Source organism: Arcicella aquatica (genome assembly GCF_034928825.1).
Taxonomy (GTDB): Bacteria; Bacteroidota; Bacteroidia; order Cytophagales; family Spirosomataceae; genus Arcicella; species Arcicella aquatica.
The window spans coordinates 1-57,671 of the sequence record NZ_JAYFUL010000025.1; the positions used below are offsets into that span (position 1 = coordinate 1).

A 57,671-nucleotide genomic window follows, 5' to 3' on the forward strand; every position below is an offset into this window, starting at 1 on the left:
AGGGAAATCAGTATTGGTTTACAATGCAAAGAAAAGAAATTATTCGATGCCCCCAAATATTTGACTTGAGCCAAAATATATGCTTGAAATTTTTATCCCCCAAAAAATCCGCTTGAGCCCTTTATAGTCTCTTTGTAGATTTCTATCAACTTTTCTATCAAATACAAAAAAAGTGCCTTTAGACTGCTCTAAAGGCACTTTCGTAGAGAGTGAGGGATTCGAACCCCCGGACCTGTAACAGTCAACAGTTTTCAAGACTGCCGCAATCGACCACTCTGCCAACTCTCTTCGTTTTTGATGATGCAAAATTAGTACTTTCTTTCTTTTTGTGCAACTTTAAAGTAAAAAAAATATCAAAAAAAAATAACAGACAATTAATTTATGCTGATTATCAGGGAGATAAAATAAAAAAAACTTTTATACTTTTTTTTTCGTATATGATAATATAGTGTAGCTGAGGGTCTCCTAGGCATGTTTTATTAAACCAAATCCCTCTCGGAGACAGGGGACATACAATCTTAATATGAAAAATTTACTATTATCGCTATTCATTGCTGTTATTACAGCGGCCTGCAAAGGTTATACTCAGGAGGGAATGCCTCAAAAGTTTGAAATTGAGAAATCGGATGAAGCATGGAAGAAAGCATTAACACCTGAGCAATTCCAGATTACTCGAAAGAAGGGAACTGAAAAAGCTTTTTCGGGCAAGTATGTATATAACCATCAGATAGGAACTTATCATTGTGTGTGTTGTAAGCAAGAGATTTTTACTTCAAATACTAAATTTGAAGCTGGCACAGGTTGGCCATCTTTCTGGAGTCCGATAAGTAATACTAATGTATTAGTGGTCTCAGATGATAGTAAAGGGGTGTCGCACGAAGAAGTAATCTGTAGCAAATGTGGTGCCCACTTAGGGTATCTTTTTGATGATGGTCCCAAACCAACAGGAAAACGCTATAGTATTAATTCGCTATCGCTGGCATTTGAAAAAAAATAATCAAGCAAAATAATCAAGTTGATTCATGCGCTTATTAGTGTATGAATCAATTTTTTAACATTAAAGCTTTCATTTTCTATCTTAATTCACTCCCTAATCTAAAAGTTTTGTCGTAAATTGTCACCTATTTTAGTTTGATAAATAAGTGCGTGATGAACAAGATAAAACAAATCATTCAAAATCTTAGTGTTATTCTTCAAGCAGCTCTATTGAATTCTCTGCATTGGCTTTGGCTTCAAACAGATAAGTTGTTGGTTGGGATACTGGGTGAAGAAAAAGTACAATCATTTTACAAACGCCTTGATAGCATTAAGGCTTATTTTTCAGATTTTAAACATAGCTTCGATAAAGAGTCTACCTATTATCGTCCGATAAAAACTCTCTGGAAATCTTTTGCGTGGACAGTCTTCGCAGGTGCGTTTTACCTTTTTTGTATCCAAACAAACTTTTTGTGGCTAACGGGAGAGATGCCTTCGGTAGGTGAATTGCAGAATCCTAAACTTTCGCAGTCGTCAGAGATTTACTCAGAAGATAATGTTTTGATGGGTAAGTTCTTTCAAGAAAACCGTACTCCTGTTAAAAACTATAAAGACCTTTCGCCTTATTTAGTAAAAGCATTGGTAGCTACTGAAGATGCCCGCTTTTACCAGCATTCTGGAATTGACTTTAGGGCCGTCTTTGGGGTAGCTGTAGGGATTGTTACAGGCGCTAGCGAACGTGGAGGGGGAAGTACTATCACGCAACAATTAGCTAAAAACCTCTTTAAAACCCGTAAAAAACAAGGTATTTCAAAGAAGGGCTTATTTGGATATGTACCTGTGTTGGGCAAATTCGTTATAAAGACCAAAGAGTGGTTAACGGCTATTAAGCTTGAAAGATATTATACCAAAGAAGAAATCATTCTATGGTATCTGAATACGGTTGATTTTGGAAGTAATTCTTATGGGATAAAAGTAGCCGCCAAGACCTATTTCAATACGTCGCCAGATAGCTTAAATGTGCAAGAATCTGCGGTGTTAGTAGGTATGCAAAAGGCTACTAATACATATAATCCAAGAAGAAATTACGAAAAATCACTGAAAAGACGCAATACAGTATTGTCGCAAATGTTAAAGTATGGTTATTTAACCAAAGTGAACTACGATTCCCTGTCAAAATTGCCGATTACTTTAAAAATTAATGAGGAGTCGCCTTATGATGGTACTAGTAATTATTTCAAAACGGCAGTAGCCAAGGCTTTGAAAGAATGGGCTGATACAAGTGATGTAGATTTAGATTTGTATAGAGATGGTCTGAAAATTATTACTACTGTAGATTCAAGGATGCAAATCTATGCAGAATCGTCACTACAAGAAGGAATGAGGGTTTTGCAAAAAACCTTTGATAACCACTGGGCAGGTAAAAATCCTTGGTCAGATGAAAAAGGAAACGAGATTCCCGGTTTTATCGATACCGTAGCCAAGCGTACAAGCTATTATAAATCGTTGGCAGTAAAATACAAGAACAACCAAGATTCTATTTGGCATTACATGAAAAATGTAAAGCGTAAAATGTGGGTATATTCAAGAAATGGGTCGGGCGAAGAGCAAATGACGATGAGTGCCTACGATTCTATTGTGTATTATAAACGCTTTTTACAAGCTGGTATGATGAGTATGGACCCTTTTACTGGGCACATCAAAGCGTGGGTAGGTGGGCTAGATTTTCAGTATTTCAAGTATGACCACGTCAATCAAGGACGTCGTCAGCCGGGTTCTACTTTCAAGCCCTTTGTATATACTACTGCTATTGATGGTCCTAAAGATATGTCCCCTTGCTCACAGATTACGGACGAACCTTTTGAAATAGAAGTAGAAGAGAAAGGCGAGAAAAAAATATGGCGCCCACACAATGCAGATGGTAGGTTTACTTATCAGACGATGTCGCTGAGGCGAGCTATGGCACGTTCAATCAACTCGTGTGCGGCATGGCTTACCAACGAAGTTGGCCCCGATTCTGTCGTGTACTATGCCCATAAAATGGGTATCAAAAGTCCATTGGCGGCTGTGCCTTCTATCGGGCTTGGGTCAAATGATGTTACCCTCTTTGAAATGGTTGGTGCGTATGGTTGCTTCTTGAACGAAGGAATGTACACACAACCCATGCTAGTAGTTGAGATTCAAGATAGAAACGGGAATACGATTCATACTTTTGAGCCTGAACGTCATCAAGCTATCAGAAAAGAGTCTGCTCAGTTGATGAGATACATGCTAGAAGGAGGATTAGAAGAACAAGGGGGTACTTCGCAAAACCTTTGGTCGTTCAAAGATTTATTTGATGGTAAAGACCGCTATAAATCACGTTTTGCAGGAAAAACGGGGACTACCTCAAACCACTCTGATGGTTGGTATATGGGTTTAACCAGTAATTTGGTAACGGGTACATGGGTAGGAGGTGATGACCGCTCTATCCACTTTAGAAGTGGGGCGTATGGCGAAGGTTCCAAGACGGCACTGCCTTTGTTTGGGCGGTATATGTCTAAGGTAATCAAAGACCCAACCCTCGAGGCTTATCATCCCGTACCTTTTGAAAAACTGGATATTAAGCGTGTAGGCAAGACATTCAATTGTGTGACAAGATATGCAGCAGTAAATGATTCAACCAGTGCTGATAGTAATGGTGTACAGTCTGATTCACTGGCACCGATAAGACAAGGGGAGGCTAAGGTAGATAGTAGTAGGAATTAAGAATCCTCACTCTATTCTCTCTCAGAAGCAGGTGTGGGATAGGGTAAGGTTTTTATTTTAAAAATTAAAACTATGACAAAAGAAAGCATCTCGGAATACTTTAAGGAATTACAAAATCAGATTTGTATTGCCTTGGAAAATGCCGATGGAAAAGCAACTTTTCATGAAGACAACTGGCAACGTGAAGGTGGCGGTGGCGGACGTAGCAGAGTAATTCAACAAGGAAATGTCATCGAAAAGGGTGGTGTAATGTTTTCGGCTGTTTGGGGAGACCTCCACGAGAAAATGTTGGCTTCGATGGGTTTAACGGAAAAAGTCGACTTTTTTGCAACAGGCGTATCGATTGTATTACATCCACATAGCCCTAAAGTGCCGATTATTCACATGAATGTGAGGTACTTTCAGATGTCTAACGGAACCTATTGGTTTGGCGGAGGCATAGACCTTACCCCACATTATGTAGTAGAAGAAGATGCCGTTTGGTTTCATCAATACTTAAAGAATGTTTGCGACCACCATAACGAGGCTTATTATCCTAAATTCAAGACTTGGGCGGATGATTATTTCTTTAATACGCATAGAAATGAAACACGAGGTATTGGAGGAATATTTTTTGATTATCAGAAGCCTAACGAGAGCCGTAATAAAGAGCAATTGTTTGCTTTTGTAAAGGCAATTGGTGAATCTTTTGCACCGATTTATACCCATTTCATGCAAAAGAACAAAGATTTACCTTTTACTGAAGAAGAGAAGACTTTCCAGATGCTTCGTCGTGGACGTTACGTAGAATTTAATTTAGTGCATGACAGAGGGACCAAATTTGGACTAGAAACCAACGGAAGGACGGAATCAATCCTGATGTCGATGCCACCTATGGCACAATGGGTTTATGATTTTAAAGCCGAGGAAGGTTCAGAAGAAGAAAAAACCTTGAACTGGTTAAAGAAAGGTGTGAATTGGGTTTAGAGGATTCTCTAAACCTTTTTTTTGCTTAACCCCTAATTTTTTCTTCAAGCAATTTAATCTGAATCTGTAAGGAAGTGATTACAGATGATTTACTATCGAGTAATTGTTTTAATAACTGCAACTGTACTTCTAGGCCTTCAATTTGCTGATGTAGTAATTTATTATGAAACTCTAGCTGTTTGTTACGGTCACTAAAATCACTAGGAGATTCTCTCTGAACACTGCTGGATTGGATAAGTAGGTTTTGTTGTAGCTCCTCCGCAGAAGTAACCGCAAAATCTAGTTTTTGTAAATTATCCAGGTTTATTCCAAAGTAGTTACAAATGGCATCACAAACATCTAATGAAGGGAAAGTATGTCCATTTTCATAGTCAGACAACGCACTTTTACTAACATCCAGTATCTTGCCCAATGCTTCTAATGTCAACTTATTTCTTTTTCTCAGGATTCTGAGATTGGCACTAAACTTACTTTCCATTTAATCTATTATTTGTTAACGCAATTTAACGATTTGTAGGATGTTCTGAAAGGCAATAGTTTTTTAAATAGTTATTTGGTATTTCTAAACCAGAAAGGTCTCCGCAATACCTTTCGCAGAGACCTTTAGGTTTAATTATTCAACGGATGTCTGTTAGACTTTGTTGGAAAATTCAAATAGATACCTCAAAAGATAATAAATCTATATTGTGTTTGTATCGATAACAAAATTTCCTATTGTAAGACCTTACTTTTCTTGTCTTGATACAAGAAAAGTAACAAAAGAAAATCAAGAAATTCCGAAACTCGCTTCGCTCAAACAGCGGAATTTCAGAAAAACACACATAAAATTTTGTAATAAATTCTTACAAAATAAAGCTCTTTAAATTTTACTTTCGCAGTGCAGTAATGGATTTAACTGTTTGAGCGAAGCGAACTGATTCGCCACTACGATTATAATAAACAACCTTAATATTTTAAGAGTTAAATACTATGCTTATTCAGCCTCTGCTGACCATACAATTTTTTTCTTTTTACCTACTACCAATACAATTCTGGTAGGGCTTGGCAAAAGCATTAATCTTGCATTAGCAACTGGGTTTTCTTCTAGTTCTACTTCTACGCCAGCGTCAGCACCTACTTCAATGCCACCGTCGCTAGTTTCTTTGAAAGAACGAGCCAAATAAGCAGTTGGTAATAATACGTCTGAATCTGGACAATATTCTTTATGAATTTCTTGAAGAATATTCTCTAAAAAATCACCGTATTTATCATTAAAATCATCTTCTAAATCGTGAAGGGCTTCTTCTACATCGTCGTAATCACGGTGATCATAACCCATTTGACTAAGAGCGATTCGTTTTTCAAACAAAGAAAGAAGTTCTTTATCAAGTTCCTGAATATTCATTGAATTAAATTTTGTAATTGATATATGCAATACAAAATTGCAAAGTACTTAGTTGAATCTCAAATTTATCGACAAAAATTTATCACAAAAAAATCCTAAACCAAAAAGCTAAGGGGGGCTAAATCCCAAGCCTGTTGAGGATTATACAGAATTTTGCCATCACTAATTTCCAGTGGCGAAGCAATATTATTATGGTACAATTGCCCCGTACCAAGGCCTTGTGGCAAAGGATTGTTGAATTCGGCTGTAAATTGGGTGATGGCATTCAAGCCTACGTTCGATTCTAAAGCAGAGGTAAGCCACCACCCAATTTTTAATCGATTAGCATTTTCAATCCATTCTCGGCATTGTTGAAAACCGCCCACTAAGGTAGGTTTTAAGATAATGTATTGAGGCATTATTTTTTTGAGCAACTTATACTTTTCGGTGTATTCTCGTACACCGATTAGCTCTTCATCTAGGGCAATTGGAATAGGCGTAACTTGACAAAGTTCAGCCATTAAATCTTCGTTGCCATGACGAATGGGTTGCTCAATGGAATGTAGTTGATATTGAGCCAGACGCTGTAGCTTGGGCAGTACTTCGTCTATCGAAAAAGCCCCATTGGCATCTACCCTCAAGGTGATTTGTTCAGCTGTATAGCGTTTGCGGATGTATTCCAGCAGTTCACATTCTTTATCAAAATCAATAGCGCCTACTTTGATTTTGATGGTATGATAGCCAGCCGCTAGCTTTTGGTCTATTTGGCGAAGCATAAAATCCTTGCTCCCCATCCAAACCAATCCATTGATTTCTATTTGACGTTCGGCCTTTGCAAAGCCATTGTTGAAGGGTTTTTGTTTACCACCATTCATTAAATCGAGCATGGCAGTTTCAAAACCAAAAACAACCGAAGGAAATGATTTTTCGAGTACCTGTTCTAGGATGATATTCAAGTTCCAAGGGTACACCTCTAATTCAAGGGTATTGAAGTTTTCGCATATACCGAGTAGTTGTAATTCAAAATCTGGGCGGTCGTCGATACTAAGTCCTTTCAAAGGTGAACATTCGCCCAAACCAAAAACAGTAGGATTTTCGGAGTCAAAAATCTTAATGAAGTAGCTATCTTTGTGCGTTAGCACACCTCGAGACGTTCCTGCCTCGAAATTAAAATTCAGTGTATATTTTGCAAAGACAGCTTTAAGACTCATTTTCTGGTAAGCCCAATTGTTTTTAAAGAATTTAGCAATAAGAATTTTGCCGAAATAAATAAATTTCAGCAATTATTTTACAATTAATCGTCTGATTGTGTGTGTATTAATGGTTATGAATAGACCTTCCGAGAGATAAGTACTTCGTTAAAGTATCTTAAAAGGGATTTGAAATTAGTAAAAAGTCAGAACTCTTTATGAATTTTACAGTGTAAAATTTTTATTTTTTCTGAACAAGGCAAATTTTACGCCTTTTTTGAAGGTAATTTCAACTATAAAGGTAAATATATTGTAACATCATTTACTGCTCGACCCATCCCTAGCGAGGGACTTAAGTCCCTCGCTAGGGATGATGGTTTTAATATTCCTAGTCGCAGGAAGGGTGAGGTAAAACAAAAAATCTATGCGTTTTTTTCTTTTTCCTTTTACATGGTTGTATGGTTTCATTACCGATTGCCGTAATTTCTGTTACGACAATCATCTGTTTTTTAAAGTCAGCCAATTTGAAAAACCTGTTATCAATATTGGGAATTTAACAGTTGGAGGAACAGGTAAGACACCACATGTAGAATACCTGATAAAGTTGTTAAAACATCGTTTTGCAATAGTCATTCTTAGCAGAGGATATGGACGAAAAACCAAAGGGTTTATCGTAGCTGATGAGTTGGCAACGGCTGAGACCATTGGTGACGAGCCGATGCAGTTTTATCATAAATTTCATCAAGTACTAAAAGTTACTGTTGGAGAAAAGAGAGCAAAGGCATTGACGAATATTTTTAGGATTTTTCCTAAAACAGACCTAGTAGTGCTAGACGATGCCTTTCAACATAGGGCCGTAAAACCATCATTAAATATATTATTGATGGATTATAACAGACCCATTTACGAAGACTATGTATTTCCCGTAGGACGGCTCAGAGAACGCCGTCAAGGAGCTAAAAGGGCAGATATTTTGATAGTCAGTAAATGTCCCGACGATTTGTCTGTGCTAGCACAACAAAAAATCAGTGAAAATATTTTGCCTTATTTATCCGAACAAACACCTATTTTTTTTACAGGGATACGTTATGGTAAACCGCAGGCAATCAATGGAAATATTCAAGGAGCTTGTCACAAAACAGTCTTGTTGGTGTCGGGCATAGCACGACCTGAGCCTTTTGAGGCTTATTGTAGGCAAAATTTTAAGGTAGTAGAACATTTAATCTATAAAGACCATCATCATTTTAATGAGAAAGATTTTAGCTTAATCCTAGAAACGTTTCATAATATTCAAGAACCAGAAAAAAGTATTTTAATGACTGAAAAAGATATGGTGAAGTTTCAAGACTTCCTTGATAATAAGGCAATTTCGATGTTTTATTTACCAATCGAGATTTATTTCTTAAATAATAGCCATGAATTATTTGATGATTTAATCCTGAGAAGAATGTAGGGCAACAAAATAAAGTTTAAATTGCCTTATTCAAGCTTTTTAGCAATTTATGATGTTTAGTTGGTAGATGTGCTTGAACCTCTTTCGCCTTTTTTATTTAATTTTGTATTGTGAATTTTAAAAGATATATCCTGACTTTCCTTGGACTTCTACTTTCGGAGGTCTTATTGGCACAAATTCCTTCAACCTTTGGTACGGGAAATTCGTCAACAAATAATTTTCCGCAAGGAAAAACAACAGATAAGCCTAAAAGTCCTACTGGTAGGGCAGGCGTGGATGACTCTACAAAAGTTATTTATGGCCCTACTTCTACCCAATACTTTTTTGAAGAAGATGTTTTCAATAACCGTAAAAAGCTTATCCCAATAGATACCTCCCTTGGTGAAGGGCACAATTTTAATTTTGTTCAGCGTAATAGGAACCTGTACCAAGATCTAGGCAATATTGGTACAGCCATTCGTCCTATATTTTTTAAACAACCCGAACAGATAGGTACCATGCTAGGTTATGATGCTTATTCCCTTTATGCTTTTAAGCCCAATCAGGTACGATATTTCAATACCCGTTCACCGTTTACCAACTTGGTCTATGTAACTGGCGGTAATGAACAAGATTTACTACAATTTGAGTTTAGTAGAAACGTAGATTCATTATGGAATTTTAGTATCAACCTACAGCGAATAGTGACGAATAAGCAATTGGTGACAAGTTCTACTTCAACCAATAAAAATGCGATTGGTCACTGGGACTTTATGTTGCATACCAATTACCAAACCAAGAACAAAAAGTACCAGTTACTCGCCTATGCCAATTTATCAGACCATAATTCTAATGATGAAGGTGGCGTATTGCCCCAAGGCAGAAGCTATGATTTGATATTACAACAAGGTAATAATGCCGCTATTGTAAACAATGCCTCTACGCGAGATAAGTTTTATAACCTCCATTTATACCATGAATATGTAGGATACAAGGCTTTTCAGGTGTATCAAGTGGTAGATTATCAGACTAGAAAAGTACAATTCAGAGACCCTGACTATGTGGCCAACTGGACAAGCGGATTTTACCCAATAGCTTATGATACTTTGGGAAAAGGCTATCGCTATACTACTGATACTAGCGTTACAAAAAAAATGAAACTGGATTCACTTTATAACGAAAGTCAGTACAGTATTTTTGAGCATAAATCGGGTATCAAAGGATTTTATAAAGGGTTCAATTATCGTTTACATTTGCGTCAGCGATTCTTTAGTTTTAGCAACCCCTTGTATAATTATAGCATCAACAGAAATGAAAACTTTTTGGGAGTTTGGTTGAACCAATATTTCAAGGACAGTACCCGAGCTTTTGCAGAAGTAGAGTATTTACTGACGGGTAGTGATTTTAAATTGAACGTTGAGTTTCAGGGTAAATGGCTGACCCTAGGAGGAAAGGCGATGTCCACCTCACCTACTTTGGTACAACAAATAACCTTTAACGATGGCTTTAGGTGGGACAAAAATACCAATGCCTTCGTGACCTACCGTGGTATTAGCAATAATATGCAAACCTACCACGCTTATGCTTCGGCAAGCCCTAAGTTTGGGAAACTGACGCTGAGACCAAGCGTTGATATTAATTTGGTCAACAGTTATATTTATTACGATACCTTAGCTTTTGTAAAACAAGCGACCTCGGATATTGCTATTTTTAAAGCAGGTCTTGGGTATGATTTTCACAAAGGGAGATTCTCGACAGTAGGGCAATTGTATTTAACAACGACAACTGGACCAGACTTAATCAGGATACCGAAGATTTTTGCGAATACACGTTTAGCCTTTGATTTACTCTACAAAAAGAAACTTTTTATCCATACAGGTGTCGAACTTCATTATAAGTCGAACTATTATGCTGATGCTTATATGCCTGCTATTCAGCAATTTCATTTGCAAGATAAACAAATGATAAATGGCTATGTGCAAGCAGATATATTTGCAGATATGCGGATTAACAGAGTACGCTTGTTTCTGAAATTTGCCAACGTAGCTCAAGGACTTTTAGGCAATGGTTATTATGCTGCCCCAGGTTTTTTGGGAATGGGAAGAACCTTTGGGTTTGGTTTACAATGGTTGTTGTTTGATTAGAAGGAGGACTTTAGGACTAGAAGACGCAAGATATTAGACGGAAGATTCAATACATCATGACTTTAGGATTGAAGGGTTGGTTTAAGTGTTGTAGTACGAGTTTTCAACTCGTAAGTAAATAATGCACGAGTTGAAAACTCGTGCTACAGGATTGGTTACCATCGTTTCCAGAACAAGAAGACTTTAGGTGTAAGTTTGAAAAAAATACTAACTCAATTAATAGACAAGCCTAAAGCTTACAGCCTATCGCTTAATGCCAAAGCATTATGACAAACGAACAAAAACAATATGCTACAAAAACAATGTTGGGCTTAAAACTTCCAACTGACCCACGTTGGGTAAATATTGCAGAGAAAAATATTGGAGAGATATTAATAGACCACGCCTATTGTGAGCAAAAGGCAGCCTCGTCATGTATTTCATTAATCATTCAGTTTCCTGAAAAAGAAAAACTCAGAGAAGTATTGATGCCTGTGGTTTCGGAAGAATGGGCACATTTCAGAATGGTGATAAAAGAATTAGATAAACGTGGGTTATCACTGGGCAATCCTCGCAAGGATTTATACGTTCATCAATTATATGAAGGCATGAAACGCGGAGGTTCGAGGGAAGAACAACTAGGCGAACGCCTTTTTATGAATGCCTTGATTGAAGCCCGTAGTTGCGAACGTTTCAGGTTACTTTCTTTGGAGATTTCTGATGAAAGTCTCAGAGAATTTTATCATGAGTTAATGATTTCAGAGGCAGGACATTATGTTAATTTTATCGACCTTACGAAGGAGTATTTATCCGAAAACTACGTAAAACAACGCTGGAATGAATGGCTTGAAATGGAAGCGGAAATTATGAAAAATCTGGAGATGAGAGGAGATAGAGTGCATTAGTTTTTTAGATTTAAGACTTTATGACTGGAGGACTTTAGGATTTTAGATTTAAGACACTAGACGAAAGACACAAGAAGCAAGAGAAAAGGTTTTTGATTCTTGGGCTAAAAAAAATCTCCAAAATCCGCGTATCAAATCAGCGTAAATCAGCGGGTAAAGATTTTTTTGACTTTAGGACTTTAGGATTTTTAGATTTAAGACAATAGACGAAAGACACAAGAAGCAAGAGAAAAGGTTTTTGATTCTTGGGCTAAAAAAATCTCCAAAATCCGCGTATCAAATCAGCGTAAATCAGCGGGTAAATATTTTTTGAAGATAGAAGATACAAGGTTTTAGACTAATGACCCAAGATGCTTAGTGCACTTCTCTAGAAGAGAGTAAATTAGTGAGTTTTAAAAATAATCACTCAATCACTAACTCACTCATTCACAATTTGCCATAAAAACAATTAAAATGCAAACCTTTCTTGATCAAGCTGCTGAACATATTTATAAACAACATACGCTCAATCAGCTGAGTCGAGTTTGTATCGTCATCCCTTCACGCCGCGGGGTTTTGTACTTCAAAGATGCACTAGCAAAGCTTTCAGACAAGCCTTTTTTAGCCCCTGATGTATTGGCAATTGATGATTTTGTAAATACAATGACGGGCGTCCGACAGATAGATCAAGTAGCACTACTGTTTGAACTCTACGATGTTTTTAAAGAAATAGACACGAATGTAGTTTTTGAAAGATTCATGACTTGGGCAAGCACCTTGTTGAATGATTTTGATAAAATAGATCAATATCTGGTAGATGCCAAAGCCCTATTTTCATACATGACAGAAGCCAAAGCTTTAGAACGTTGGCAGATGCAGTTAGGAGAATCGCAAAGAGAAAAAAACCTAAAAACCGACCGTACAGACCGTTATTTTAAGCTATTTGAGAATATCTATTCAGTTTACCTCAATTTACGTGAGCGGCTAAAAGATAAAGGATTGCACTATCGTGGGATGGCGTATCGAGAATTAGCAGAAAATGTTGATAAATATATTCTGGAAAAAGAGCGTCATACAAAGTATTATTTTGTTGGTTTTAATGCCCTGAGTGATGCCGAAGAAGCCATCATCAGGACGTTATTAAAAAAGAAAAACTTTGCCGAAACACTGTGGGATTCGGATACATATTATTTATACAACAAAGACCAAAGGGCAGGAAATTGGCTCCGTCAATATAAAAATGGCGATGAGAAAAACGGTAAGACACCGCTATTCAATGAAGAATGGAAATGGCAGTCGGAAGAGCTGTTGAAGGGGACAAAGAACATTCAAATTATAGGCGTTTCTAATGCTAGCGTACAAGCCAAAGTAGCGGGGGATATTTATAAAAACTGGCAAAATGCAGCCAATACGGATGACAAATCGCAAACAGCCATTGTATTAGGCGACGAGAATCTGTTAGTACCCGTGATGAATTCTTTAGATGAATCCGTCAAAGATTTTAACATCACGATGGGGCTTTCTTTGCGGAATTCCATGCTTTTTACCTTGATAGATGCCCTTTTTGAGCTCCAAAGGAATTTAGTAGAATTTAAAACAGAAGATGACGAAACAGTAAAAATTCCTAAATTCTCGCATCGCCAAATTGTGAGAGTATTGAATCATCCTTTTTTGAGAAGGTATGAGTTGGTGAAGTTTGGGGTTCAACAAGGTGAGGTTCAAAACGAAAACCCCATCCGCAAAACCCTCCGTGAAATCACAGAAAGAAATCGTGTTTTTTTAAGCTCAAAAGAATTATTAGAAATTACAGAAAATGAACCGCTGTTCACTACAATCTTTAAACATTGGTACAATAAACCCAGAAATGCGGTTAAGTGTTTGTATGAATTAATCGATTTATTAAGGGACGTTTACAAGGATAATCAAGATGCTATTGAAACGGAATACCTTTATCAATTTTACCTGATTTTGCAAAGAATGGAAGTAATCTTGCAAGAACGAGGCGAAACCGTGAGTATCCGTAGTTTCAAAACATTTTTGTATGAACTGATTAAACAAACCAAAATTCCTTTTGAATCTGAAACAGATGAAAGTCTACAAATTATGGGGATGTTGGAAACACGTACCCTTGATTTTGAAAAGGTAATCATACTGTCAGTTAATGAAAAAACATTGCCACAAGGTAAACGCCAAAATACGCTCATTCCCTTTGATGCCCTAAGCGACCCACAGTTCAATTTGCCAACACACAACCATGCTGATGCTGTAATGGCTTATCACTTTTTCAGGCTGTTACAACGTGCCAAAGAAATAGTGTTGGTGCATGTGTTACCCTCTGATACCTATGGCGCTGGCGAAAAAAGCCGTTTTATCTTACAGATAGAACACGAATTAGCCAAGCTGAATAAAAACCTAAACATTACTTATCCAACCGTAAAATTTATAGGATTAGGAGAATCAGAGGAGGTAGAAGAAACGCCATTGCTCATTCAAAAAACCGATGATATTCTGGCATTTATCGAAGAAGAAATTACTGATAAAGGTATTTTTCCTTCTCAGCTCAACCAGTTTCTGGATTGTTCTTTAAAATACTATTTTACACGCATTGCAGGTATCAAACAAGAGGAGGAAGTTGAGGAAAAAATAGGTGTTGATACGTTTGGTAACTGGGTGCATAAAAACTTTGAGAACATCGATAAAAACTTTGTCGAGAAAGGAAGTACTATCGAGAAAGAAGGTTTGCAAATAGTTCTTGAAAATATTGATACTTATTTGGATGAAGCCTTTAAGGAAACCAATCAAGGCTTGAAAGCTGATGACGGGATGAACTTTATTTTATATCAAATAGGTGAAACCATTGTCAAGAAATTTATTAATTATCAATTAAACAACGAGCTTTTCCCGATTGAACTATTAGATGTAGAAAAAACATTAAAAGTAAGTTTCAATGCCATTGTAAACGGCAAAGAATTAGCCGTAAAAATAGCAGGAAGAATAGACCGACTCGATAGGGTGTCGGGCAATAAAATCAGGGTAATAGATTATAAAACGGGTAAAGTAGAAGCCAAAGATTTGCTAATGAAACCCGAGGATTTTGAAGAAAAGCTACTCGGAGATACCGATAAAGATAAATTTCGTCAGCTTTGGCTGTATAAATACATGGTACTGAAACAGATGCTTTCGGTAAAAGGATTAACCATCAGAGGTGTAAAACTACCAGAGGATGCCAACGAAGTAAGTGCTGGAATATATTCGTTCCGTAATATTGATGAAGGATTGTTGGAACAAAAAATCAATTTTACCTTGGGAGAATCAGCCCAAGAGTTTGTCGTAGCATCGGAAAAATACCTCAATCGTTTTGTCAATGAATTATTAGACCCCGCAAAACCATTTGAAAAAACCAAAGACCAAACCAAATGCGAATACTGTGATTATCGACGGATTTGCGGAAGGTAATGGTTAAACAGTAGGGTCGTATTGCATACGACCACCCCAATATCCCCCTGTTAGTTCGTATCTAAGATACTGCACTATAATTCGCCGTGGTTTTATAAACCGCAATCCCTCATGTGAATAATTGGGAATCCTTATTTGAATAAGGTGGAGGATGCTGTTATCTAGACCAACATACGAACTTTTTTTACAATGTAATATAGCTGAACCCAAGCCGCAGTGTAATACTTATCCCTTCCAGCTACAATCTCTTGTTTGCAAACCAAAGAATATTTGTTTGCTTTTCCCTTTTTTGCAGTTTTATTGTTGCGAAGTAATACTTAAGTTATTTATAATTTTTAAGTAGAATCTATTTTTCTGCTGATTTTCTACCTAAAATTTCAAGAAGAGAATTCTTTTGTGTTTATTTTATCGTATAAATACCTGTTTTAATGCGTAAAAATATCTATTTTTTATTTAAATATAGGATAAATAGAATTTTTTAGTTTAATATTGCAAAAAAATAGTTAACGCAAAAAAATAAAGAAATACTTAATAAAACACTTAGTAGTTAGCCTAGTAAATATTTGATGCCCTTGTCATTTCATCATCAACAAACTATACGTTGTTAAACCTATAATCCACCTTTCTAATTTTTTCTAAACAAATGGAAAATAACAAAAATGTCGATGAAATTGATCAAATACGTTTGATTATACAAGAATCAGAAAACACTGGCAACCTAGCTTTGATGTCCTCTATCATGGCAGATGATATTACCGTTATTGTACCCAATACACCCGTTGTTTATGGTAAACCTGCTGGTGAAGCTTTTCTGAAATCATGGTTTGATGCCTTTATTATTGAAATCGAATACATCCCCGAGAAAATCCAGATTAGCCAAGACTTAGCCTACGAATGGTGTACCTATTATCAAACTACCACAGATAAATCGTCTGGTGAAAAAGCAAGTGAAATCGGTAGGATTATGTGGATTTTTAAAAAAGTAAATAACCAATGGTTACAAAGCTTTGCTATCTGGAATACCATTGACCCCTCTTAAATTCCCCTAATATTCTAAGCATTCTATTTAAAACCTAATATAACGATGTCATATTTAAATTCCCCAAGATTGGTATTTTCTGGAGATTTCCTCTCAGATGTTTCAACCGTAAACAATGATACCGCACATTACAATAATGCGACTTTTCAACCAAACTTTCAGGAGTATGGACAAGGATCCAGCAATGGCTGGTGGAATCCTGAAGGGGGAGCCGTTTTCAATTTTCAAAACTGTAAAATTCATCAATTAACCATGCCTAGTGGCTTTGTAATCAATAATGCTGCTGATGATATGTTAGTCGGTCAGATTATTGCAGGCTCAGATGGGCGACCTACTGGAAAGATGGTCGATTTAGACCCTGACCAACAGATGGTTTCAGCTTTATGGTGTGTGCAGTTACGAATTTGTACCCCACAAAATGAAGTATTGCTACAAGGAGACATTAGTACAACCAGTTTCAGAGACATCCAGATGAGACAAGTACAAGGAGCCGCTATCAATGGGCAGGCCCTTGGTGCTTCGTGGACATCGGTGCTTACCAATTTAGTTTGGGGAGAAAAAGCATCATCATCGCCTTTTTTAACATTACTTAAAGAGACCACACAGGGTAATAAACTGAGTATTAACCTAAACGCTTTTGGTTATTATTACGCCCATGCTGCTGATGGTAGGTTCTCGTTAGGACGAATACTAGGGACTATCGCCCCTTGGTATGAAGGTGAACCAGAAACATTTACCCCTTGTAGAAGACTATACGGATTATATAAATTAAAGCCAACGTCACCATGGACATGCTTTGGCAATAGTAATTTTAACTTTGACAAAACAGCCAAAAAACTAACCTTAGATTTAGGCGGTAGTTTCCCTATCACTGATGCCCTCGGTACTATTTCCGAGTCAAGCACGCTGATTTTAGGTGTAAGTAAAAAGCCATTATCTAACGAAACATTGGCTATTTTGCAATATTTAAACACGGATGATTTTATAGAAATAGGGCAAGTAGAATACCAACGAGGTACCGAATGGTTAAACACCACTGGTGGCATCGTAGAGTTTAATAATCTACCTGATAATATTGTTCAGCCATTAAGTAATCAACAATTAGTGTTGCTAATACCATCCACAACTGGCAAATATGCATTAATAGCACGCGAGGCGGTAGATGGAGTCTTGGTAAGGGCTGATAATTTTGTACTTAGAATAGATACTGGACAAAAACCATTGGTTAATTTTTATTCGTATCAGTGGGGTAACCCGCTACCGAATGCCAATATTTATATCGTTATGGAGCCTCCTACGCCAGATACCCCTGTTAGCATAAATAACCCCATCTGTGAATTGTACGGTAACAATACGCCTCCCGAAGGATTAACGTTTAATCAATACTTAACGACCAATGACAACGGTTTTGGGCAATTAGAGATTACTGGCAACGCCATTGGCTATCCAAGAGTATATATTGATGGACAAATATACATGATTGATTATCAGACTGATGTGGTTGACCCTGCCTTCGGTGTAGAAAGCATTAGTGTACACCTCCGTAGTTTTTATGAAGTGCCAGAAAACCCAACTTGGGATGATATTTCAGACACCATGATTCAGTATGCCAATCTTTACCCAATCATGAGTAAATATATTGTCAATTTGGCTAATCCAGAAGACGTTATTGCTCGAAAAGAAATATTACTATTCGCCTTCACCCGTGGGATGAATGATACCATGCACATGCCCGTTACGCGTGACCTATCGGATGCTAAAAGAAATGCGATTATCAAATGGTTGAACAATCCTATTATTTCGGAAACAAGCACGCTTGTAAAAAGTGAAAAGACAAGAGGTATCGAAAGACCAATATCAGCAGATATCCCAGCTTCGGAGCAACATTTGAATTACTTAGCCTCTGTAAAGGCCAAGAATGGTGCAATGATGTCTTTCCCACAAGTTGACAACCTTTTTGAAAACATTTAAACAACCTCTAAATCGCTACTCATCATGTTAAAAATAGATGCAAAATATGTTCGACAAATTGAAAATGCCAGCTCTTTGTCTGATTTACATTTTTTATTTCAAAAGGCTATCGAATTAGAACATTCAACCATACCACCATACCTGACGGCCATGTATTCTCTAAAACCGAATACATCTAAAGAACAAAAGGAGATAATCCATTCTATTGTGGTTGAGGAAATGTTGCACATGACCATTGCAGCTAATATTCTAAATGCATTAGATGGCAAACCCAAAATTAATTCCAAATCGTTTGTGCCTACCTATCCAGGGCATTTGCCTTTGGGAATAGGCGGTGGGCTCGTTGTGGGCATTGAGGCCTTCTCTAAAGAGTTAGTCAAAAAAGTATTTATGGAGATAGAAGAACCCGAATACCCAATTGAATTCAAGGTTATGAGCGCTCAAGTAGATACCTACAAAACGATAGGGGAATTTTATCAGGCATTACAAACGAAAATTGAAGAATTGGCAGAAAATATTTTACCAGGGAATCCTGACAGACAGGTAACTTCAAGATTCTTTGCTCCTGATTTATTATACCCAATCATCACAAAAGAGGATGCTATCAGTGCTATTGATATTATTGTAGAACAGGGCGAAGGAACAACTACTTCGCCAGAAGACCAATTTGATCAATTAGCACATTACTATCGTTTTGAAGAGATTTTTGTTGGGAAAAGATTGGTGAAAGACCCAAGTGCTCCTAATGGTTATTCTTTTTCGGGAGCAGAAATTCCCTATAACCCTACAGATGTATATCCGATTTTCCCAAATACCAAAACGGATATGTTGCCTGTAGGCTCGCAAGAACGACGACGGATGAACGAGTTTAATGCTAGTTATTATTCACTGTTGGATGGCTTGCATAGAACATTCAATGGCGAACCTAATTTCCTAGATAATAGTATTGGCTTGATGTTTGATATAAAACTATATGCCGAAAAGCTTTGTGCCACTCCTTTTCCGGGTAAGGTTGGTTATACTATTGCTCCATCATTTGAATACGTCAGTCCCGAAGAATTTCTATTGAGTTAATCTTTTTTTCAATCAAATTAATGATTTAGTTGAAACAAAACAAAACCAGCAACTATCCTGTGGAATTGTTATGAATCTGTAAATCGGTATCGAAGTATTTTGATACCGATTTGCTTTTTATCCCCTTCTCAAACGGTTTTATAGCAGAACTTACATTTGATCATAAATCTAGAAGAGGCTCGTTTTTTGCCAAGTAAAGTCATATAAAATATGCCGTAGTATATAACAAACACCAAACTTTGATTGTTTAACCAATTAAAAGTATTTACAAAAAGGCATTATGAACTTTATTGAAACATTAAAATATAGAAACGAACCTTTGTTTTATTTTGGTCTTATTTGCTTTGTGTTAGCTATCATTTTTTTGCTACTTACTAAAATATCAAGTGTTCAAATAGCAGGAGCAAATGCATGGAACAAGCCCTTTAAATTTGCTTTCTCAATCATGCTTTATGCTTGGTCAATGGCTTGGTATTGCTATTACCTACCTTCTGTCAATATCACTCTTTTCAATTGGTCAATAATTATTTTGTTAGGCTTCGAAATTATATACATTGCTATTCAAGCAGGGCGAGGACAACTTTCTCATTATAACAATAGCACTCCATTTTATGCATTCCTCTATCTGTTGATGGGTTTAGCTGCCTCCTTAGTAACGCTTTATACAGCTTATATAGGCATTTTATTTTTTCAATATCAACTGCCAAATTTACCTTTGGCATATCTATGGGGTATTCGATTAGGCATCATAATTTTTGTTATTTTTTCATTTGAAGGAGCTTTAATGGGGGGACGAATGACACACACCATTGGTGGGGAAGATGGAAGTATAGGAATACCTCTATTAAAATGGAGCAAGAAATTTGGTGACCTCCGAGTGGCACACTTCATCGGTATGCACGCCTTGCAAGGACTTCCAATTCTTGCTCATTATGTTATCAAAAATACCAAGGCAATTTTTATCATCAGTACATTGTATGGTTTACTTGCATTATACACTTTGATTCAAGCCTTGAATGGTAAACCATTTCATAAATTATAAACACTAAAAGGAAAACTATTCTCTGATGTCTTAACGAAGAAGTTGTTTAAACTTGGTCGGAGGGACACACAATGTTTTTTATCCCTACAAACTCAAATTAATACCAGCTTGTAATGCGTTACTACGCATATATGTTTTTACTTCTTGGTTTTGTACCCATGAATTAAATGAATTTTGAGTTGAACCTTCTATATGCAAGCCCCATTTTGGTGTAAATTGCCAGCGAATACCAATGCCAGCCCGAATACCAAATACAAAATCAGAAGCATTTTCAAGATGGCCAGTCGTGTAGTTAATTCTTGCTTTTTCATTTACTGCTAAAGACGAAGACACCATCATAAGAGCATCCTCAGCTATATACGTATAAGAGGTTTGTCTTTGAAAAACAAAATCAGCAATTGTATAAAGTTGAAAATTGAGGTATTTTTTATTTTTACTTTGTAAAGAGATAAGGTCATTCTGAGTGGTTATTGCCAAGGTATAAGTCTTCATCTTATGATTTTCAAACAAGAATACGTCTCTTGTGGTATCTACAGTATTAGGCACTTTTGTAACAAAACCATCAAATCTATTAATAGGAATATTAACTGTACCTGTTGGGAAAACTGCACTATAATATTGTGTACCATTTTTGGTAGTTAAATTTAATTTAGGCGACACCCATAAACTACTCCAAATAGGTAAGTATATATATGGAGTACCCACATCATAACTACTATAGGCCAAACTTATGCCCATTCTTGATTTTTTTGTAAGCTTCCATGCAACGCCAGCCTTCAAATTATATCCTTTCAACCCTTTTTCTTGATACATCGTAGTACCTGTTAACGATTTATCGGATTTAAAAGACCATTCATTCCAGAGTGAACCATAATCGAATGAAATGATGGGATGTCTTAAACTAAATTTAGAGCCAGTTTCTTTAGATTTATCCTCATGTTTTTCGACCTCTTCATCAGCCAATAGCTGAATGGGGTGAATTTTCCCAATAAGATTTTTATTGTTTTTGGCTGATAAATCATTCAATTTTAGGTCTTTATAGCTGATTAGATTCAGAAGGTTATTTGCGACCTTGTTATCTACAGCAAGTATTGCCGTATTGTTATTGTCGATTTCTACAGATGTTGGGTGTATCGAATTGTTAGTTTTATCACCATCAACTTTCATCGAATATAACTTTGTATGAGTTGTTGGCTTTCTATAAACAGTAGGTTTGATAGATTCTTTCTCTACATGATTGACAAAACTAACTAAACTTTTTGTTGAATTTTCAGCATCATTCTTTTCAGTTTTAACTTCATTTTCAACACTATTTGTGACTGCTTTTTGATCTTTTGAGTTAGCTAATGATTGTGCCGAATTTACCACTTTACCAATTGATGTAATCTCTTGATGCTTCTGTTTCGTTGCTTTATTGTCTGTTAAAAACCAAAGAGGAATTGCCCCCACAAACATCAGTCCCAACGATAAAATAGTATATTTAAGCAAGGGTGTTATGCCTGCGGTTTCTTTACCAATGGTTTCAGTAGCGATACTACTCCAAAGGTTTTCGGGTGGAGGAAAAGCTTGATTTTCCAGAGACTTTTTGAAAAAGCTGTCTAATTTATGTTCTTCGTTATTTTCCATTGTTAGTATTTATTTCGTTACCCCCAATAATTTTTTCTGTAAAATTCGTCTGGCATCTGCCAAGTTAGATTTAGAAGTACCCTCGCCAATGCCCAATTGTTCAGCGATTTCTCGGTGTTTCAATCCTTCAAAAACATAAAGGTTAAACACTAATCTGTATGACGGTGGTAATTCTTGAATGAGTTGTAAAATTTCTTGACTCGATAAATAACCCAGAATGTCATCGTCGCTTTCTAGGTCAAAAGTTTCCTCATGGTTATTTATCGTTACATGCTTCCACTTGGTTTTGCTTCGGTAATATTCCAAGGCAGTATTTACCACTATTCGCTTCGCCCACCCTTCAAAAGAGCCTTCATGTCTGAATGTTTTAAGTTGATGGTAAATCTTGATAAAACTTTCTTGTAAAATATCCTTAGCTTCGTCTTTGTCAGCAGCGTAACGCAAACACACGCCAAACATTTTTGGCGAAATAGCTTGGTAAATCTTCTCGAAAATAAGATGATTTCCTTCTTGAAATTGTTCTATGTATGATGAGAGTTTATCAGGCATAATTTTAAACGGATAGCTAAGAAATCGATTTCTAAAGATAAGATGGATTTTGTGTAGAAAAGGTGGGGTGGAGGAGAGAATTTTTTTGAGATAAAAGACGTTAGGCGAAAGACGCCTGACTAAAGAAAGCTTACATCTGAAAATTGAAAACAAAAATAAGAATAAAAGAAATCTCCAACATCTGCGTATTAAATCAGCGTAAATCAGCGGGTAAAGATTTTTTGAAAAAACTACTTTGTTGTGTTATGATTTTTTACCCGCAGATTTACAGAGATTTGAATCACAGATTTACGCAGATTTTTTCTAACGTCCTAAAGTCCCCCAAAAATGCAACCAATTAAACCAACCCGCTACTTTCCGAATGAATTAATGGACAAACTTCGCCAAACTGGTGATGAAGTAGCTGATAATATAATTCTACAAGTATTTCAGCAAACCGAGATGGCAGGGCTACGTCATTTTTTCCAATGGCTCAACACCAACGAAACGGAATACTCTTTAGCAATTGTCAATGATTTTGTAAATCAACAACCCATTTTACCAGACTTCGCCGATTGGAAAATTATGCAAAAAGGCATGAAATTTTTCCAAGAAAATCAAGAACGCATTAGCATTATGTTAGCTTGCTTGGCTTTGCCTTATTGCTATGCAGGAGCAGACGGTGCAAGGGTTTTAGCAAAATCACAGCGAATACAAACAGATACCTTAAAGCGACTAGAAGAAACAGGCGACTTTATATTTACAGTAATGCAAGAAAAAAACTGGCAGAACGGTATGGCTTATCGTAAAATATTAAAGGTAAGGTTAATGCACGCCGCTATCCGTTTCTTTTCAGTACATCACGGAACATGGGATAATGCATGGGGAAAACCCGTTAACCAAGAAGATATGGCTGGTACAAATGGAGCTTTTTCATACATCGTTATCAGAGGTTTAAGGAAGTCGGGCAAAGCACCCGAAAGTACAGAAGCCGAAGCCTATTTGCATGTATGGAATGTAATTAGCCATATCATGGGCGTAGAAAAAGTATTGATTCCAAATAACCTTAGAGAAGCCTTTACGCTAGATAAAGTAATTGCCAAGCGCCAATTCAGACCATCAGACGAAGGCAAGGCACTCACTAAAGCTTTGTTACAAACCATTGAAAGCTTTGTGCCAAATACGTTGTTAAAATCTTTTCCTGCTGCACAGATGCGTTTTTTATTGGGTGATGAAGTCGCAGAATTATTAGGTATTCCTGCCGTTCCCTTTGAAAGTAAATTGATGCCTTTTATCCCTAGCAAGCTATTATTTAAGTCTTCAGAATAGCACAAGTAGAAAGTTAGCCCTACAACGTTACATTACAAAAATGCAACCCATTTTATGACTTTTCAAGTTGTGTACTCAGTTTAACACTAGGCGTAGCCCACTAAGAAGGCCTGACGCTCTGACGTAGTGAAAACACAACGCCAAGGGAGGGAATATTTCTTTACAATTTCTATTTTTTATCAATATACCCACAATAGTACAAAGCTCTCATAAGACCTATAAATATTAAAATAAGTGAGGGGTAAAGCATCTCTTCTTTATGAATACCAGACGGATTTAAAAGTTTTGTATGCTGTGTGCTCATAAGAATCAATTCTGTAAAACCGATAACTAAAAAAAAGTTCCTAATTTTAAATTTAAAAATAGAAAGTATTGCATAGATGATAAGACATAAAAGAAAAATATAAACTTCAAAAAAAATGATATAAACTAACCAAAATATTCCTATTTGATTAAATACAGATCCTACTGAACTTAATGAATTGCGATCAAATGCAAAGAATGTACCCATTATCGAGTCTACTAGAAGGATTAGGAATATATTTTTTTTCATTGCACACAAAATGTTAAATCTAAAAATTCTATAATGATAAAATCCACCGCTTGACGTAATGTTTTTCACTACGTCAGAGCGTACTGCAATATTACATTGCAAAAATGCAATGCCTTTTATAATTATTTTCAAGTTGTGTACTCATACCACTAGCCTTTGTGGACTAAGCGTAGCCTTCTAAGAAGGCTTGACACACTGACGTAGTGAAAAACACTACGCCAAGCGAGGGTACTAAAGTCTTAAATCTAAAGTCTAGCGTCTAATGTCTTCTAGTCCTAAAGTCCCTCCACATATTTTTTAAAATTATCTATCACCCCCTGTGTAAAAGCCTCTTGTTCTGGGATAGGCGTTTCGGCTTCTGGGTCGAAGGTTTCGATTAAAATAGTTTCATCGCCATTAGCTTTGAATATATTTACTACTTTTCTACCATCAAATAAAGTAGATTCAATGTATTCGTTGATAATTACTTTATCGTAGATACCCGTAAAATCGAAGGCTACGCTACCATCTTTGGCTTTCATTTTGTAGATAAAAGCTCCATTATCGTTTAAATCTATCGTCACACTGGTAGTTTCCCAATCTTCCGAAGGGTTGTTCCATTGAATAATATCGACTGGCGTTGTCCAGCATTTCCAAACCTTTTCTATTGATGCTTTAATGATTGTTTGTACAGTAATTGCTTCCATCTTTTAATGATTAAGATTTAAATATTTTTGTCAATCAAGGAAATTAAAATACGTTTTGCTAGTTTGATTAAATAGATGCCAAATTTATCTCAACACTATCTAAATTACGGAAATCTCCACAAAAATGCTAACACGACAATTAGGTTCAACCAACGAACAATCCACAAGCTTTCGTAGCTTGGAGTGTGAAGGATTGGAAATACTTATTTAATAATTAGTGGATGTAGCAGACTAACAACTCGAACAACGTGTTATACAATGCCTACCATTGAAATTGCAGGGACTCATTATCCAGCAAAGACAATGGGTTTTGTAGATAAATAATATCTTTTAGTATAAAAATCACACAAAGTCCTTTCAAGTAAATGAAAGGACTTTCTGTTTTATTCTTTACCCAAACCCCACAGGCTTGCATTGGTTTACGTAGATATTTTTTACTTTTATCTTACGTTACCAAGATACAATATTATTAAACGATGAACATCAATACAAATCAATTTGAACAGCATACTTATGATGCCATAGTAGTGGGCTCAGGAATTAGTGGAGGGTGGGCTGCTAAAGAACTTTCGGAAAAAGGATTAAAGGTTTTAGTACTAGAACGTGGGCGAAATATTGAGCACATCACAGGCTATAAAACTGCCCTAACTGACCCTTGGAATTTTGAGCATGGCGGGAAAGCCCCTTTAGATATTATTGCCAAACACCCTATTCAAAACCGCACAGGGTTTACCATTACAGAGTCTACTCATGAACATTTTGTAAATGATTTAGAAAACCCATATCTCGAAACCAAGCGGTTTGATTGGATCAGGGGCTATCATGTAGGGGGACGTTCATTAATGTGGGGGCGTGTTTCGTTGCGTTGGAGTGATATTGATTTTGAAGCCAATTTAAAGGAAGGGTTGGGTACAGACTGGCCTATACGTTATAAAGACATTGCTCCTTGGTATAGCTATGTTGAAAAATTTGCAGGCATTTGTGGCTCTCGTGACGGACTGCCTCATTTACCCGATGGCGAGTTCCAGCCACCCATTGAATTTACTTGTGCTGAAGAACATTTTTCTAAAGAAGTCCATCAAAAATTCCCGAATCGTTATCTGATACATGGTCGTGGGGCACACCTTACAAAACCCACTCCCGAACAAATAGCCTTGGGGCGGGGGTCTTGTCAGTCAAGAGATATGTGTATGCGAGGTTGTCCATTCGGTGCATATTTTAGCTCACAAGCGGCTACTTTGCCTGCTGCCAAAAAGACGGGCAACCTTACGGTTCGACCGCATTCTATTGTCAATTCCATTATTTATGATGAACAAAACAAGAAAGCGAAAGGCGTAAGAGTGATAGACGAACAAACGGGAGAATGGCATGAGTTTTTTGCCAAAATAGTTTTCTTGAATGCCTCGGCATTGGGTTCGACCTTTATTTTATTGAACTCTATCTCCAACCGTTTCCCGAATGGAATGGATGATAGCGGACAACTAGGGCATAATTTGATGGATCATCATTTTAGAATTGGTGCTTGGGGCGAAACAGATAAATTTAAAGATAAGTATTATAAGGGTCGAAACCCAGTAGGGGGCTATGTCCCTCGTTTCCGAAACATTGGCTCGGATAAACGGGACTACCTACGTGGCTTTGGTTACGAAGGTGGTGCAAGGCGGTACAGACAATCTGGCGAAGAAGCTGAGTTTGGAGCGGATTTGAAGCAAAAGCAAACACAAATAGGCAATTGGAGCATGGATTTAGGAGGCTTTGGTGAGTGTTTGCCTTATTATGAAAACAAGGTAGAACTGTCTAAGCAAATTTCGGATAAATGGGGGCAACCTGTTTTAAAAATGGATGCTGAATTTAAAGAGAACGAAAAGAAAATGCGTGTGGATATGAAAAATGATGCCGCCGAAATGTTGGAAGCCGCAGGATTCAAAAATGTAAATAGTTATGACGATATTAGCTACCCTGGGTTAGGGATTCACGAAATGGGAACAGCCCGAATGGGACACGACCCTAAGACTTCGGTTCTCAACAAATGGAATCAGGTTTGGGCTTGTAAGAATGTATTTGTAACAGATGGGGCTTTCATGACTTCAGCATCTTGTGTGAATCCATCACTAACTTATATGGCCATGACTGCACGAGCGGCTGATTATGCGGTGAAAGAATTGAAAAAAGGAAATTTATAAACAATCTAAAATCAACCAATGAAAACAGTTCAATTGATTGCAGGCTTAATCGTTTGCCTAGTGTTCAGTAATACAACTTTCGCACAAGATGCTCAAAAAAAAGGAATAGAGATTCTTTCTTATAACCACGTTGGGTTGGCAGTAAAAGATTTGAAAGTAAGTGCAAAGTTCTATCGAGAAATTATTGGATTGTCCCCTGTAGATGTGCCAGATAACTTATTAGCGATCAGAAGGTGGTTTAAAATAGCACCGGGGCAAGAACTGCATTTATTGCTGGGCAGAGAACAACCTGTAGCCAATAATGATAAAAACGGTGCGCATTTTTCATTATCAATCCCAACTAATTCTGCTGATGGTATTGAGGCTTTTTTAAAAGCAAATAATGTGGCTTATCATAGACAAATGCGCTTTGATGGAGCTTTCCAAATCTATGTTACTGACCCTGATGGCTATGTAATAGAACTGAATGAGCCGAAGAAATAAAAAATAAAAGTAAGCAGTCAATCGCCTCAGGCGAACGACTGCTTATTTACTTTTCTTAGAAGTTTGGTTTTAGCAAATACTTAGCGTAGAAGTCATCAATCACTTTTACGGCATCTGTCGGATTATCCACTAATGAAATCAAGTTTAAATCATCTGGATTTATATTTCCTTCCGAAATCATCGTCTCCTTTACCCATTCCAATAATCCACTCCAATACTTTTTACCTACCAATACAACTGGAAAACGCCCTATTTTTTGGGTTTGCATCAATGTAAGCGATTCAAACATTTCATCTAAAGTACCAAAGCCACCGGGCATGATAATAAACCCTTGAGAATATTTTACAAACATTACCTTACGAACAAAGAAGTATTCAAAATCAATACTCTTGTCGCGGTCGATGTAATCATTGGGTTTTTGCTCAAAGGGCAATTCTATGTTCAACCCTACCGATTTTCCACCTTGTAATTTTGCGCCTTTGTTAGCCGCCTCCATCAGGCCAGGCCCACCACCCGTAATTACGCCATAACCATGACGAACCAGCTTAGAAGCAATCTCTTCGGCCATTAAATAATACGGATTATCTGGTTTTGTTCTTGCCGAGCCAAAAATAGAAACACATGGGCCAATCTTTGCTAATTTATCTACACCCTCCACAAATTCTGCCATAATCTTGAAAGTTCTCCAAGATTCTTCAGAATGAATTTCTGCCCAAGTATGGTCAATAAACGCTTTTTTAATCTTATCGTCGTGCGTCATTAGTTTCTCGCTCTCTCTGTCTGTCATAGCTTTTCTAATTTTAATCGTAAAAAAATATTGTTAATCCGTACCTTTGTTAATGAATAAGTTGAAGTAACGAAAAAAAACGTTAGATTTTACAAATACATACTTTTTTATGGAATTTATCAAGAAAATTGCCATCGGTGGCGACCATGCAGGGTTTGAATATAAAGCCGAATTAATAAAATTTTTAACAGCCGAAGGCTACGAAGTAAATGATTTTGGGCCTTATAGTGATGCTTCTTGCGACTATGCAGACTTTGCTCATCCAGTAGCATCAGCCGTTGAAAACAAGGAATATACTTTTGGTATTTTGTTGTGCGGTAGTGCCAACGGAGTGGCTATTACGGCTAATAAGCATCAGGGGATTCGTGCAGGATTGGCTTGGAATGTAGAGGTTTCATCATTGATTCGTCAGCATAATGATGCTAACATTTTATGTATTCCTGTTCGTTTCGTGAGTTTAGAAGAAGCGATTGCCATTACTAAAGTATTTTTCTCAACTGAGTTTGAAGGGGGAAGACATAAGACTCGAATTGATAAGATACCTTGTTAATCCTATTATCACTAGGCAGGGACTTAAGTCCCTGCCTAGTGATAATGTGTTGAAAATGAAATATTTATATTAATTTAACTCATAGACTCCATTCCCAACCGCATGATATTTACGGGCTAAGACGGGTATTCTTTTGAATAACTTTGGTGTTAGATTCACCTTGTCAATAATTACTTCGGGATAATCCTTCTCGAAATTGCTTAAAATGTTAATCACATTATTATAATTATCCAGATTCTCCAGTTCGTATTTTGCTAAACTCCAATTGATATAAGGCGTAGCGGCAAAGTTATTTTTATACTCTTCCATACCATCGCCAAAAACCAGTATTTTTTTATTGCTTAGTTTTATCTCAGGCTCTTCTTTTAGTTTCAAGTTTTTCAGTTGTACAAAAGTTTCCACCCCTTTGAAATATACTGCTTGGTAGTGAATCAATAAAACAGCCGAAAACAACGCCAAGCATGTTAGCTCTGCCAGCCAAGCCCTTTTGGTATTATTAAAAAAACTAACGGTAAAAAATGCGATAGCAGGCACAAAAATGATGAATTGCATGGGTGCCAAGAAAGGCATCAAACCGATAGACACAACCCCAGCGATAGCCCAAATCATCATTACTTGTTGACAACGAATCTGGTAATTATTGAATCCAACGGCATTTACCAATCTTAGAAAGCCTAATACTCCGAAAGTGAAAGGAAGAAGCAACGTAGCCAACAAACTTCGGAAGTCATTCAAATCATATTGACGAAGCTGTAATACGGAAGAAATAAAGTTTCTAGAGAAAGCGTCATACGTACCATTCAGATAGAAAAATAGTGCAGTAAGCAATAATGGAAACAAAAAACCAAAGATTGATAAAGAGTGCTGACGCAAGGTAGTACCACTAAAGAATAATAATGAGGAGGTAGCCCACAAAATAAATACCCCAGCTGGAGGATAAAATAAAGTAGCCAGTCCTATAAAAAAGCCTATTTCAAATACTTCATCAGTTGCTTGTAAACGGTTCATTTGTTTAACCAATGTACCTAACGACAGTAATACGAAGGTAGTAGCCATCAATACTGGCGACAGTGTACAGCAGTCGAACGATATGTTCATAAAAAGTAAATAGAACAAACCTGGCAAGTAGTTCCTTTTTACGAAGAGGTCTCTGTTATTGACCATTACATTGAAGTAAACTGCTTGAAAGTAGGTAAGTAGCAAAGCCACAATTTGGTAAACAGACTGTGAACGCCCAAAGAGTCCGTCAAGCCCAGCGTAAACTAATGTAGAAAGCGGAGCAGTATTATCCCAGATTTCAGAATACATTACAAAGCCTTTGTTGATTTGCTCGCCAACCAACATCCATTGCAATTCTGGAATCAGTTGTGGCAAACCTACCAAATACACGGGCATTCGGATAAGGATTAGTAAAATCAATAAACTAAAAATTTGATAGACAGCGTTTACTTTAAAGAAACTGAGCATATTTTGTTAAGGTATTCAAGTTTTTCACGAATTTACGGTGAATCCAATAATTATTCCGAAATTTGTGAGATTATTGAAGAAGAGCATAAGAAGTTTATGCAACGGCGCAAATAATGATGATTAGTATTTGCAGAAATTAACATTAAAATGGAATCGAAAAGACAACAACAGTTCGCTAAATTAATTCAACAAGATTTGAGCGACATTTTTCAAAAAGATATGCGTACAACTTTCGGAAAGGCATTTGTAACGATAACAGACGTTAAAATGACTCCCGATTTAGCAATAGCAAGAGTATATCTAAGTTTTATGCTGGCTAACGATAAAGCAGGTTTATTACAAGACATTCGTGAGAAATCTAAGCATATTAGAGGGATTTTAGGCAATAGAATTCGTAATCAAGCGAGGATTATTCCAAACCTTGAATTTTTTATCGACGATACTGCTGAATACGCCGCCCAAATGGATGCCTTAATTTCTGGTCTAGACATTCCACCTTTGAAAGAAGGAGAGGAGATAGAGGAGTAGATAGAGAGTTGCGAGTTAGTGATTGAGTGAGTTAGTGATTTAGTAAATAGTCCTAACACTGCTCATTATTTACAATAAAGATATTTTAATAAAATTCACTAACTCACAACCCACTAACTCAGAACTCACTCAATCACAACTCACTCAATAAAAATCATTATGAATTTCCCCTTTTTTATTGCAAAACGATACTTTTTTGCTAGAAAAAAAACATCTTTTATCTCATTAATATCGATGATTTCGATGTTAGGAGTAGGTGTTGGAACGATGGCTTTGGTAGTTGTTTTGTCGGTATTTAATGGATTAGAAGATTTCCAAAGAGGCTTGTATAAAAGCTTTGACGCAGATTTGAAAGTTAGTGCTAAAAAAGGAAAATACTTTAGCTGTCCACCAGCACTCTTAAAAAAAATCAGCAAAGTTCACGGTATAGGAAGCATCACACAGGTAATTGAAGAAAACGTGTTGCTACGTTACCGCAATGCCCAAATGGTCGTAAATTTAAAGGGTGTTGACGAAAGTTTTTTGAAACAAGAACGTTTACAGAAAACCATGATTGATGGTCATGCCATCCTTCAAGATAGCGGCATTGCTTATTCCATTGTAGGGTCGGGTATTGCCGTAAAGTTAGGAATAGATATTGATGCCTTTTTTACGCCTTTAGAAGTATGGTATCCTAGAAACAAGCAAACTAAAACCTTGGACTTTTATGCTACCGATGCTTTTAATAAAATGAATCTGGTGCCAGCGGGTGTGTTTGCGATAGAACAACAATATGATGATAATTATATTTATGCACCGCTTTCGTTTGCCCAAAATTTATTTGAATTAGAAAATCAGCGCACAGCTTTAGAAATAAAAGTAGCTAATGAAGAGGAAGTGGCTACAATTCAAGATGCCCTAAAGGATGTTTTAGGTAATGAGTTTGTCGTGCAAAACCAAGATGAACAACATGCTTCTTTATTAAGGGCTATCAAAATTGAAAAGTTGTTTGTATTCCTAACACTTACTTTTATTATAGGTATCGCTAGTTTTAATATATTTTTCTCGTTGTCGATGTTGGCTATTGAGAAAAAAGAAGATGTAAAAACCTTGTATGCCATGGGAGCAGATGCCAAAATCATACAAAAGATATTCCTATTAGAAGGGGCTATCGTAGCTTTTACAGGTGCCATCGTTGGATTAATTTTAGGTTTCACCATTTGTTGGTTACAACTTACTTATGGCTTTATTTCAATGGGAATCGTCGGAGCTTTAATAGATGCTTATCCTATTAAAATGGAGTTCTCAGACTTCTTCTTTACGGCAGTAGTTGTAGTAATCATTACGTTATTAGCCTCTTATTTTCCAGCTAAAAGAGCAGCTAGTGTTGAGATTGTGTAGGAGTAAAACGGTTAAATATAATCCTCAAAAATCCTTTTCTCTTAGCTGGTGACTTAAGTCACCAGCTAAGAGAAAAGGATTTTGCTTAACAGCTCTGTATTGCAATATAGGTACAAAACAAAAATATCCTTAGCGAGGGACTTAAGTCCCTCGCTAAGGATAAATAATAATATCAGGTAGAAACGATTATCAATAATTACTATAGCTAAAGGGCTAAGCTTCGCTCAGTTTCTCGCCTTCCCACTTACTCACAACTACTGTAGCTACAGCATTACCTACAACAGACGTTGCCGAACGACCCATATCCAAGAAAGGATCTACACCCAGTAGCAATACCAAACCCTCTTGTGGAAGTCCAAAGAGCGTCATGGTACCCATAATTACTACTAAGCTGGCACGTGGTACACCTGCGATACCTTTACTGGCTAATAATAGGGTTAATAGCATCGTTACCTGTTGGTCTAAATTCAATGGCATACCATAAGCTTGGGCAATAAAGCCAGTTGCAAAGGTCATATACATCATCGAACCATCAAGGTTGAAACTATAGCCTAATGGCAATACAAAACCGATGATTCTTTCGCTGATACCTAAGCCTTTCAATGATTCTATTTGCTTTGGCATGGAAGCCTCAGAACTTGCCGTACTGAATGAAAGTAGAATAGCCTCTTTCATGGCAGCCATCAATCGCCAGTAAGGGATTTTTAATAGATAGCAAATTAGCCAAAGTACTACAAAAATAAAGAAGAGTAATGCACTGAAAAAGCAAACAATCAAGTAAGCGTATGATACCAATACTCCTAAACCATTGCGTGCAATCACGTTGGTCATCGACGCAAACACAGCGAAAGGAGCCAATAGCATGATATAACCAACTATTTTAAAGATAGCCTCGCCAATCCAGTCGATGCCTTTTGATATTTTTTTGCCATGTTCGCCCATAGTAGCCAAAGCAATACCAAACACAATTGAAATCATGATGATTCCTAAAGTTTTGTTTTCAGCAAATACTTGGAAAATATTGTCTGGGAAAATCTCAAAAAGGAAGTCTTTAAAAGTCTTTAAAGGTTTAGCAGTTACGCCTGTTTCTATCCCTGATGGAGGGAGTTTCCAAGTGCCAAATTCACCTGGACGAGTAATGTTTACAAAAACTAAACCTACCAATAATGATAAGATAGTAGCGAAATAAAAGTACGCCAACGTTTTCAAGCCAATTCTACCTACTAAGCGGAAATCGCCCAATTTAGCCACGCCCACTGATAAAGTACAGAAAATAAGTGGACCAACAATCAGGTGAATGCTTCTTAAAAAAATATCTCCTAATAATTTTATATTCTTGCTGGCTTCGTTGATTTGCTCTTCACTCAGCTGAGTGTGCATAATTTGCCCTACAATTATTCCGATGATAAACCCGATGATAATTTTAGTGGTAATGTTTAGCTTCATTTAATATTAAGTTTGTTTGTGTCGAAATGATTAGATTTTAGTCCTAAATTTCAATGAAATGTATTTTCTCAAAACGAATTAACACAAAAAATCCACCCTTTGCAAATTAGAGTGGATTTTGCTTTACTGAAAGTAACGTTTATAAATCGGTTTTCTATATAAAAATTGAAGGTATAACAATGGATATACCAAGTAATCAGTCAATAAATAAGGGGTATTAAAGTCGATATTATCCGTGATGACCGTACCTGTTTGCTGGCTTTCTAACCTATGTTCATGGTGCCAATATTTCAAGAAGAAAGGGAGTATAGTACCTTGGTCGATAAAATAAATGCTGTGTTCGCTATTCTTTTGTTCGATGATATTTGAAATCCAATCTTGTTTAAAGAAAATAAAGTTCAATACCAGATGAACAACATCTCCTTTCATGCAGCCGTCAAATTGTTTGATAACGACAGGAGGAAAAGGAGGGGCGAGTGCTTTGAATAATGTTAAATCAAAGCCTTCCCATACACTGAGAAGGTCTTGATTTACGGTTGTCTTAATCTGTATCTTCATGGAGCGTTAGCTTAAGTAAGCTCTGATTTTCCATGCTATCTTTTCGTGTTCAGCCATAAGCCCCGTCAAGAAATCACTGGTTGCTGCATCTCCCAACTCATCGGCAGTAGTTTTGATATCCTGTCTTAATACCCTAATAATCGTTTCGTGGTCGCTCAGTAGCTCTTGTAACATTTCCAAAGCAGCACTTTGTTGATGTTTGGTTTCTAATAATCTAGTTACAGCCAGAAACTCGTGCAAAGAAGCCAACGGAAAATGTCCTAGTGTACGAATACGTTCAGCAATTGCATCAATCTGCTCGTCAACGAAACCATACAAATCCTCAAAAAAAGTATGATATTCAATAAAATTGGGGCCAGTTACATTCCAATGATAATTTCTGGTTTTGGTATAGAGCACATATTCGTCAGCCAATAATGTATTCAGAAGTGTTGAGGTTTTCAGTAAACTCTCAATAGAAATGCCAATGTTTGGAGTCATAAATTTATTTTTTATTGAAGCTGTTTAAACTTTCCGTTTCTAAGGTGAAAGTATTGTATTTTTGGATTGATTTTTTCAAAATTTGGGAAGCATAGCATCGCTACGTTGAGTAAATTTTGGAACAAGCTATTCTAAAAGACTTAGTTTAACCCGAAAGGGAAAGTTTAAACAGCTTCATTGATAACATTCTAATCAGCTAATATTATAAGACGCTTTTGACGTAAATATATGGATAATAGCTGCTATAATAGCTTTTCCTATATTGATAAAAGCACTTGTAATAAATTCAACCGTTGTTTTAACGCCATTTGCCAACCATTGAATCAATGATTTTGTAAAATGGTTATTATCATCTGTTTTTTCAGGCTCTTTCTTTAAAAGAGTGGCTGTTTGTATAACGTCAAATTGTTGATTATTGTTTCTAAGAGTATCTTGTCTAATACGGTGTTTGGTATGCATTACCGTAGAATATTCAATCAAACCAAAACCTGATGCTTTGGAAAAAGCAAAGAAGGTAAGTATTAAGATAAATAGCGTTTTCATTTTTTCAGTTGAGGTCAAAATAACAATACAAATTAATATAAGCAATTACAATTAGTATGTAAAATTAACTATAATTATTGGAATAGTCTCCATAGATAAAACTATTTCAATAGTAAACATTTATTTTATAAACGATTGAAAACAAAGCTCATAGCGGTATATAAATACGGTTAGGGCTTCAATGTTATTTATGCCAATCTCGTGCCATTCGGCACATTTCTTTCTACTGCTGCTAATACTACTTCGCCGTCTGGCAAAATAAAGCCCGTTACCAATACTTCTGAGATAAAATTGGCTACTTGTCTAGGAGGAAAGTTTGTTACACAAATGACCTGTTTACCTACTAATTCTTCTTTGGTATATAATTTAGTAAGTTGTGCTGATGATTTTTTGATACCAACCTCTGATCCTAAATCTATCAGTAGTTGGTAGGCAGGTTTTTTGGCTTTGGGAAAATCGTTGGCTTCTAGAATAGTTCCTACTTGAAGCTTTACTTTCTCAAAATCTTCCCATGAAATACTCTCAGTGTTTAACATAAGGTAATAATAATTAGTGAAATTATTTTTGTAAAACAGGTATTTTTACGCTAAAATCTTCTATAAAAACTCGCTTACTTTGTAACAGTAAATCGTACTTGAAACAAGGAAAAATTTACGACAGCCTAAGTATTTCAAAATATTATTATTAAAAGAGTTTGAATAGCGATTTAATTTATGACAGAGTATGCACCTTTTCAATTAACTAGTGAATCTGGTGAGGTATTTAATCCAAACGATGTTGCGTTTGTAATGTATTCTCAAGTGCTAAATTTACTTTTTGTAAAATTAAATAGTAGTAATGCCCGGGAATCTATACAAATAGGAGTACCTAAAAGAAAGAAAAACCTTCTACAAAATTGGCTTGATTACCATAAAATATACTATCCGCCTGAGGATTTCCTATAAACAAAATTACAATACCTATTATATAATTAATATAGCTAACCCGTGCAAATTTTAGTTCTTATACACAAAATTCCCTCTTAACCTTATCGTTACGTGGTACTATGTTTCGTAAGAAAATGGTACCACTTTTATTTTTCATAGAATTCAATCGGTAAGCCATCTGGGTCACTGATAAAAAAGAAGCTCTTCCCTGTAAATTCATCCACTCTGATACTCTCACACGCTACTTTACATCCTGTTAAATAATCGTGTGTTTCCTGAATATCATTTACCTCAAATGCTAAATGTCTTAATCCACAAGCCTCAGGTCGTGATGGGCGAGCAGGAGGATTCGGGAATGAAAATAGCTCTATTTGATAAACTCCATTTACTGATAAATCTAATTTATAGGATTCCCTTTCAGCCCTAAACACTTCATTCTCGATATTAAATCCAAGTATTTCAGTATAGAATTTTTTAGAAGTAGGATAATCCGAGCAAATAATAGCGATGTGATGAATTTTATTGATAGCTAGCATAATCTTCTTTTTTATTTTCACAAAGGTATTGATTGCTACAACATTCTTCAAGAATAAAAGGCATATTATTGAATAGTAATTTGGATAATAGGAAAGCTTATTTCAACAGCTTTCCTATTATGCTCACTTTACCTAATACAAGCCCATTTCATCAGCACTTGGTCCATAACACCCTGGAATAGGAATATCTAGTAAGCGCAAGAAAACACCCAACTGAGCTCTGTGGTGTACAATTTGGCAATATGCGTGGCGGATAGTTTCGCTTTTGGGCGTTGTGCTATAAATAGTATCGCCATTTCTTAAAGTCCAGCTTTCTTCTAATTGGTCCTCGGTAGCTGCCAATAAATGAGTTTTAGCATCTTCTAAATTTTTTTCAAGTAAATTTAATAGATCGGCTGTCGTATTAATTGTGGCAGGTTGATAATCGCCCACGCCAAAATCTAATTCACTCGTTGTTAATGCCAATCCCACCCACGATGGCAACTCCGCAATATGCGTTGCCAACCTTAGCACAGTCATACTTTTAGGGTGAGGTTGCCAGTTGAATTTATCTGCTGGAACAATCGATAACATTTTACGAGTACTAACCGCTTCTTGGTCCAACTCCTTTAAGAACATTGCAATCATCGTCATTTTGTTAGTTTTTTTGGTTGATGATGCAAAGAAACAGTCCCTCACTGACAACCCTATGTCAGTACTTTTTGAAGAAGCATAAATAAAATTAATAATTTACAGGAAGCAGTTTCATGTAGTCTGATAGAGGTATATGGTCATTTTTTTGAAAGGGCATTTGGGTATCTTTTACAACAATAATTCTAGAAACTCTGAAATCTCGATAGTCGTTTCTTTTATGACACCAAGCAATCAAATGCCAGTTGAAAGCATAGAAAATTAGCCCTATAGGTTCAGCCCTACGACTACTGATTTCATCAGTGTTATTCTTGTAGTCAAATTCGATGATGGTTTTTGCAGAAATAGCTTGTTGTAATGTTGATAAGTATTCATAATTGTGCTGTTCTCTATTTGGTGGAACTTGGATTTTGATAGTATCTGAAAGTGAATCTATTTTATCTTTTTGGGCATTAGGCAACACAGCCTTTACTTTATTCAAAGCATTGGTATAATGTTTTTGTATTGATTTATCAGTAAAACGATATACGATAGATTCCATTATTAAAAGTGCATTGGCTTCATCACTCGTGAGAGAAATAGGAGGGAGGAAGAATCCCTGAACGATGAAATATCCTTTGTTTTGTTCAAAACCCAAAGGTATTCCTGATTCATTCAAGGCTTTTAAATCTCTGTAAACCGTGCGAATACTAATGCTGAATTTTTCTGCAATTTTTTCGGCAGGAGTATATTTTTTGGATTGAAGCAAAGTAAATATGCCAAATAGTCTATCAATGCGATTCATAAATATTAAGGTCAGATAAAAATATAAAAATCGAAAATATTAACGGGAAATAACGCTAGAATAAATAAAAAAATAATAGTCATCAGTAAAATGTTAAAAAAAATAATTCTTGATTAATCTTACATTTTTTTCGATTATACAATTGTTTAAGCGTTCGTGATTTTGTAACTTTGTTTTAAATAACACACTGAAATACATTTAATAATATTTTTGATTAATTAGCTTTAAAAAACCTTGTTTATTAACATATGTTAATACTTGTATTTTTTTAGAGGCTCATTAAATGAGATAATTAATCATAATATTATTAAATAAATTTGCACTAAGTAAGTAGAACAATAAATGTTGATTTCTCGAATTTATACAGGAATGGTTTTCTGTTTAATATGTTTTGTATTGTGTAAGCATAACACTTTCGCAAACAAGACAATTAATCTGACAAACCTTTCTTCTCCATATAATATATCTTCTTCGCTTGAATATTTCGAAACGAGTAATTCAAAACTTTGCTTTCGTGATATTCAAAGTAAACACTTTACTCCTTATTTAAAAAAAAATATTAGTGTTGGTTTTTCAGACGCTACGCAATGGTTTAAAATAAACTTGGTTTCAGCAAAAACATCTAATTGGGTATTTGAATGTGGTAATCCGGTGATTGAATATATTGATGTTTATATTCCACAGCAAAATAAGCAATATAAGGTATTCAAAGGGGGCAGTTTTGTAGCCAAAGATAAAAGAAGCTATACTTCATCTTATCCCATTATTCATTTTAATTTATTGGCAAATCAACCCAAAACAATATTTATTAAAACGAAAAGCCAAAGAGCCTTTTATGCACCATTCCTGATAATGCCCGAAGCTATTCATGAAGTGAAAAGATATTCAGATGAACGTAAAGTATGGATTTTGGATGGTGTTCAACTATTAGAAAATTTCCTTATCTCTATCATAGCTTTCTTTTTATTGAAAACCAATACCTATAAGATTTTCGCTATTTATTCACTTTGTATTTTATTTACCGTATCTGCCTATCATGAATCAATCGGAGATTGCTTTACCAACAACCCAAACCAATCTTCTCATATTGATGCTTTCCCTTATCGCCTTTTATCTATTTTCGAAATTATATTAACATTCAGTTTTTTACCTATAGCGACCTTGTATCCCAAATGGGTAAAATGGTTTTTGTATTTATCTATTGTTTCCACTTGTGTATTGACCCTAGCCATATACTTTGATTATAACTGGAGGTGGATAAAAATGAATGTAGTGAATACCCTGATTGCTAATATCTTTATTATTCTACTTTTTGCTTACGCATATTACAAAAAGGTAAAACTAGAATGGTACTTTGTGTTTTCATTTATCTTTAGTTTTACAGGCTTTATTTTCTTTCAACTCAGGCTTTTGCAAATCATAGATTATACATTTATTAATAACCTTGTATTTTTCACAGACCCTATCAAAATCACTTTTTTTGTTTTGCTAATCTGTAAAATCTACCTGAGGTCTCAGCAATCAGAAGTTTCCCCAGCGATTATGTTGGAATATCAGCCAGAATATCACAACATACCGCTCAACAATAATGACCATCATCCTCCTTCACCGATTACCTCTTTCACCGACCTAAATTTTGAAATAGAGAAATTCTCTGTACCCATACAACAAGAACAGCATATTAATCAACAAGACGAAGTTTTTCTGCAAAGGATAGAGCAAATTATTGAGGCTCATCTGTCAGATAGTGCTTTCAATATTACAGACTTAGCCGATGAACTTAACCTAAGTACTGTGCAATTAAGAAGAAAATTAAAAACTTTAACGAACCAAACCACCGTTGAATACATCAGAAACTACCGCTTAAAAAAAGCTGCTGAGCTACTGAAAAACCGCAACGGAAATGTCTCCGACGTAGCATTTCAGGTAGGTTTTGAAAGTCTTTCATATTTTACAAAAGTATTTCAGGAATCTTTCGGTAAATCGCCATCCGAATGGTCCAAAAGTTTTAAATAGTATTTTTTTTAGTTAAAAATACCTCTTTAATAGTACTTTTTTGTGTTTTTTGTCATAAATGAACAAATTTTTGTCGATTTCAAGTTAACGTTTTCAATATCTAAATTGCAATTTTGTAGTAGTAATAATTATATAATTATGAAAAATTTATACCTTACTAAAAGTAGTCAAATTGCTCTGAAAGAAATTCTATATTTAAAGAGTGATGAAAATTATACCGCCATTTATACCACCAATCAAGAGCGTTTGATGGTAGCTCGCACACTAAGAGTAATGCAAGAAAGAATAGAAGACACTCAGTCTTTTATCAGAATCAACAACAATCATGTTGTTAATATTTCTTTTATGAATGGTTGGCGGAAAGAAGACAAAAAGCTTGTTATCATTCTTGAAGATGGGCAAGAATTTGTAGTATCCAGAAGAAGAATCAGCGACTTTAGAGAGGCCATAAGAAAATCTCCTAAAGCGATTTTATTGAAGAATAATAAAATGAATTCCTAACAATTTTAACCACCCTAGTACCTAGCACACCTCAATAAGAACCATAGTTCATGGTTCAGGCCTGTCAATAAAGAACTTCTTTATTGGCAGGTTTTTTTTGTTGCAAAACAAGTAATAGTTTTGAGGGATGAGTTTTCATTGCCAAAAATAGTTTTGTTATTACTAACAATTCGGATGTAAGCAATGTAGCAAAGGTGAAATATGAAATTTAACTTTTGGGTTTACATATTGTATTGCTTACTTACAAAGAATGTCTTTGTTGTGGTTAATACTAACAAAAGATGAATGAGCTATATCAGGATTTAAACCCACTACTCACAATTCACAACAACTCTTATTTATTGAAGCTATTTAAACTTTCCGTTTCTGAGGTGAAAGTATTCTAAAAGACTTAGTTTAACCCGAAAGGGAAAGTTTAAACAGCTTCAATAATAATCATACAAAAAAAGCCCATTCTCTGGATGAGAAAGGGCTAGATTTGAGGGTTTTAATATTATTTTTGTTTTGTAATAACTTTTTTATGATTTCTACCGAAAAGCATCATTATAGAACATTTACTCTGTAAAAAAATGGAGAACTATAAAAAGCTCCACCCGTAATGTTTGCTCCAGTGTTAGCAGCATTATAAGACTTGCCGTTAGTAAGTTTCATAGTTCCTGTAATTTCAAACCTATCACCCGCAGCGATATCACCTATAACAAGTTTAGATGCCGATAAAGCTTCTGCTCCTGTGACAGAGATTGTAGCTCTTGGATAGCCCGTTACAACATCTTTAGTAAATGCTGAAGCAAGTATCGTTTTAAGCGGGAGTATTGAAGTAGTTTTTGTGCCATTAGCCGCTGTAGCATCTACAAATTTTACAAACAATTCATAAGAGGCAAAGTCTGCTCCTTTGTTAGGTGTAACAGCCTCAGCTACAATCTCCATCTTTGTGCCACTCATGTCTGAAACTTTGTAGTTGAACGTAGTTGAAGAAACAGGATATGGGCTTACTGTACGAATGTATCCACCAGTTTCAAGAGCATCTAAATCAATTGGTTCAACAATTTCGGTTTTACAAGCTAATACTATTAGCCCGTAAATCATTAAAATTGAATATTTAAAAACGTTTTTCATGATATTTTAATTTTAAGGAAATTTAACTAGCTAATGTTATTTAAATAAAGTTGCAGGATTATTGTCCCAGAATACTGGCAAAGTCATGTTTGCCTTTTGTTTAGCATTTGCATTTCTACCAACAAACGAAGAAGGATAATAGTAAGACCTAATAAACGCACCAGGGTTAGGGTCTAAAGCTGGCTGTAGGTTTCTAGGCATACCAGTTCTGCGATATAAATTGTAGGCCTCAATACCATTGCCGTACAAAGCAAAATAATACTCGGTAGCAATAATATTTAGTCTATCGGCATCTGTGGAGGCAGTAGTATAAGCATTAAGTACATCGTTAACATAAGCATTTACATCATTTGCCCAAATAATATTTTTACTTGCTTCAAAAGTAGCAATTTTGCCAGCCTCTGTTGATGATAACATAAAGTTTCTAACATCAGCCATAGATTTACGAATTGCTGATTCCAACAACGTCTTTGCATCGCCCGTAGTACCAAGAGTAATTGTAGCTTCAGCTAACATAAAGTCTGTGAACGAAGACATCATAATTGGGTGAATACCCGCACCAGCAGCACCTGCTACTAAGGCTACAGGCTTGCCATTATCGTTATCATATTGGCCCCCGGCAGGATATAAGCCCCATGCAGTTCTTCTTAAACCATCTGGTGGAATACCCTCGTTACTTAGGTGGTCGCGTCCCCAATAACCTACAGTAGTTGGCAAGCAGTAATAATCTGTTGCGGCATAATGGTTTGGTTTTTGGTTTGTAATACAACGAATCTCGTTTACATCTTTCGAGTTTACGATAACTTGGCGATAAAAATAAGAGCGAATTCTTGGATCTTTTTTATCATACATACTACCCATATAAGAGTTTGACTGATAGTCGCCACCACCTGTTGAAGAATATTGCCCAGCATATCGTGGATGTCTGTTATCTGGGTTTACTTGGTTAGTACCATATTTAAATGTAAGGCTTTGTGCACTAGTTGAAATCAATTTTCCACCACTTATCAATGCGTTAATAGCTGTTTTTGACCCTGCCGCATCAATTAACCTTTTGTTTAATAAAATTTTCAATTTCAAGGTATTAGCTGCACGAATCCAGTTATCTACACTACCTGAATAGTAAAGGTCTGTCGTTAAGCCTGATTTAGACTTTGCACCAAAATTCTCTATAGCTTTGTCAACATCTGCTAAAGCAGCAGTATAAATGGAAGCGCCACCATCACTTTTAGGGTTGAAGTTATTCGCATCCAAAGCCTCGGAGTAAGGTACATCGCCAAAGGCATCAACCAAGTTTACCATCACAGAAGCTCTAACAAAACGAGCCATACCAGCATGAACAAAAAATTCTGCTTTTTCTGCTAAAGGGATGATTGTTTTTACATCATTCAAAATACCAGCATAGGCAGTAGTCCATGTTTCAACATTACCACCTGGTGTTATAGCATTGTCATAAATGGCTGCACCTGCGTTAAGCATTCGGGTTAATCTCATACCCGGGTCGCTCAACTGATTAAAATGAGTAGCATAACTAATCTGGATTTGGCTTGCTAAATAGTTAATATCCGTATTTCCAGTAGTTACGGCGTTTGGATTGTCAAGTAAGTCTAGTTTACACGAACTTACCAGTATTGCTGACAATACAAACAAATATTTTATGAATTTATTTGTCATTTCTTTGTGAATTATAATGAAAGAATCTCATTAGTTAAAATTCCTCTAAACAATGTTTGTGTTGTTTAGAATGTCAACTTCAATGTACCTCCTAGTCTTCTAGAACTTGGCCCAGTCAAGAATTCAAAGCCTAAGCCATTACCTACACCTAAACCTAAATTATCTGTATCAAGGTTCAAACCTTTAGGAATATGCAAAGCTTTATACCATAAGTTATTTCCCGATAAACCTATACTAGCACCTTTAATACCTAGTTTCCCCAAAAACTTTTTAGGTAAGCTGTAAGATAACGACACTTCTTGCAAACGGATAGTTGAACCATCATAAATTCTACCTTCGTCTCCAAAGAAATAAACGTTGTTGAAGTTAACATCAGAACCAGTTATTTGAATATCGTTTGCAGAACCGTCTGCTTTTACCCCAGGGAAGATAAATGTCTGAGCTCTATCATAACCTGTTTCGCTGCCAGATTCAATCGTTAAGCCACGTCCTAACAATGCACCAGCAGTAGATGAGTACAATGCACCACCATGACGATACGATACCATTACGTTCAAGCTCAAACCTTTATAACTAAATCCATTAATCATACTTGAAACAAAGGCAGGGTTAGGGTCGCCTAAAATTACAGGTGATGTCGTTGCTTGTAGGTTTCCAGAACCATCAATTAACAATTTACCTTCGGCATTTCTACGGAAGCCAGTACCTTTAATTACGTTGAAGGGCTGCCCAACGATAGCATAATTTCCTAATGCTGAACCAAAGCCTGTTACCTGTACCTCTTGTATAGTACCACCTAGATCTAGTACTACTGGCGTATTGCGTGAATAAGTCAAGGTAACATCCCACGAGAATGGTCCTTTTGTAACAGGCGTTCCTGTTAAGCTGAATTCTATCCCTTGGTTTCTGATTTTACCAACGTTAATTGTAGTGCTTGTATAACCCGTTGAAGCATCTAACGGAGCACTCGTGATTAAGTCTTTGGTATCTCTACGATACACAGTAAGGTCAAAGCCGATTTTATTATTGAATAATTTACCCTCTAAACCTAATTCCGTTTCAGTGTGCAATTCAGGTTTTAAATTTGGATTACCTAATGTATTATCTACTGAATGTGTTTGAATAGGTCCAGATGTTAACCAACCTCTAGCATTTTGATTTAAGATATTTCTAGTTTGGTATGGGTTAGGAAAACCAGCAGATGTACCAATACCTACTCTGAACTTTAAGAAATTAAGCGTATTGCTACTTAGGCCTTCAAAAGCAGAAGTAGGCACAAATGAAAGGCTGGCAGATGGGTAGAAAATCCTACGATATTCAGCCTCTACTGTTGATGTCCAGTCATTTCTTCCAGCCAAATTTAGAAACAAATAGTTGTCATAATCAGCCGTGATTTCTCCAAAAATACCATAACGTGTTTGTTCTGTAGTTCCGTTGGAAGCCACATTATCAATAAAGTTTGAGTGGCGGAATAAATTACGAGCCAATTGGTTCTGACTGGTGATATTATAGAACGAGAATCTGTCGTTTCTCATGTTTCCACCAAGTTTACCAGCAATAGTCAACTTATCAGTTAGCGTTTTGGTATATGAAAGAATCATAGAGTTATCCCAGATGGTATTCTTAAAGTTTAAGGTATTGTATAAACCATTTACAAATGATACCCCCCCCTTATTCAACATGAACTCTTGTGTTTCGTCATAGGTATCCAAACCTACTTTATAAATCAAAGCGAGCTCTTTTGTAATCTCTAAATTAAATGATGTAGCAGAAAAAAATCTGTTTACAACACCCGTTGTTTTGTAGTTATTTAATATCCATCTTGGGTTAGGGATATCGTTACCACTTCTAAAATACACAGAGCTACCATCTACAGGATTTTCGTAAGGCCATCCTGTTAAATCTACTTGGCGTGGGGTAAACATTACATTTGCCAATACCGAAGGGAAATCGTTAGCGTTGTTTCCTTGCCCAGCACTTAATGGTGGAGATGTTTGGTCTGTGTTAGAAAAGTTAAAAGAAGTATTAGCGGTCAGTTTTTTTGATAACTGAGCGTTTAATCCAAGACCTAAATTTAATCTTTTTAAACCGTTGTTAGGGATATAGCCTTGTTCATTATTATATCCTGCGGATATATTATAACTAACTTTCTCACCACCCCCAGAAATATTCATAGAAGTATTTGCAATAATACCTGTACGGAAAAAATCGCTAACATTGTTAGGGAAGAATTGCATGGTATATGGTGTAACGGATGCCACATACGATGCCATTGCATCTCTAGTAGCGGCATTTGTCAAAAATGCGTAAGGGTGCGTTGTTAAAGCTGTGTTGGTATTCTGTGAAGCATAGTTTTTTGCTTCTTCTAACGAAGGTCCCCAGTTACTAAAGAAGTACCCAAGGTTTTGTTGGAAACCACCAACATAAGAGTTTTGGTACTTAGGTAAATGAGCAGTATTGGTAAAAACAGATTGTGTAATTGAATACTCCGTTTTTCTAGCTTTTTTTGAACCATTTTTTGTAGTAACCAGAATTACCCCGTTTCTACCTTGGTCACCATAAGTAACTGTAGCAGCCAAACCTTTTAATACCGTTACGTTTTCGATATTGTTTGGGTCAATATCCAGAAAACGGCTTGAAGAGGACTGTCCACCACCAGTAAAGCCACCCCTTGTATTGGTATTAGAGTTAAATGGAACCCCATCTACCACAAATAAAGGCTGTACTGAGCCTGTAATTGAAGAATACCCACGTATGGTAATGTTTGTACCTGTACCAGTAACTCCAGACGTAGAAGTGATGTTTACCCCTGAAATTTTGCCTTGTAATACACGACCAATGTCTGATTGTGGCTTGTCTTCAATAGCCCGCTTGTCTAATGAAGTAACAGAATATCCAAGAGCTCGTTTCTCTCTAACGATTCCTTGTGCAGTTACTACCACTTCTGTTAGTTGTTGGTTGTCGTTAGTGAGCTGGATATTAATAACAGTTTGACTACCTACTGCGACTTCTTTGGGAGCGAAGCCAACAAATGTGAATCGGATTGTGCCACCTGAGCTTACTGGCAGAGAGTAATTTCCATTGGCATCTGTTGTAGTACCTTTGGTACTGCCTTTCAATTGAACAGACACTCCTGGAAGACCTGAGCCGTCCTCGGCTGTGGTCACTTTTCCTGTTACTTTTCTGTCTTGTGCATAAATACTTACGCAACAAGTCATCATAACGAGGAAAATCGTTAGTAATTTTTTGTTCATTTAATAATTTAGTTTGGGTTTAATTTGTTGTTATTATTGCTAACAGAATCAATTTAAAAAATTGTACTTTACAAACAAAATAATTATTAATTTTTTTTAATATAATATTTACATATGTGCTTATTTTTTAATATTTACCTATTTTGAATGATTATTTCATTGTGTTTGAACTAATATTTTTAGATAAAAAGGTGAAATCATCTGATGTATGCTTTGTTTTTATAGATGAACGGTAAATGAAGATAATGTTAAACGTACTCAATATACGAAACCTAAAAATACTTATGGCTTAAAATATCATTGATTGAGAATACCTAATTTGTATTTTTCTTAGAATGCAAAAATGAGTGTTTTTTCTGGGGAGTATAAATAACAAGCTGATAAAACTATAAATTTGTAGTTGAAGAGACATGATTAAATACAAAAAAATATTGGAAAACCTACAATACAAAAATAGACCGTCCCAATAAATTTTGAGACGGTCTATTTTGTATGAATCTAAGAATGCTTCATCAATAAAAACATTCTTGGACCTTCAATTAATACCCTTCGTTCTGAACCAAATTTGAATTGGCATCAGTTTCTCTCATTGGAATTGGGAAAACCAATTTTGGAGAAGAAATAGAAGTTAACTAATAATTAATAGCCAGCATTTTGAATCAAAGATTTATTAGTATCAATTTCTCTTTGTGGAATAGGAAGTATCAAAGCATTGGCATTATAGTCAATAGTACCTACTTTTATTTTATTTCTTTTGATATCAAGATAATTACTTCCTTCAAATGCTAATTCAAGTCTTCTCTCTTTGATAATATCAGATAGTGTTAGACTTGAGAAAATGTTAGCTTGAGCACGATTTCTAATTAAATTAATATCAGATAATGGAGTTGCCCCTATGGATGTACCTAAGCGAAAGTTACATTCAGCACGGGTTAAATACATTTCAGCTAAACGGATAATAGGTAAATCCCCGTATCTATCAGCAAATTTCAAAGTAAATACATTTCGATTAAGGACATTAAAGAATTGACCTCTAGTATCTTCAGGAGAATAGAGAGCTAAATGTTTTGACTGAATACGTATATCTCCACGTCCTTGGTTTGATGTAGAGGCATAAAAAGTATTCAAATCGTTAACACCATCTTGATCTGTAACAATAACTCTAAAAATTAATTCATCAGCATTGGTATCATCATTGAAGGCATCTTCAAAAGTAGGAGCTAAGCTATGTACACCAGAAGCAATAACTCTGTTCGCCGCATCACGGGCCAAAGCGTAATTTCCTTGTGCTAAATAGACTCTCGATAATATCGATGCCGCTGCATTTTTTGTTGCAAATCCTGTATTTGTCAACGATGAAGGCAATAACTGTTCTGCTTTAGTTAAGTCCTCTAATATTTGTGCGTATATCTGTCCTACAGTAGCACGAGTACGGTTATCTTCAGAAGTAATACCACGGGTAGGTGTTAACACTAATGGTACAGCCAAGTTTGTATTGTTATCACCATCTCCCCAAAATTTACCATATAAATTTACCATTTCGAAATATAACATACCTCTGATAAAACGTGCTTGCCCTTCTACAGAGGCTTTTTCAGCTTGGTCTACTTTATTAATAGCCGAAAGTACATTGTTTACTCTGTTAATGGTATTATAACTATCCATCCACAAATTTGTAACATCTCCATTTGTTGTACTAATTGTTTTTCTCCAGATTTCATCTAATGTAGTGAAAGTCCCACCAAAAACAACGTCACGATCATCAACCAATAATTCTTTAATATATTGGTTTCCGCCACCAAGGACATTTCCATCACTTAGACCATCATAAGCACCTACTAATGTTACTTGTACATCTTTTGAAGTGTTCAGTGCTGTTAATTCATCAATACTGACTTTAGGTTCAATATCAAGTTCTTTGTCGCAAGCGGTTAAAGTGTTAAACACTATGCCTGCAATCAATATATTTTTTATTATCTTATTCATATTATTTTCTTCAATTAAGATTAAAAACCAAGATTAATACCAAATGTAATAGTACGTGCTTGTGGTGCTGTGTAAAAGTCATACCCTTGGGCAATGTTTGAAACTACATCATCAGCATTTACTTCAGGGTCCCAACCAGTGTATTTTGTAAGAGTAGCCAAGTTCTGAGCAGAAACATAAACTCTCATACTATTGATTTTAGCCTTGCTTAAAACAGTTTTTGGAATGTTGTAAGCGAATGTTACAGTTCTTAAACGTAAGAAAGAACCGTCTTGAATAAACCTACTAGAAGGTTGAGCTCCATTGTTGTAGAATAAACGTGCTTCAGGAATATTGGTGATTTTGTTATCTGGTGTCCAAGCATTTAATTGGTCAACAGTTTGATTATCTTCAAAACGACCGTTGGCAGAAGAGAATCTACCTACACCATAAAAATTAATCTCGTTACCAAGTTGTCCATTAATAAAAATACTTAAATCAAAACCTTTGTAGCTAAAAGTATTTGTCATACCACCTGTCCAATCTGGTAAAGCTTTTCCTACCACCACTCTTTGTGCTTGTGTATAGACATTAGTAGTAGAACGATCAATAGAACCGTCTGCGGCTTTTGTATTTTTATACCACAAAGCATCTCCATTGTTAGGATCAACACCTGCATATTCGGCAGTAAAGAAAGTACCAATAGGTTCGCCTTCTACTGCACGGCTCATGTTATTTAATCCACCCTCAATAATTTGACCTTGAATATTAGTTACTTTATTGGCATTTCTAGCAATGTTAACGCTTGTTTTCCATTTGAACTGTCCAACTAAATTGTCAGAATTAATAACAAATTCGATTCCTTTGTTTTGTAATTTACCAATGTTTCTAGTTTGTGTAGCAAAGCCTGATGAGCCTGGTACGTTAACATTTAATAAAAGGTTTGAAGTGTTTTTCTGATAAATATCAACTTCACCTGATAAACGATTATTGAAAAAGCCAAAGTCAACACCAAAGTCAAATTGATCAGTAGTTTCCCAGCTTAAGTCTGGATTAGCTAGTTGAATAGGTCTTTGACCAGGAACTGTTCCATAACCAGCATCCCCTGCATATAAACCTCTTTGAGGGAAGTTGATCGTGTTAGTAGAAGCACTACTACCATCAGCACCAATTTCAGCATTACCTGTTCTACCAAAACTTGTACGAACTTTAAGGAAACTAATGCTTTTATTATTTTTCAAGAAATCTTCTTCAGAAATTACCCATCCTAGTGAGGCTGCTGGGAAGAAACCATATCTTTGGTTAGTTCCGAACCTAGACGACCCATCAATACGAGCGCTTACTCCTAACAAATAACGATCATTGAATTTATAATTTGCTCTAGCAAAATAAGATAAGAAACTAAAAGCAGTTTCAGATGAATTACCATCCGTTTTACGTGCTGCCGCAAAAATTGTTTGGTATGAATCTGAAGGAAAGTCTTGACCTTCGATAAAATGACGTTTGGTTTCAGATTTTTGGAAAGAGAATCCTAAAGTAGCATCAAAAATGTGTTTATCGAAAGCCTTAGTGTAACCAAGGAAATTGTTTGTGTTGAAGTTTTCAACACGAACAGTTCTTGAACGACCCAAACCTCCAGGAACACCAGTATTTCTAGCTGTTAAAGAATTATAAAATTGTTCTTCCAACTGATTTAATACATCTACACCATATTCTGAACGTAGGAATAAATCTTTAGTGATTTTTAATTGTCCATACACACTACTAATCGTGCGGTTTACTGTTGTGTTATAAAACGCATTGCCCAGATTAACAAGTGGATTATAGTAATAAGGAATACTTGCGTCACCAGGAAGCGATCCTGTTGGTAAACCAGTAGTAGGGTCTGTCGAAGGAGTCATTGGCGGTAATGCCACCATTTGCATTGGGTTATCAAACTGACGGTCACCAGATAAACGTTTGTTCAACGTTCTTGACATAGACATATTAATACCAACCTTGAATCTATCTGTCAAGGCATGTTCTAAGTTCATACGACCAGTTGCTCTTGTTAAGGCATTTCCAACTAATATCCCTTTTTGGTCTAGATATTGACCAGACATAAAGATGGATGTCTTTTCTGTGCCACTAGTGATATTCATATCATATTGGTTCATTGGTGCATCTTGATAAGCTAAATCTCCCCAAGCAGTTGAAGTTTGTTGAGGAGTACCAAAAGTGCCAAGACTTTGTGTTACATAGAAATTTTCCATGTAAGAAGTATATGAATCAGGATCGGCTTGATCTAAACCGTCAATTCTATCAGAATTTGCAGCTGCTTGTCTATAGAATTTAACATACTGTTCTGTATTAAGAAATTGTAATTTTTTAGTTGGTTTACTTGAACCAACTTGGTATCCAAAATTAACTCTAGTCTGTCCAACTTTACCTTTCTTAGTAGTTATTATAATAACGCCATTAGCCCCACGAGCACCATATATTGCAGAAGCAGCGGCATCTTTCAATATATCCATTGACTCAATATCTTGAGGATTAATATCGGCTAAGGGGTTAGTAGCACCAAATTGAAAAGATAAGTTATTTGTTGTTAGTGGAATACCATCAATTACAAACAAAGGCTGAGTATTGGCAGAAATAGAAGATTGTCCACGAACGTTGATACGAATACCTTGTCCTAGTTTACCACTACCAGCATTTACAAGCACACCTGCCGCTTTTCCTTGAATTGCTTGATCGAATGAAGTAACTGGCATGTCAGCAATATCAGTAGATTTTATTTTAGCTACATTACCAGTCATGTCACGTTTAATTTGCGTACCATAACCAACAACTAATACTTCTTCTAATGATTTAACATCTTCTTTCAATACAACATTAATTACAGACTTACTTCCAATTTCAACCTCTTGAGAAGCAAAACCAACAAAACTAAAAACTACCGTTTTTTGATTGTTTGAAACGCTCAAAGAGTAACTACCACTTGCGTCTGTTTGTGTACCTTTAGAAACACCTTTTACTTGAACTGTTACACCAGGTAGAGCAGAGCCATCGCTTGCTGCAGTTACCTTTCCTGTAATACGACGATCCTGAGCAATCATACTCAATGAACATCCAAAAAACAGCAATAGATTGATAAATAATAAACGTTTGTTCATGAAATATTGGGGTTAATTGATAAAAAAATGGTTTACAATTTGTACTTTTTAATGTAATTGATTTTTTGAATGCTTTTTTTTATAAATTTTTCAATCGTTTTGAAATATTATTTTTGTAGAATATTAAAAAGTGAATTGAAAAATATAGCTGAAAAGTCTATTTTTTTTATAAAAATGAAAATTTATGTTATCAAATCAATCACTTTTTGAGAAAAAAGTAAAATTTATGAATTTGGTCGTTTTAGTTAGATGGCAGAGAGGAGAGTTTTGCTAAGTTAAAAACACTTTCGTAAAATATCAATATAAAAGTTAATAAAAAAATAAAACTTGTACTTTTTTTATATTAATTTATCTTATAATATATTTTCAGGGAGCGATAGTGATTTTGCAAATTCATAACCTACTTTGAAGATATTGCTAGCTTTACGAATATCCTGTGGGTCAAAGTTCTTGAGAAGAGGAGGTTCTATTAGAAAATTGCATAATCCTAACCGACTTTTAGAGTTGTTGTTGATGGCTAAGAAAAGTGACTTTTGAACCATTGATGCCATTGATTTTGGTATTTGGTTCATACCATAAGGATTGCAATGACTACCAATAATAAAATCGTATTTGCCAACCAATGGTTCTATGGGCATATTGTTTAAAATGCCACCATCTAACAATGTTTGATTATTCATCACGATGGGTTCGAAAAGCCCTGGAATACAGCACGAGGCCATGACGGGTTTGAGTAATTCGCCCGAAGAAAAATAAATAGTTTCGCCAGCATACAAATTAGTAGCATTGATGGTAAGCGGAATTTTGAGGTGTTCAAATGAATTATGGGGAATATATTTTAGATAAGCTTCTTCAGCACGTTTCATGTTTAATAAGCCTACTCGGCTCCAAGCAGGGCGTAATGCACGCAATGTATTGGTTGAAACTACTATTTCATAAATCTTATCGGGCGAATACCCCGCACAAAACATTGCCCCTGCAATAGCACCTGCACTACAGCCAGAGATACCCGAAATTTCAATATTTTTTTCCTGTAGGGCTTTTAGTACGCCCAGATGAGCAATACCTCTGGCGCCACCACCGGAAAGGACTAGACCGATTTTCATAGTGTTAGATTGTTTTTTCTCAGTAATACTGATTGTAATCCGTTCGTGTAAAATACTACTCAAAGTAAGCAACTTCTTATAAATTGCAAAGCTTATTTGAAACAAAATCATATTTAGAATGAAATTACATACCATAGATGCAGGATTTTTTAAGCTAGATGGCGGAGCCATGTTTGGTGTGGTGCCGAAATCTTTTTGGCAAAAAACAAATCCTGCCGATGAAAATAATCTTTGTTCATGGGCAATGAGGTGCTTGTTGATAGAAGATGGCAAGAAGCTTATTTTGATTGATACGGGTATGGGCGAAAAGCAGGATGCTAAATGGCAGGGTTATTATTACCGTCATGGCGAGGGCGATTTGGTGAAGTCTATTAGAGCAAAAGGTTATACTGAAAATGATGTAACAGACGTGATTCTGAGCCACCTGCATTTTGACCATTGCGGAGGGGCAGTAAAATGGAATGCTGATAGGACTCATTTTGAGATGACTTTCAAGAACGCTCGCTATTGGACACACTCAGAGCATTTTGAGGAGGCTATGGATCCTAATCCTAGAGAGAAAGCTACTTTTTTTAAAGAAAATATTTTGCCTATTCAGCAAGCTGGGCAACTGTTTTTTACAGATAAAGCCATAGAAAAACCTTTTGATAATATAGCCATATTAACCGCCGACGGACACACCGAGAAGATGTTGATGCCTTTAGTAACTTATCAGGATAAAAAGATATTGTTTATAGCCGATACCATTCCCTCATCATCACATATACCAGTGCCTTATGTGATGGGTTACGACGTTAGACCGCTGCAAACGATGGAAGAAAAAAGTACGTTATTAAATAAAGCAGTAGAAAATAATTGGATATTATTTTTTGATCATGACCCAATGTATGACTGTGCTAGCATAAAAATGACTGAAAAAGGCTTTAAACCAGCACACATCGGCAGATTAGATGCTTTTATTTGAATTCTATTTAGCCATGTCGAAATAATTTTGTTGCATCAGTTTTCGTTATTAACTTTAAGAATTATAAAAATAAGTTTATTTATATTATTTCTCATTCAAACAAAATATCTCTTGAATCATGGGCGAATCGTTCAGGGGTATTTTATAATTTTAAGATTGATTCGTTCCTACAATAACAGATGAAATTAAAGAATATCTTACTTTGCTCAAGCGTAGTTTTGACTCCATTTTTTGTAAATGCACAAACTAAACCAGCTACTAAAAAAGTGGCTGTAAAACCTAAAACAACTTCAGTTATACCAGCTCATACCACGGCGCACTCAGTTTCTTTGGCTTCATTAAAAGACTCGGCTAGTTATGGACTAGGAATTTTGGTGGCACAAAATTTTAAGATGCAAAACATAGAAATTAATGCAGAGCTTTTACAAAAAGGCTTTAATGAAGTAATGAAAGGAGCACCTACGCCAATTACGGATATGCAGGCGAATCAGTTGCTTCAAAAATATATGCAAAAAGAGCAGTCGAAACAATTTGAACCAAACAGACTGGCAGGTGAAAAGTTTTTGGCTGACAACAAAAAGAAAGACGGAATCGTTACGTTAGCGAGTGGTTTACAGTATCAGATTTTGAAAAAAGGGGATGGCCCAATTCCAATAGCGAGTGATAAAGTAAAAACGCATTATCATGGAACATTGATTGATGGAACGGTGTTTGATAGTTCAGTAGACAGGGGTGAACCAATTTCGTTTCCAGTGACTGGCGTAATTCAAGGATGGGTAGAAGCCCTTCAATTAATGCCAGTGGGATCTAAATGGAAATTGTTTGTACCTTATGAATTAGCGTATGGCACGCGTGGAAGTGGCCCAACAATTAAACCATATTCTGCTTTAGTTTTTGAAGTAGAATTGTTGGGTATTGAAAAATAGACTAATGAAAAATAAGATGATGAAATACTTTCTTGCTCTTGTGCCAATTTCGCTCTTAGCGTTTTTTGGACTACAGTCCTTCTCGCACAATAATGGTAGCCTTTCGGGGGCTGATTATAAATTTGCGGCTGATGATTTACAACCGACTGCTACTCAAAAGAAAGTCGAAAACTTAGTGACTGAAATCCTGAGTAATTATCATTATCGTCGTGTGCCTTTGAATGACTCGCTTTCTTCTAAAATCTTCGATAATTATATCAAAGAGTTGGATTTCAATAAAATGAATTTCACGGCGAGTGATATTGATGGTTTTGAGAAATTCCGCTATCAGCTAGATGACCAATTGAAAAATGGTGAGTTGACCGCTGCTTATCAAATCTATAATGTGTTTAGAAACAGAGCAAAAGAACGTTTTACGTTTGTGGCATCTATGTTATCAAAACCTGTGGATTTTAAGGCTGACGAAACTTACACTCCTGACCGTGAGAAAGCTACATGGGCAAAGTCTAAAGAAGAATTAGATAATATCTGGAGAAAAGCGGTTAAGAGTACTTTGCTAGACTGGAAAATTAGCGGTAAGGCAGATACTTCGGCCATTAAAGATTTAAGAGAACGTTATAAGCGTACGGAGAAATACTTTGATAAGACGAAGAGTGAGGATGTATTTCAACAGTTTATGAATTCGTTTACCGAAAGTGTAGACCCACACACTACTTATTTTATTCCTAAAACGGCTTCTACTTTCAACCAAGAAATGGCTCAGTCGTTTGAAGGAATCGGAGCAACCCTAAGAAACGAAGGCGATTATGTAATGATTGTTGATTGTATCGTAGGAGGGCCAGCTTTCAGAAGTAAATTACTTAACCCGAAAGATAGAATAGTGGCAGTGGCTCAGGGAGATGATAAGCCTTATCAAGATATTGTAGGTTGGTTTACTGATGATGCCGTTAAGCTTATTAAAGGCCCTAAAAACACGGTAGTACGTTTAAAGATTTTACCAGGTGATGCTCCGATAGGTTCGGTACCTAAAGAAGTACGTTTGGTACGTGAGAAAATTAAATTGGAAGACGGAACTGCTAAGAAAGAAGTATTAAACTTCAAACGTGATGGCAGAGAGTTTAAAATAGGTTTAATTACTATACCGCTTTTCTATCGTGATGCAGAAGGTGCTAGAAATGGCGAACAAGGTTATAAGAGCACAACAGCCGATGTAAAAAGATTCTTAAATGAACTCAAAGGTGATAAAGTTGATGGTGTAATTGTTGACCTTAGAAATAACGGTGGAGGTTTCTTGAACGAGGCTGTAAGTTTAACTGGTTTGTTTATTTCACAAGGACCAGTGGTACAACGCCGTCAGTCGGATGGAGAAATCAATGTAGAAAACGACAGAGATCCATCTATTACTTATGATGGACCATTAACGGTATTAGTTAACCGTTTCTCTGCTTCAGCTTCTGAAATCTTTGCAGGTGCTATTCAAGATTACAAACGTGGTTTGGTAATTGGCGAGCAAACTTATGGAAAAGGAACAGTACAAAGTTTAGTAGATTTAGACCGTTTCTTGAAAGGCGAGCCAGAAGGAGTAGGGCAGTTGAAAATAACGATGGAGAAGTTTTATCGTGTAACAGGTAGCAGTACTCAACACAAAGGAGTAACACCTGATATCGAGTTGCCTTCTTCTTTCAGTGCATCTGAATTTGGAGAGAGTTCTCAGCCTAGTGCTTTGCCTTGGGATATGATTGCTTCAACTAAATATTCGCCTACGACTGATATTACAGACCAAACTGTGGTAAAATTGAGAGCTTTATATCAAGATAGATTAAAAACGGATGCTGATTTGAAAAAATTAGTAGCTGATATTAACTATATTAAAAAAGCGAAGGAAAAGAAAACTATTTCATTACAAGAAGACAAACGTCGTAAAGAAATAGATGAGCAAAAGAAGAAAAATTTAGCTGAGTTAGGTGAAGAATTGACAGGGGCTACTGAAAAAGAACCTGAAAAGGCTCCGACTGATTCAACTGGTATTGCTCAAGCAAAATTGAAAATTCTGAAAGACAGAAGAAGTAAAGATACTTATCTGAAAGAAAGCGAAAGAATCATCACAGATTTAATTTTGGTGAATCCAACGTCGCCTCAGATAAAGCTTAGTAATGTAGAGAAGAAGAAATAGGTAATTAGCTGTAAGCATTAAGCTGTAGGCTGTGAGCCAAGTCAATAAAAAAGTCTTTAGGAATTTTCCTAAAGACTTTTTTATTGACTTATTCTGTCTTTATCCTTGCCATTTCCACCCGCCTTTACGCTTCTTTAGTGTTAGTACAGTGTAATACTCATTACATGACTCCAAGTAATGCCATAAGTAAATTTTATCTCATAATTTATCTTTCATATCTAATATCTGAGGTTTTTATTATTCACAAACAAAAAAGCGGTCAGAAAATTAGTTTCTGGCCGTTTTTTTGATTTTAAAAATTCAGTTGTCTCTCTCGCTTTGGATGGTGGAATATTACTACTTAAAGTGGTGATTTTTTGCTGAGTTAAAAAAAATAAAACAAACCTATTAAATCATAGTTTAAATATTACCAAACTAAAAAAGAAAAAAGGTGCAATTATTTAATAGACTTCAGAAGAATCCAACTTGGCTAACGATTTTGCTAGGCTTCATTTTACTGATTTGGCAGTTTTTTGTGGTTACTTTACCCCAAAATGTTCAGATAATTTTCTTTGT

The 57,671-nt window shown here is 36.0% G+C and carries 46 protein-coding genes and 1 tRNA gene (1 of these 47 running past the window's edge); 24 read left to right on the top strand and 23 right to left on the bottom strand.

Features of this window, described 5'->3' with window-relative positions:
- Window positions 1-203: 203 nt before the first annotated feature.
- Window positions 204-288, bottom strand: a tRNA-Ser gene (locus tag VB264_RS14915).
- Between the two features lie 235 nt (window positions 289-523).
- Between VB264_RS14915 and msrB the strand changes: the two genes are divergently transcribed.
- From msrB to hemF, 3 genes are all read left to right on the top strand, one after another.
- Window positions 524-997 carry a peptide-methionine (R)-S-oxide reductase MsrB gene (gene msrB / locus VB264_RS14920; RefSeq protein ID WP_323250598.1) on the top strand — a complete coding sequence of 158 codons (474 nt, stop codon included), beginning with the start codon at window positions 524-526 and terminating at the stop codon, window positions 995-997.
- A gap of 152 nt (window positions 998-1,149) precedes the next feature.
- Window positions 1,150-3,723 (top strand): penicillin-binding protein 1A, encoded by a 2,574-nt coding sequence (locus VB264_RS14925; RefSeq protein WP_323250599.1) that lies wholly within the window; start codon window positions 1,150-1,152, stop codon window positions 3,721-3,723.
- Window positions 3,724-3,795: 72 nt separating this feature from the next.
- The gene (gene hemF / locus VB264_RS14930) at window positions 3,796-4,689 is read left to right on the top strand and encodes an oxygen-dependent coproporphyrinogen oxidase (protein ID WP_323250600.1); all 894 of its coding nucleotides are present in this window, start codon (window positions 3,796-3,798) and stop codon (window positions 4,687-4,689) included.
- A gap of 25 nt (window positions 4,690-4,714) precedes the next feature.
- On the opposite strand, the gene VB264_RS14935 is transcribed toward hemF, so the two are convergent.
- The 3 genes from VB264_RS14935 to VB264_RS14945 form a co-directional block, all read right to left on the bottom strand.
- Window positions 4,715-5,167: a helix-turn-helix transcriptional regulator gene (locus VB264_RS14935; protein WP_309921397.1), complete on the bottom strand. Its 453-nt coding sequence runs from the start codon at window positions 5,165-5,167 to the stop codon at window positions 4,715-4,717.
- 495 nt (window positions 5,168-5,662) lie between these two features.
- The gene (locus VB264_RS14940) at window positions 5,663-6,073 is read right to left on the bottom strand and encodes a hypothetical protein (protein WP_309921394.1); all 411 of its coding nucleotides are present in this window, start codon (window positions 6,071-6,073) and stop codon (window positions 5,663-5,665) included.
- Window positions 6,074-6,168: 95 nt separating this feature from the next.
- Window positions 6,169-7,263, bottom strand: coding sequence for an o-succinylbenzoate synthase (locus VB264_RS14945; RefSeq protein ID WP_323250601.1), 1,095 nt, complete (start codon window positions 7,261-7,263; stop codon window positions 6,169-6,171).
- A 403-nt stretch (window positions 7,264-7,666) separates the two neighbouring features.
- Between VB264_RS14945 and lpxK the strand changes: the two genes are divergently transcribed.
- The 8 genes from lpxK (at window position 7,667) to VB264_RS14985 (ending at window position 20,263) form a co-directional block, all read left to right on the top strand.
- The gene (gene lpxK / locus VB264_RS14950; protein ID WP_323250602.1) at window positions 7,667-8,695 is read left to right on the top strand and encodes a tetraacyldisaccharide 4'-kinase; all 1,029 of its coding nucleotides are present in this window, start codon (window positions 7,667-7,669) and stop codon (window positions 8,693-8,695) included.
- Window positions 8,696-8,805: 110 nt separating this feature from the next.
- Window positions 8,806-10,818: a putative porin gene (locus VB264_RS14955; protein ID WP_323250603.1), complete on the top strand. Its 2,013-nt coding sequence runs from the start codon at window positions 8,806-8,808 to the stop codon at window positions 10,816-10,818.
- 266 nt (window positions 10,819-11,084) lie between these two features.
- Complete coding sequence (gene miaE, locus VB264_RS14960) at window positions 11,085-11,702, top strand: tRNA-(ms[2]io[6]A)-hydroxylase (protein WP_323250604.1); 618 nt, start codon at window positions 11,085-11,087, stop codon at window positions 11,700-11,702.
- Window positions 11,703-12,155: 453 nt separating this feature from the next.
- Window positions 12,156-15,137, top strand: coding sequence for a PD-(D/E)XK nuclease family protein (locus VB264_RS14965; RefSeq protein WP_323250605.1), 2,982 nt, complete (start codon window positions 12,156-12,158; stop codon window positions 15,135-15,137).
- Window positions 15,138-15,780: 643 nt separating this feature from the next.
- Window positions 15,781-16,176, top strand: coding sequence for a YybH family protein (locus tag VB264_RS14970; protein ID WP_323250606.1), 396 nt, complete (start codon window positions 15,781-15,783; stop codon window positions 16,174-16,176).
- Window positions 16,177-16,221: 45 nt separating this feature from the next.
- Entirely contained in the window at window positions 16,222-18,147 is a 1,926-nt protein-coding gene (locus VB264_RS14975; RefSeq protein WP_323250607.1) for a hypothetical protein, read from the top strand.
- 24 nt (window positions 18,148-18,171) lie between these two features.
- Window positions 18,172-19,221 (top strand): ferritin-like domain-containing protein, encoded by a 1,050-nt coding sequence (locus VB264_RS14980; RefSeq protein WP_323250608.1) that lies wholly within the window; start codon window positions 18,172-18,174, stop codon window positions 19,219-19,221.
- Window positions 19,222-19,501: 280 nt separating this feature from the next.
- Window positions 19,502-20,263 carry a hypothetical protein gene (locus VB264_RS14985; RefSeq protein ID WP_323250609.1) on the top strand — a complete coding sequence of 254 codons (762 nt, stop codon included), beginning with the start codon at window positions 19,502-19,504 and terminating at the stop codon, window positions 20,261-20,263.
- A gap of 84 nt (window positions 20,264-20,347) precedes the next feature.
- Here VB264_RS14985 and VB264_RS14990 read toward each other — a convergent pair whose 3' ends face one another.
- Together VB264_RS14990 and VB264_RS14995 are read right to left on the bottom strand one after the other, a co-directional pair.
- Entirely contained in the window at window positions 20,348-21,889 is a 1,542-nt protein-coding gene (locus tag VB264_RS14990; RefSeq protein ID WP_323250610.1) for a hypothetical protein, read from the bottom strand.
- A gap of 9 nt (window positions 21,890-21,898) precedes the next feature.
- Window positions 21,899-22,438, bottom strand: a complete 540-nt coding sequence (locus VB264_RS14995) for an RNA polymerase sigma factor (protein ID WP_323250611.1) — start codon at window positions 22,436-22,438, stop codon at window positions 21,899-21,901.
- A gap of 327 nt (window positions 22,439-22,765) precedes the next feature.
- On the opposite strand from VB264_RS14995, the gene VB264_RS15000 reads away from it, so the two are divergent.
- Window positions 22,766-23,746, top strand: coding sequence for an oxygenase MpaB family protein (locus VB264_RS15000; RefSeq protein ID WP_323250612.1), 981 nt, complete (start codon window positions 22,766-22,768; stop codon window positions 23,744-23,746).
- Between the two features lie 828 nt (window positions 23,747-24,574).
- Here the strand turns inward: VB264_RS15000 and VB264_RS15005 are convergent.
- On the bottom strand, window positions 24,575-24,985 hold the full coding sequence (locus VB264_RS15005) for an SRPBCC domain-containing protein (protein WP_323250613.1): 411 nt from the start codon (window positions 24,983-24,985) through the stop codon (window positions 24,575-24,577).
- A gap of 476 nt (window positions 24,986-25,461) precedes the next feature.
- On the opposite strand from VB264_RS15005, the gene VB264_RS15010 reads away from it, so the two are divergent.
- The gene (locus tag VB264_RS15010; RefSeq protein ID WP_323250614.1) at window positions 25,462-27,168 is read left to right on the top strand and encodes a GMC family oxidoreductase; all 1,707 of its coding nucleotides are present in this window, start codon (window positions 25,462-25,464) and stop codon (window positions 27,166-27,168) included.
- Window positions 27,169-27,186: 18 nt separating this feature from the next.
- Window positions 27,187-27,651 carry a VOC family protein gene (locus VB264_RS15015; protein WP_323250615.1) on the top strand — a complete coding sequence of 155 codons (465 nt, stop codon included), beginning with the start codon at window positions 27,187-27,189 and terminating at the stop codon, window positions 27,649-27,651.
- 55 nt (window positions 27,652-27,706) lie between these two features.
- On the opposite strand, the gene VB264_RS15020 is transcribed toward VB264_RS15015, so the two are convergent.
- Complete coding sequence (locus VB264_RS15020; RefSeq protein ID WP_323250616.1) at window positions 27,707-28,438, bottom strand: LOG family protein; 732 nt, start codon at window positions 28,436-28,438, stop codon at window positions 27,707-27,709.
- A gap of 109 nt (window positions 28,439-28,547) precedes the next feature.
- Here VB264_RS15020 and rpiB point away from each other — a divergent pair, with 109 nt between their 5' ends.
- Window positions 28,548-28,988 carry a ribose 5-phosphate isomerase B gene (gene rpiB / locus VB264_RS15025; protein WP_323250617.1) on the top strand — a complete coding sequence of 147 codons (441 nt, stop codon included), beginning with the start codon at window positions 28,548-28,550 and terminating at the stop codon, window positions 28,986-28,988.
- Between the two features lie 69 nt (window positions 28,989-29,057).
- On the opposite strand, the gene VB264_RS15030 is transcribed toward rpiB, so the two are convergent.
- Entirely contained in the window at window positions 29,058-30,455 is a 1,398-nt protein-coding gene (locus tag VB264_RS15030) for a hypothetical protein (RefSeq protein WP_323250618.1), read from the bottom strand.
- Window positions 30,456-30,602: 147 nt separating this feature from the next.
- Here VB264_RS15030 and rbfA point away from each other — a divergent pair, with 147 nt between their 5' ends.
- Both rbfA and VB264_RS15040 read left to right on the top strand, forming a co-directional pair.
- Window positions 30,603-30,983: a 30S ribosome-binding factor RbfA gene (rbfA, locus tag VB264_RS15035; protein ID WP_309921334.1), complete on the top strand. Its 381-nt coding sequence runs from the start codon at window positions 30,603-30,605 to the stop codon at window positions 30,981-30,983.
- 159 nt (window positions 30,984-31,142) lie between these two features.
- The gene (locus tag VB264_RS15040; RefSeq protein ID WP_309921332.1) at window positions 31,143-32,363 is read left to right on the top strand and encodes an ABC transporter permease; all 1,221 of its coding nucleotides are present in this window, start codon (window positions 31,143-31,145) and stop codon (window positions 32,361-32,363) included.
- A 213-nt stretch (window positions 32,364-32,576) separates the two neighbouring features.
- Here the strand turns inward: VB264_RS15040 and VB264_RS15045 are convergent, their stop codons facing one another.
- The 5 genes from VB264_RS15045 to VB264_RS15065 all read right to left on the bottom strand — a co-directional run bounded on the left by VB264_RS15045 (window position 32,577) and on the right by VB264_RS15065 (window position 35,926).
- The gene (locus tag VB264_RS15045) at window positions 32,577-33,809 is read right to left on the bottom strand and encodes a dicarboxylate/amino acid:cation symporter (protein ID WP_323250619.1); all 1,233 of its coding nucleotides are present in this window, start codon (window positions 33,807-33,809) and stop codon (window positions 32,577-32,579) included.
- Between the two features lie 123 nt (window positions 33,810-33,932).
- Window positions 33,933-34,367 carry an SRPBCC family protein gene (locus VB264_RS15050; RefSeq protein WP_323250620.1) on the bottom strand — a complete coding sequence of 145 codons (435 nt, stop codon included), beginning with the start codon at window positions 34,365-34,367 and terminating at the stop codon, window positions 33,933-33,935.
- A 6-nt stretch (window positions 34,368-34,373) separates the two neighbouring features.
- Window positions 34,374-34,847, bottom strand: a complete 474-nt coding sequence (locus tag VB264_RS15055; RefSeq protein ID WP_323250621.1) for a Dps family protein — start codon at window positions 34,845-34,847, stop codon at window positions 34,374-34,376.
- A gap of 192 nt (window positions 34,848-35,039) precedes the next feature.
- Window positions 35,040-35,390: a hypothetical protein gene (locus VB264_RS15060; RefSeq protein WP_323250622.1), complete on the bottom strand. Its 351-nt coding sequence runs from the start codon at window positions 35,388-35,390 to the stop codon at window positions 35,040-35,042.
- Window positions 35,391-35,578: 188 nt separating this feature from the next.
- Window positions 35,579-35,926 (bottom strand): tRNA-binding protein, encoded by a 348-nt coding sequence (locus tag VB264_RS15065; RefSeq protein WP_323250623.1) that lies wholly within the window; start codon window positions 35,924-35,926, stop codon window positions 35,579-35,581.
- A gap of 177 nt (window positions 35,927-36,103) precedes the next feature.
- Here VB264_RS15065 and VB264_RS15070 point away from each other — a divergent pair, with 177 nt between their 5' ends.
- On the top strand, window positions 36,104-36,334 hold the full coding sequence (locus VB264_RS15070) for a hypothetical protein (RefSeq protein ID WP_323250624.1): 231 nt from the start codon (window positions 36,104-36,106) through the stop codon (window positions 36,332-36,334).
- A 128-nt stretch (window positions 36,335-36,462) separates the two neighbouring features.
- On the opposite strand, the gene gloA2 is transcribed toward VB264_RS15070, so the two are convergent.
- The 3 genes from gloA2 to VB264_RS15085 all read right to left on the bottom strand — a co-directional run bounded on the left by gloA2 (window position 36,463) and on the right by VB264_RS15085 (window position 38,266).
- On the bottom strand, window positions 36,463-36,852 hold the full coding sequence (gene gloA2, locus VB264_RS15075; RefSeq protein WP_323250625.1) for an SMU1112c/YaeR family gloxylase I-like metalloprotein: 390 nt from the start codon (window positions 36,850-36,852) through the stop codon (window positions 36,463-36,465).
- Between the two features lie 132 nt (window positions 36,853-36,984).
- Window positions 36,985-37,485 (bottom strand): DinB family protein, encoded by a 501-nt coding sequence (locus tag VB264_RS15080; protein ID WP_323250626.1) that lies wholly within the window; start codon window positions 37,483-37,485, stop codon window positions 36,985-36,987.
- 88 nt (window positions 37,486-37,573) lie between these two features.
- A complete protein-coding gene (locus tag VB264_RS15085) occupies window positions 37,574-38,266 on the bottom strand; it encodes a helix-turn-helix transcriptional regulator (protein ID WP_323250627.1) in 693 nt (230 codons plus the stop codon).
- Between the two features lie 342 nt (window positions 38,267-38,608).
- On the opposite strand from VB264_RS15085, the gene VB264_RS15090 reads away from it, so the two are divergent.
- Both VB264_RS15090 and VB264_RS15095 read left to right on the top strand, forming a co-directional pair.
- A complete protein-coding gene (locus VB264_RS15090; RefSeq protein ID WP_323250628.1) occupies window positions 38,609-40,282 on the top strand; it encodes a 7TM-DISM domain-containing protein in 1,674 nt (557 codons plus the stop codon).
- Between the two features lie 138 nt (window positions 40,283-40,420).
- Complete coding sequence (locus VB264_RS15095) at window positions 40,421-40,783, top strand: LytR/AlgR family response regulator transcription factor (protein ID WP_323250629.1); 363 nt, start codon at window positions 40,421-40,423, stop codon at window positions 40,781-40,783.
- Between the two features lie 543 nt (window positions 40,784-41,326).
- On the opposite strand, the gene VB264_RS15100 is transcribed toward VB264_RS15095, so the two are convergent.
- From VB264_RS15100 to VB264_RS15125, 6 genes are all read right to left on the bottom strand, one after another.
- Window positions 41,327-41,899: a hypothetical protein gene (locus VB264_RS15100; RefSeq protein WP_323250630.1), complete on the bottom strand. Its 573-nt coding sequence runs from the start codon at window positions 41,897-41,899 to the stop codon at window positions 41,327-41,329.
- A 36-nt stretch (window positions 41,900-41,935) separates the two neighbouring features.
- Window positions 41,936-43,573 carry a SusD/RagB family nutrient-binding outer membrane lipoprotein gene (locus VB264_RS15105; RefSeq protein ID WP_323250631.1) on the bottom strand — a complete coding sequence of 546 codons (1,638 nt, stop codon included), beginning with the start codon at window positions 43,571-43,573 and terminating at the stop codon, window positions 41,936-41,938.
- 65 nt (window positions 43,574-43,638) lie between these two features.
- On the bottom strand, window positions 43,639-46,827 hold the full coding sequence (locus VB264_RS15110; protein WP_323250632.1) for a SusC/RagA family TonB-linked outer membrane protein: 3,189 nt from the start codon (window positions 46,825-46,827) through the stop codon (window positions 43,639-43,641).
- A gap of 639 nt (window positions 46,828-47,466) precedes the next feature.
- The gene (locus VB264_RS15115; RefSeq protein WP_323250633.1) at window positions 47,467-48,813 is read right to left on the bottom strand and encodes a RagB/SusD family nutrient uptake outer membrane protein; all 1,347 of its coding nucleotides are present in this window, start codon (window positions 48,811-48,813) and stop codon (window positions 47,467-47,469) included.
- 20 nt (window positions 48,814-48,833) lie between these two features.
- The gene (locus tag VB264_RS15120; RefSeq protein WP_323250634.1) at window positions 48,834-51,947 is read right to left on the bottom strand and encodes a SusC/RagA family TonB-linked outer membrane protein; all 3,114 of its coding nucleotides are present in this window, start codon (window positions 51,945-51,947) and stop codon (window positions 48,834-48,836) included.
- A 353-nt stretch (window positions 51,948-52,300) separates the two neighbouring features.
- Window positions 52,301-53,053 carry a patatin-like phospholipase family protein gene (locus VB264_RS15125; RefSeq protein WP_323250635.1) on the bottom strand — a complete coding sequence of 251 codons (753 nt, stop codon included), beginning with the start codon at window positions 53,051-53,053 and terminating at the stop codon, window positions 52,301-52,303.
- 118 nt (window positions 53,054-53,171) lie between these two features.
- On the opposite strand from VB264_RS15125, the gene VB264_RS15130 reads away from it, so the two are divergent.
- The 4 genes from VB264_RS15130 to VB264_RS15145 all read left to right on the top strand — a co-directional run.
- Window positions 53,172-54,017: an MBL fold metallo-hydrolase gene (locus tag VB264_RS15130; RefSeq protein WP_323250636.1), complete on the top strand. Its 846-nt coding sequence runs from the start codon at window positions 53,172-53,174 to the stop codon at window positions 54,015-54,017.
- Between the two features lie 179 nt (window positions 54,018-54,196).
- Entirely contained in the window at window positions 54,197-54,943 is a 747-nt protein-coding gene (locus VB264_RS15135) for an FKBP-type peptidyl-prolyl cis-trans isomerase (RefSeq protein WP_323250637.1), read from the top strand.
- Window positions 54,944-54,962: 19 nt separating this feature from the next.
- Window positions 54,963-57,116 carry a carboxy terminal-processing peptidase gene (locus VB264_RS15140; RefSeq protein ID WP_323250638.1) on the top strand — a complete coding sequence of 718 codons (2,154 nt, stop codon included), beginning with the start codon at window positions 54,963-54,965 and terminating at the stop codon, window positions 57,114-57,116.
- Between the two features lie 430 nt (window positions 57,117-57,546).
- Window positions 57,547-57,671, top strand: partial view of a Brp/Blh family beta-carotene 15,15'-dioxygenase gene (locus tag VB264_RS15145; RefSeq protein ID WP_323250639.1) — the 5' portion only. It continues 817 nt past the right edge of the window; 125 of the gene's 942 nt are visible here — the first part of the coding sequence; it begins with the start codon at window positions 57,547-57,549; its stop codon lies off the right edge, out of view.

Excerpts from the sequence above, each read along its gene's own strand:
- msrB (WP_323250598.1), top strand. The coding sequence starts at position 524 with ATGAAAAATTTACTATTATCGCTATTCATTGCTGTTATTACAGCGGCC.
- VB264_RS14925 (WP_323250599.1), top strand. The coding sequence starts at position 1,150 with ATGAACAAGATAAAACAAATCATTCAAAATCTTAGTGTTATTCTTCAA.
- hemF (WP_323250600.1), top strand. The coding sequence starts at position 3,796 with ATGACAAAAGAAAGCATCTCGGAATACTTTAAGGAATTACAAAATCAG.
- VB264_RS14935 (WP_309921397.1), bottom strand. The coding sequence starts at position 5,167 with ATGGAAAGTAAGTTTAGTGCCAATCTCAGAATCCTGAGAAAAAGAAAT.
- VB264_RS14940 (WP_309921394.1), bottom strand. The coding sequence starts at position 6,073 with ATGAATATTCAGGAACTTGATAAAGAACTTCTTTCTTTGTTTGAAAAA.
- VB264_RS14945 (WP_323250601.1), bottom strand. The coding sequence starts at position 7,263 with ATGAGTCTTAAAGCTGTCTTTGCAAAATATACACTGAATTTTAATTTC.
- lpxK (WP_323250602.1), top strand. The coding sequence starts at position 7,667 with ATGCGTTTTTTTCTTTTTCCTTTTACATGGTTGTATGGTTTCATTACC.
- miaE (WP_323250604.1), top strand. The coding sequence starts at position 11,085 with ATGACAAACGAACAAAAACAATATGCTACAAAAACAATGTTGGGCTTA.
- VB264_RS14965 (WP_323250605.1), top strand. The coding sequence starts at position 12,156 with ATGCAAACCTTTCTTGATCAAGCTGCTGAACATATTTATAAACAACAT.
- VB264_RS14970 (WP_323250606.1), top strand. The coding sequence starts at position 15,781 with ATGGAAAATAACAAAAATGTCGATGAAATTGATCAAATACGTTTGATT.
- VB264_RS14975 (WP_323250607.1), top strand. The coding sequence starts at position 16,222 with ATGTCATATTTAAATTCCCCAAGATTGGTATTTTCTGGAGATTTCCTC.
- VB264_RS14980 (WP_323250608.1), top strand. The coding sequence starts at position 18,172 with ATGTTAAAAATAGATGCAAAATATGTTCGACAAATTGAAAATGCCAGC.
- VB264_RS14985 (WP_323250609.1), top strand. The coding sequence starts at position 19,502 with ATGAACTTTATTGAAACATTAAAATATAGAAACGAACCTTTGTTTTAT.
- VB264_RS14990 (WP_323250610.1), bottom strand. The coding sequence starts at position 21,889 with ATGGAAAATAACGAAGAACATAAATTAGACAGCTTTTTCAAAAAGTCT.
- VB264_RS14995 (WP_323250611.1), bottom strand. The coding sequence starts at position 22,438 with ATGCCTGATAAACTCTCATCATACATAGAACAATTTCAAGAAGGAAAT.
- VB264_RS15000 (WP_323250612.1), top strand. The coding sequence starts at position 22,766 with ATGCAACCAATTAAACCAACCCGCTACTTTCCGAATGAATTAATGGAC.
- VB264_RS15005 (WP_323250613.1), bottom strand. The coding sequence starts at position 24,985 with ATGGAAGCAATTACTGTACAAACAATCATTAAAGCATCAATAGAAAAG.
- VB264_RS15010 (WP_323250614.1), top strand. The coding sequence starts at position 25,462 with ATGAACATCAATACAAATCAATTTGAACAGCATACTTATGATGCCATA.
- VB264_RS15015 (WP_323250615.1), top strand. The coding sequence starts at position 27,187 with ATGAAAACAGTTCAATTGATTGCAGGCTTAATCGTTTGCCTAGTGTTC.
- VB264_RS15020 (WP_323250616.1), bottom strand. The coding sequence starts at position 28,438 with ATGACAGACAGAGAGAGCGAGAAACTAATGACGCACGACGATAAGATT.
- rpiB (WP_323250617.1), top strand. The coding sequence starts at position 28,548 with ATGGAATTTATCAAGAAAATTGCCATCGGTGGCGACCATGCAGGGTTT.
- VB264_RS15030 (WP_323250618.1), bottom strand. The coding sequence starts at position 30,455 with ATGCTCAGTTTCTTTAAAGTAAACGCTGTCTATCAAATTTTTAGTTTA.
- rbfA (WP_309921334.1), top strand. The coding sequence starts at position 30,603 with ATGGAATCGAAAAGACAACAACAGTTCGCTAAATTAATTCAACAAGAT.
- VB264_RS15040 (WP_309921332.1), top strand. The coding sequence starts at position 31,143 with ATGAATTTCCCCTTTTTTATTGCAAAACGATACTTTTTTGCTAGAAAA.
- VB264_RS15045 (WP_323250619.1), bottom strand. The coding sequence starts at position 33,809 with ATGAAGCTAAACATTACCACTAAAATTATCATCGGGTTTATCATCGGA.
- VB264_RS15050 (WP_323250620.1), bottom strand. The coding sequence starts at position 34,367 with ATGAAGATACAGATTAAGACAACCGTAAATCAAGACCTTCTCAGTGTA.
- VB264_RS15055 (WP_323250621.1), bottom strand. The coding sequence starts at position 34,847 with ATGACTCCAAACATTGGCATTTCTATTGAGAGTTTACTGAAAACCTCA.
- VB264_RS15060 (WP_323250622.1), bottom strand. The coding sequence starts at position 35,390 with ATGAAAACGCTATTTATCTTAATACTTACCTTCTTTGCTTTTTCCAAA.
- VB264_RS15065 (WP_323250623.1), bottom strand. The coding sequence starts at position 35,926 with ATGTTAAACACTGAGAGTATTTCATGGGAAGATTTTGAGAAAGTAAAG.
- VB264_RS15070 (WP_323250624.1), top strand. The coding sequence starts at position 36,104 with ATGACAGAGTATGCACCTTTTCAATTAACTAGTGAATCTGGTGAGGTA.
- gloA2 (WP_323250625.1), bottom strand. The coding sequence starts at position 36,852 with ATGCTAGCTATCAATAAAATTCATCACATCGCTATTATTTGCTCGGAT.
- VB264_RS15080 (WP_323250626.1), bottom strand. The coding sequence starts at position 37,485 with ATGACGATGATTGCAATGTTCTTAAAGGAGTTGGACCAAGAAGCGGTT.
- VB264_RS15085 (WP_323250627.1), bottom strand. The coding sequence starts at position 38,266 with ATGAATCGCATTGATAGACTATTTGGCATATTTACTTTGCTTCAATCC.
- VB264_RS15090 (WP_323250628.1), top strand. The coding sequence starts at position 38,609 with ATGTTGATTTCTCGAATTTATACAGGAATGGTTTTCTGTTTAATATGT.
- VB264_RS15095 (WP_323250629.1), top strand. The coding sequence starts at position 40,421 with ATGAAAAATTTATACCTTACTAAAAGTAGTCAAATTGCTCTGAAAGAA.
- VB264_RS15100 (WP_323250630.1), bottom strand. The coding sequence starts at position 41,899 with ATGAAAAACGTTTTTAAATATTCAATTTTAATGATTTACGGGCTAATA.
- VB264_RS15105 (WP_323250631.1), bottom strand. The coding sequence starts at position 43,573 with ATGACAAATAAATTCATAAAATATTTGTTTGTATTGTCAGCAATACTG.
- VB264_RS15110 (WP_323250632.1), bottom strand. The coding sequence starts at position 46,827 with ATGAACAAAAAATTACTAACGATTTTCCTCGTTATGATGACTTGTTGC.
- VB264_RS15115 (WP_323250633.1), bottom strand. The coding sequence starts at position 48,813 with ATGAATAAGATAATAAAAAATATATTGATTGCAGGCATAGTGTTTAAC.
- VB264_RS15120 (WP_323250634.1), bottom strand. The coding sequence starts at position 51,947 with ATGAACAAACGTTTATTATTTATCAATCTATTGCTGTTTTTTGGATGT.
- VB264_RS15125 (WP_323250635.1), bottom strand. The coding sequence starts at position 53,053 with ATGAAAATCGGTCTAGTCCTTTCCGGTGGTGGCGCCAGAGGTATTGCT.
- VB264_RS15130 (WP_323250636.1), top strand. The coding sequence starts at position 53,172 with ATGAAATTACATACCATAGATGCAGGATTTTTTAAGCTAGATGGCGGA.
- VB264_RS15135 (WP_323250637.1), top strand. The coding sequence starts at position 54,197 with ATGAAATTAAAGAATATCTTACTTTGCTCAAGCGTAGTTTTGACTCCA.
- VB264_RS15140 (WP_323250638.1), top strand. The coding sequence starts at position 54,963 with ATGAAATACTTTCTTGCTCTTGTGCCAATTTCGCTCTTAGCGTTTTTT.